Raw genomic sequence first — 57,671 nt, forward strand, 5'->3', positions numbered from 1 at the left:
GCGCACCCAACCGCGAGATACTTCGACAAACGGACTTTGTGCGCCATTCACCAGCAAGGTATCGCCGACAAAGCCCCCGCTGCCCGGCTCGCTGTATTCAGGCGTGCCGAAGTTATCCAGGCGTTTATCCTGGATAATGACCGGGAAATCATCCACACCGTAATGGTTCGGGATCGGCAGCGATTTGCTGATGTCATCTTCCACCAGCCACATCCCGGCCAGGCCGTTGTAGACCTGCTGCGCGGTGCGGTTAGGGGTGTTGGCGTGATACCACAGCGTTGCCGCGCTTTGACGGATCGGCAGCACCGGTGCCCAGTCAGCGTTAGGAGACATCATACGTGCCGCACCACCAATCAGCGGCCCTGGCACCTGCAACCCGCTGATGGTCATGGCCACCTTTTCAGAGGTGCGGTTGCTGTAGATCAGCTTAACGTCATCACCATTCCACACGCGAATGGTTGGCCCAAGATAGCGCCCGTTGATCCCCCAGACCGGCGCGCGCGTGCCCTGGGTGAAAGACCAGTGGCTGCGCTGTAGCGTCAGGAATAGCGGTTGCCCGCGACGGGATTCCAGTAACGGCGGAATGGGCAGCGGCGGTTGCTGCCCGGCGGCGTTGGCTGTCAACGGAATCGCACCCGCACAAAGGGCGATCCCCGAAGCCTGAATAAACTGACGCCGACTGAGTGACATATAAGCTCCATCTGAAACGACTAACAACGCGGGAATTCGTTTTCCCTTTCACACCGGATTAGATTTTACCGGCGGCTTCTCTCTCTGCGACTTCTTTATCGAGCTGCGCAATATGCTGAGCCATCAGTTCACGGCAGTGTGCCGCCAGCTCGCGTACCTGATCTTTGCCGTATTTGCTGGTATCGACCGGCGGCAGCATTTCGACAATCACCAGCCCATTATTCAGGCGGTTAAGATTAATCTTATTCGATGTATTGGAAACGCACACAGGAATAATTGGAACGCCTGCCGCAATTGCAGCATGAAACGCACCGGTTTTAAACGGCAGCAGGCCGCGACCACGGCTGCGTGTCCCTTCCGGAAACATCCAGATGGAGATTTTGCGTTTTTTAAAGTGATTCACCACTTCCGCAATGGTGCTGTGCGCTTTCGCACGGTTGTTACGGTCGATGAGCAGGTTACCGGTCAGCCAGTACAGCTGGCCGAAAAACGGGATCCACAGCAGGCTCTTTTTACCCACTGTCACCGTCGGCGGCAGGACGATGTTAGCAGCCGTCACCATATCGTAGTTGTTCTGATGGTTAGCGATATAAATGGCGTTACCGAAGTTTTCTGCGCCTTCCGGCAGGCGTTTTTCCACTTTCAGGCCAAACAGCGGCGCAAGGCGACCAAACATGTGACCGAAGGTCGCGACATGCTTCGGGTTACGCGGGCTGAACAGGCAGTAAATAGAGCCGAAGATACAGACCAGGATGCAGTAGATAACGGTAAGAATTAAACGAACAATGAATAGCATAGCGACCTCTGAAGCCCCAACAGCTGACAATTATACTTCACCTGTGGCCAGGTAAGGACTTTATTACGAGCGCGTATTGTTAATCGCAACGCACGAATTAACAACGTTTTTACTGGAAATTTTAATGAAATACCCCCTCCGGAACGGAGGGGGATGAGTACGGGTTACTCTTCGCTGTCGCCCGCGTGGCTTCGCGTCGGAGAGTCAATCTCCACGCGATCGATACGCTGTAGTCCGCGCATCAGTGAGCCACGGCGACCGCGCTCACCCACCACTTTCTGCAACTCTTCCGGACGGAGCTTAATTTTACGTTTGCCCACGTGGATGGTGAGCGTGCTCTGCGGCGGCAGAATGAACAGGTGCGCCAGGCCATCTTCGCCTTTTGCCGCTTCCGCCGACGGGATGTTAATGATTTTATTGCCCTTCCCTTTCGACAACTCCGGCAGGTCGCTGACCGGGAACATCAGCATTCGGCCCGCGGTAGTAATCGCCAGCAGCATGTCGCTTTCGTTTTCAATCACCAGCGGCGGCATAACATGGGCGTTATCCGGCAAACTGATGAGCGCTTTACCGGCACGGTTGCGCGCCACGAGATCGTTAAAGGTACAGATAAAACCGTAACCCGCGTCAGAAGCCATCAGCAATTTCTGCTCGTCGGCTTCCATCAGTATATGGTCAACCGTGGCACCCGGCGGCAGCGTCAGCTTGCCGGTTAACGGCTCGCCCTGCCCACGTGCAGACGGCAGCGTAATCGGGTCGATAGCGTAGCTGCGGCCCGTGGAGTCAATAAAGGCCACCGGCTGGTTGCTCTTACCTTTCACCGCCGCTTTAAAGCTGTCGCCCGCTTTGTAACTCAGGCCCGGCGCATCGATATCGTGACCTTTGGCGCTACGCACCCAGCCACTCTGAGAGAGAACGATGGTGACAGGCTCAGACGGCTGCATGTCGTGCTCGTTCATGGCCTTCGCTTCCTCACGCTCGTGCAGCGGAGAACGACGGTCATCGCCAAAGGCCTCGGCATCGGCCTGAAGCTCTTTCTTCAGCAGGTTGTTCATCTTGCGTTCGGACGCCAGAATCGCCTGCAACTGATCGCGCTCTTTTTCCAGCTCGTTCTGCTCGCCGCGAATTTTCATCTCTTCCAGTTTGGCGAGATGACGCAGTTTCAGTTCGAGGATGGCTTCGGCCTGGGTTTCGCTGATCCCAAAGCGCGACATCAGCGCCGGTTTCGGTTCGTCCTCGGTACGAATGATCTCAATCACTTCGTCGATATTGAGGAACGCCACCAGCAAACCTTCGAGGATATGCAGGCGCTTGAGCACTTTCTCCAGACGATGATTCAGACGGCGGCGTACCGTATCGCGGCGGAACGTCAGCCATTCGGTCAGGATCTCCAGCAGGTTTTTCACCGCCGGACGCCCGTCCAGACCAATCATGTTCAGGTTGATACGGTAGCTTTTTTCCAGATCGGTTGTGGCGAACAGGTGGTGCATGACCTGCTCCATGTCCACACGGTTAGAACGCGGTACGATCACCAGACGGGTCGGGTTTTCGTGGTCGGATTCATCACGCAGGTCGTCCACCATCGGCAGCTTTTTATTGCGCATCTGAGCCGCAATCTGCTCCAGCACTTTCGCCCCGGATACCTGGTGCGGCAGCGCGGTAATCACCACCGCACCATCTTCTTTCGTCCACACCGCACGCATACGCACGGAGCCGCGACCGTTCTGATAGATTTTGCGGATTTCCGCGCGTGAGGTGATGATTTCGGCTTCGGTCGGGTAGTCCGGCCCCTGCACGATATCCAGCACGTCATCCAGCGTGGTTTTCGGCTGCTCAATCAGGGTGATGGCGGCTTTTGCCACTTCGCGCAGGTTATGCGGCGGAATGTCCGTTGCCATACCCACGGCAATGCCGGTGGTACCGTTCAGCAGGATGTTCGGCAGGCGCGCAGGCAGCATTTTCGGCTCCTGCATCGTGCCGTCAAAGTTTGGCACCCAGTCAACGGTTCCCTGACCCAGCTCGCCCAGCAGCACTTCGGCATATTTAGACAGGCGGGATTCGGTATAACGCATCGCGGCGAAGGATTTTGGATCGTCCGGCGCACCCCAGTTCCCCTGGCCGTCTACCAGCGGGTAACGGTAAGAGAACGGCTGCGCCATCAGCACCATCGCTTCGTAACAGGCGCTATCGCCGTGCGGATGGTATTTACCGAGTACGTCACCCACGGTACGGGCGGATTTCTTGAACTTAGCGCTGGCGCTCAGGCCCAGTTCAGACATTGCATAGACGATGCGGCGCTGAACGGGTTTCAGGCCATCACCGATAAACGGCAACGCCCTGTCCATGATGACGTACATGGAGTAGTTCAGGTAGGCGTTTTCCGTGAATTCATGTAGCGCGAGGCGCTCTGCCATATCGCTCATTAAATGTGATTCCTCAACTCAGAAACCTGCCGGTTTCAGGCAATATTGCCGCAGATACTACCCTATCTGGCGTGTTGAGTCACAAAGAAAAAGGGCCAGGTGTGTGGCCCTTTTTGGGGGTAGCGCAAAGGGTTTGATCGATATTTATTTTATTAGCGCTTCCTTTTACGTTTAAATAACCCATAACGATTGCTGCGTAATGTGATAAATAGCCGATTAATGATTTAACTTTATAATTATGCTTCTTCCTGAAAAAATACACTCAGGAAAAATAAATGAGCAACCTTATTTATTTAACGCTTGAGGGTGATATTCAGGGACAGATTTCTGCTGGCTGTGGCTCACAGGGCTCCGTTGGTAACCGCTATCAACAGGGACATGAAAATGAGATCTTTGTCTTCAGCCTGATGCAGTCGGCAGACGGCGCCGATGGCCGTGTTAACCACTGCGGCCTGCAATTTTGCAAACTCCTGGATAAAAGCTCTCCGTTACTCAGCAATGCCATTAATAATAATGAACGTCTTAATATGACGTTTGATATTTACCGGACCAATCAATACGGACGACTGGAGAGATATTATCTGATTGAAATTCGCGGCGCGACGATAAACTCCTTTTATCTGAATTCAAGTATAAACGATTTAGATTATGAATATATCTCTGTGGATTATGATTATATTCTGAGTCGCCACCTGATTGCCGGCACCGAGTTTGCTTATCTGCTGACGCCGGAGCGTTATAACCAGCTCTTCCCGGTGGTGCAGAAGCCCCCCCTGCCCGAAGAGCTGCCCGAGCGCAGGGTGACGCTGGTGCTGGGGATATTTTTTGACGGTACCGGCAACAACGCGGTAAACACCCGAAATATGCTCGAAGCGCTGACGGCGCAGCACTTTGATATTGATGGGCCTGATGCTGCAAGCATTCTTGCCAGAAATGCGTCAGAGAAGATGGGGATCAGCGGGATTGGGGCGACCAGTTATCTCGGGTATTACACGAACATTCACTGGTTGAATAAGTTGTATGAACAAATATTTCCGTCAGACAGCAGCTATATACAAGGCGCTATCTATGTTGAGGGGATCGGCACCCGGGCGGGCGAACCAGATAGTCTGGTCGGTATTGGGCTGGGGACGGCAGAAACCGGGATTATTGCCAAAACTGACGATGCAGTGGCGCAACTGGCCGCTAATATAAATATCGTACTTTCCCGACTTAACGGGAAATTTGTCGTCGATACACTGTTATTTGATATCTTCGGTTTCAGCCGCGGTGCGGCAGCGGCACGCCACTTCGCCAATCGGGTACAGTCTGAAGACAGCGCCATTATCAGCGCCATTTCAACGGGCATGGGCAAGATTAGCTATTGCGGCGCACCTGCCGGAATCACCCGCTTTCTCGGCATAATGGACACCGTGGCGGCAGTCGGCACAGTAGCAAACGGACTCGATCCGCACAGCGCCGATACCGGCAGCGTTAATATCCAGCTTCGCCCCGGCGTGGCGCAAAAGGTGTTTCATCTCACCGCCCAGCACGAGTGTCGCTATAACTTCGCCCTTAACAGCGTTGCCCGCGCCTGGCCGGAACTGGCGCTCCCCGGCGTGCATTCCGATATCGGCGGCGGTTATTTGCCGCAACTGCGGGAAGATCTCTTTCTTACGCGCCCGCTGGTGGAAACCCTGCCGCAAAATCAGCCCGGCGCACAGTCACATGTTTACCAGCAGGCAATCGCGCAACTGCACGTGCTGGGACGCTCACCCGCCATCCTGCCCATTATACGGACCAGTCAGATCACCCCCGAAATATGGGAAGACGCCCGGGTACCCGACGACCACTACAGCCAACGGCAAAAACGCACCTTCGCCGCCCTGACCCTGCGCCACCGGACGGTCTTTTTTGACTGGTCGAAGGTGGCACTGCGGGTCATGTTCGATGCGGCAGTTGAGGCCGGGGCGATACTTGCAGACGTCGACAAGGTCAGTACGCACAGGCTGCCGGATGAACTGAAGGCGTTCAGCGACCATGCCCGGCTGATGGGAAAAGCGGCTCGTCAGCATAAAAAAATAGCCGGTTTTACAACAGAAGAGGTGGATATGATTGCCCGAAACTATATTCACTGCGCAGCCCACTGGAACGCGGTGGAGCTTCAGGCGTCCGGTGACTTACAGGGTGGAGCCTCCGCCTCTGAAACCATCGGCTTTGTGAACAGGCCGGACAGTAACTGGGTCAGAAAAATCTACAACATGGACGGAAAATAACGATGAAAAAACCACACGCACTGGCGCTTGCGCTGCTACTGACGGTTACAGGATGTAGCCCATCTAAAACCCACCCGTTACAGTCAAATCAGGCCGCCAGCGGAGACTGGACGCTGCCGTATGGCAATTGGAGTTTTTCGTTTATCACTCCTGCTGAGTTGCCGGCTGTAGTACTACATGCCAGAGTGATCGATACGGATGGTTATCTGTATACGTTTAACACGCTTGACCCGACCGCTCGCGATTCAGACTCCGTGAAAAAATGGTCAGATGTGACCTATGGCGGAAGCGTAAATTTCAACAAAGTTAAAAAACCACCCCAGTATATTGTCTTCTGCTGGGATTCCTATATTGACCAGCAAACCTACGAAACCAGCGCCGTATTCGGGCCCGACACCTGGCTGCGCATGAAAGTCCCTGCTGATCATATCTGGAGTAATGGGGACTTAGTCTGGTACGACAATATGACCTTCGGCCTGTCCCCTGGTGGCAAAGTCAATATCTGGTTCCCCGATGTCGCCGGACGCCCCAGCCTCCGCGTCAAGCCCCTGAAGCTGATGACCCGCTCCGGCAAGGACCTGACCCTCTGCAAAGACTATGTCGTACCCGGCGGCAGTTTTAATTTCCTTCCCGAAACGCAGGAATTTATCAAAGGCAAAACCTACCCCTACGGCAACTGGGATTAACAGGGATGATACCAATGAAAATAAATAACCTGTTGATACTCACGCTGTTGCTGATCGCTGCGGGATGCAGCCCGCAAAAGCGACACCCGTTACAGTCAAATCAGGCCGCCAGCGGAGACTGGACGCTTCCGTATGGTGAATGGAACTTTTCTTTTATCACCCCGGCAGAATTACCGGCTGAAGCACTTCATGCCAGAGTGATCGATACGGACGGTTATCTCTATACCTTTAATACACTTGACCAGACTGGCCGAGCTCCGGACTCGATAGACACATGGGCCTCTACGGTCCATGGTCCCAGCATTATTTTCAACAAAGTCAAAAAACCACCCCAGTACATTGTCTTCTGCTGGGATTCCTATATTGATCAGCAAACCTACGAAACCAGCGCCGTATTCGGGCCAGAAACCTGGCTACGCATGAAAGTCCCAGCTGATCATATCAGCCCGACGGGAAGAACGGTCTGGTACGACAGCATGGTGTTTGGCCTCTCCCCCGGCGGTAAAGTCAACGTCTGGTTATCAGATGTTGGTGGACGCCCCAGCCTCCGCGTCAAGCCCCTGAAGCTGATGACCCGCTCCGGCAAAGACCTGACCCTCTGCAAAGACTATGTCGTACCCGGCGGCAGTTTTACCTTCCTCCCCGAAACGCAGGAATTTATCAAAGGCAAAACCTACCCGTACGGGAACTGGGATTAATAAAAAAATGCCGATCGGCGACCGATCGGCATTTTTTTGCATCTCACACAGCGGTTATTTATTCAGCCTGGTAACCTGCTTCACGTCGATTTCGAAATCGTTCCACTCTTTATCAACCTTGCCCTGGATCTCAACTTTATCCTGCGGGCTGACCGTCACGCCGTTCCAGCGTTTGTGGTCGATTTCCACATTCACGGTGCCGGTTTCATCGCGGAAGGTATAGCGGTCATCAGACAGGCGCTGCGTGATGTTGCCGCGCAGTTTCACCCAGCTATCGTCTTTCATCTCTTTGACTTTCAGCGCGGTGGTGAGGTTGGCGTCGTTATCAATAAAACCGCCCTGCTGAGTTTGCGTCTTCGCGGTGGCGGCCGTTGGGCCATTAAAGCCCCCTTCTGCCGCAAAGAGTGGAGCCGTGGTCATCATCATGATGGCAGCAATAGCAGCGAATTTTTTCATTTTATCTCTCCCTTTAATGTCGGTTCGCAGTCCATTAAACAGGGTAATCCTTAACAACTTCTTAAGGGAAAAATTTATTTATTATTGCTGTACAGCAGGCTTATCCAGAGGGTTTACTGGCGTTATCAAGGAGGGAATATGCGCATCTTACTGGTAGAAGACGACAGGCTGATTGGCGATGGCCTTAAAGCCGGGCTGACGAAAATGGGCTTTAGCGTGGACTGGTTTACCGAGGGTAAAACGGGCAAAGCCGCGCTGTACGCAGCCCCCTACGACGCCGTGGTGCTCGACCTGACGCTGCCGGAAATCGACGGTCTTGATATCCTGCGTGAATGGCGTGAAAACGGCCGCAGCGAGCCAGTGCTGATTTTAACGGCGCGGGATGCGCTCAACCAGCGGGTTGAAGGCCTGCGTCTTGGCGCAGATGACTATCTCTGCAAACCCTTCGCCCTGATTGAAGTGGCTGCACGGCTGGAAGCGCTGGTGCGCCGCAGCCACGGCCAGGCGCGCAGTGAACTGCGCCACGGTAGCGTGGTGCTTGATCCCACAAGCCTGATTGCCACACGCAACGGCGAAACCCTGGTGCTCAAACCCAAAGAGTTCGCGCTGCTGGAACTGCTGATGCGCAACGCCGGGCGCGTTCTTCCGCGCAAACTTATCGAAGAGAAGCTCTACAACTGGGACGATGATGTCTCCAGCAATGCCATCGAAGTTCACGTTCATCATCTGCGCCGCAAGCTCGGCACGGATTTTATCCGCACGGTGCACGGCATCGGTTACACCCTGGGTGACGCATGAAACTGACTCAACGCCTGAGCCTGAAACTGCGCCTGACGCTTCTCTTTTTAGTACTGTCGCTGACGGCGTGGTTTGCCGCCAGCGTGGTGGCCTGGCAGCAGACCTCGCACAAGCTCGATAAGCTGTTCGATACGCAACAAATGCTGTTTGCCAAACGGCTGCTGACTATGGATCTGGACGAGATCCATGCGCCAGAGCGGATGCGCGAGATCCCGAAAAAGGCCAAACATGGCCGCCTGGACGATGACGCGCTGGCTTTCGCTATCTACTCCCCCGATGGAAAAATGCTGCTGAATGACGGTGAAAACGGCCGTGATATTCCGTATCATTATCGCCGCGAGGGGTTCGACAACGGGCAACTGAAAGACGATAACGACGAATGGCGTTTTTTATGGCTCACCGCGCCAGACGGTAAATACCGGGTGGTGGTCGGCCAGGAGCGGGAGTACCGTCAGGAGATGGCGCTGGATATCGTCAGCTCGCAACTTATGCCGTGGCTGGTGGCGCTCCCCGTCATGTTGCTGTTGCTTATCGTGCTGCTGAGCCGGGAACTGAAGCCGCTGAAAAATCTGGCGCAAACCCTGCGCTCGCGCTCGCCGGATGCCACCGACAAACTGCCGACCGGCGGCGTGCCGACGGAAGTGCGTCCGCTGCTGGATGCGCTCAATCATCTGTTCGCGCGAACTCAGGAAATGATGAGCCGTGAACGCCGTTTTACGTCGGATGCCGCTCACGAGCTGCGTAGCCCGCTCACCGCGCTGAAAGTCCACACCGACGTGGCGCAGCTTTCCCAGGATGACCCGCAGTTGCAGGCCAGTGCCCTGGCGCAGCTGCACGCGGGAATCGACCGGGCATCGCGGCTGGTGGATCAGCTTCTGACGTTATCGCGCCTGGATTCGCTGGAAAACCTGGATGACGTTGAAACCCTGCCGATGGCCGATGTGCTGCAATCCGCCGTGATGGATTGTTATCACCCCGCACAGCAGGCCGGCATCGACGTGCGGCTTCACGTCAATGCGCCGCAGACCACGCACACCGGGCAGCAGCTTCTGCTCAGCCTGCTGGTACGTAATCTGCTGGATAACGCCGTACGATACAGCCCGCGCGGCAGTGTGGTGAACGTTACGCTCGACGCCCGCAGTTTTACCGTACATGATAACGGGCCGGGAATTGCTCCCGATGCGCTGGCGCGGATCGGCGAGCGTTTTTACCGCCCGCCAGGACAGACTGAAACGGGTAGTGGCCTGGGGTTATCTATCGTGAAGCGCATTGCTGCACTGCACGGGATGCAGGTTTCTCTGGGTAATGCGCCGGAAGGTGGATGTGAGGTAAAAGTCAGCTGGTAACCTCATTATTGCTTCTCAGGCAAAAGACTTTGCACATTTTGCTCATTTTATCGTTTCGCCCTCGCGCGTAGAATTGTTGCCAAAATCGCATTAACGAGGACAAATAATGAGCAATATCCTGATTATCAACGGCGCGAAAGAGTTCGCGCACTCTAAAGGCCAGCTGAATGACACCCTGACCGAGGTCGCGGACGGTTTCCTGCGCGACGCCGGGCATGATGTTAAAGTTGTACGCGCAGACAGCGACTATGACATCAAAGCAGAAGTACAGAATTTCCTGTGGGCGGATGTGATTGTCTGGCAGATGCCAGGCTGGTGGATGGGCGCGCCGTGGACGGTGAAAAAGTATATGGACGATGTGTTCACCGAAGGCCACGGTTCACTGTACGCCAGCGATGGTCGTACCCGTTCAGATGCGTCTAAAAAATACGGCTCTGGCGGCCTGATTCAGGGTAAAAAATATATGCTGTCACTGACCTGGAATGCGCCAATGGAAGCCTTTACCGAAAAAGACCAGTTCTTTGAAGGCGTGGGCGTAGACGGTGCGTATCTGCCGTTCCACAAAGCCAACCAGTTCCTGGGGATGGACCCACTGCCGACCTTTATCGTCAATGACGTGATTAAAATGCCGGACGTCCCGCGCTATATCGCAGAATATCGCAAGCATCTCGGCGAGATTTTTGCTTAACTGGTACCCTGGAATTAGAAGGAGTTAACCATGCTTACCGTTATTGCTGAAATCCGTACTCGTCCAGGTCAACATCACCGCCAGGCGGTGCTGGATCAGTTCGCGAAGATTATCCCGACCGTACTGAAAGAAGAAGGCTGCCACGGCTACGCGCCGATGGTTGATGCCGCAACAAACGCCAGCTTCCAGGCAACTGCGCCCGATTCAATCATTATGGTTGAACTGTGGGAAACCGTGGCACACCTTGAAGCACACCTGCAAACCGCGCACATGAAAGCGTGGAGCGATGCGGTGAAGGGTGACGTACTGGAAACCCATATCCGTATTCTGGAGCAAGGGGTTTAAGTTCAGTTGACCCTGAACCCCAGGCCCGGTAAGCGTTAGCGCCACCGGGCTTTGTTTTATCCGCTACCAGTACAGCTTCCAGCTCTGGGTAAAGCGCACCAGCGCCTCAACGTAGAAGTAATCCCCCCAGCTTGCGCACTCATCCACCCCTTTGTTGCTCGCCAGATGATAGACCGAGTGCTTCAGCAGCCCGTTGCCCTTCTCGTCTTTGCCCATCAGGTAGTGCCGGGTCAGCGATGACATGATCCCTTTTGCCCACGCCAGATAATGTTCTCTGTCGGGATCGGTTACCGGCAGATGCTTCACCAGCTCCAGCAACCCGCACACCGCAATGGCCGCCGATGACGAGTCGCGCAGCGCATCGGTTCCCACCAGCGCCAGATCCCAGTGGCAGACGTAATCTTCCGGCAGGCGGTTAAGGAAGTAGTTCGCCAGCCGTTTGGACAGGGCGATCATCGTCTCATCACCGGTATAGATGTAGCTCAGCAGAAAACCATAAATCCCCCACGCCTGCCCGCGCGACCAGCAGGAGTCATCGGCATAGCCCTGCTGAGTGTTGCCGTAACGCGGCGCGCCGGTGACCACATCCATATAGTAAGTGTGGAACGTCGAGGCATCTTCGCGGATAAGATAGGTTGCCGCCTGCATCACGTGGGCTTTTGCCGCATTGGCAAAACGGGGATCGCCCGTCTGCTCGGTTGCCCAGTAGAGCAGCGGCAGGTTCATGTTACAGTCGATTATCATCCGCCCGGCCTGTTCCGGGTCGGCCAGATCGCCCCACGCCTGGATAATTTTCGCCTTCTCGTGGAAGCGCTCCAGCAGCGCTTCTGCCGCCAGCAGAGAGAAACCACGCGCTTCACGGTTGCCGGTCAGTCGCCATGCCGCCACGCAGGAGAGCGTATACAAAAAGCCTAAATCGTGGGTGTTGGTGTCGTTACGCCCGGCGATACGCAGGCCAAATGAGCGCACATGCTTTTCCGCCATCGCGCGGAATTTCTCCTCCCCGCTCATCTCCCACGCCAGCCAAAGCTGCCCGGTCCAGAAACTGGTGGTCCACTCCACGTTGTCCGTCAGCGGATAAAACCCCTCCTGGCAGGTTTCCGCCGGGAAGCGCTCACCGAACGCCGTTAAGTGACGGCCGATCAGGTCGAGGATATGACGGCGTGCCGAACTCAGTTCATCACCAAACGCACGCGGATCAACGGGTGCAGGAATAGCGGGCAGGCGCTCTTCAGTGATACGACTTAACATATTTCGGTTCCTTCTTTGACGGCTTCATTAGCGAGTGGGATGTTGATCTGCAACCTTCAGCGCCTGTGCGCTGCGCCATTTGCACTGGCAGGCAGATAATGTAAAAGCAGAAATAAGGGTAAAGGTCAGCGCCGTGGCGCCCATGATGATATAGGTCTGCTCAAAACCAATGCGGTCATACAGTAAGCCCGCCGGTGAAGAGACCACCACATTGCCGACATACAGCATCGCCTGATACCCCAGTAAATACATGGTGGCATTGACGCGTTTATCGAAATGCTCGGCGATATATTTAAATACCGAAACCAGCAACAGACAGATTTCCAGTCCGTAGAGCGGCTTCAGGACGGAAATTAATAAATGGGAATCACACAGGCCGGAAATAATCAGTCGCGCGCCAACAATCAGCCCGACAATTAATAACCCGCGCTTGGCACCGATGAAATTCACAAACAGCGGGATCATCATATACATGATGAACTCCATCCCCGACTGCACCGTACCCAGATAGCCAAACACCGCGTTACCCTGATGTACATCATCGAAGAAGGTGACGAAATAGCGAGAGAATTGCTGCTCGGCGATAAACATCATCCACGCCACGCCTGCCACATACAGGCAGAAGGCCCAGAATTTACGGTTACGCAGCAAAGCATAGACATCCGCCGGGGCGATTTTCTCTTTGGTTAACACCTCGCCAGCATGAGCGGAGTTAGTGTTCACTTTCAGGCTAATCAACACCACCAGCATAATGACCGAGGTCACGCTGCCCATAATAAAGTTATAGGCCGGAGAGAGGTTAAACAGCAGGCCAGAGAAAGAGGACGCCACCGCCCAGCCAAGCGAACCCCACATACGAATCTGGCCAAACTCCATACCGTTTAAGCGGCTGAAACGATCAGAATAGGATTCGCACGCCGCCACACCTGCATACCAGGCAAAGCTTAAATAGAGCGCACCGAGGATAATCCCCAGCAGGGTGTTGGACATTAACAGCGGCTGGTAAACATAAATAAAGAACGGCGCCATCAGGGCAGACATCGCCACCACAAAATAGAGCAAGTATTTGCTCATGCCGATCTTATCGAGAATATAGCCATAGATGGGTTTCAGAATAACGGAGAACACACCGTTAACCGCAAATACCGTCCCGATAACCGTACCGCTGAGATTGGCTTTTTGTCCGAGCCAGATTGCCAGCAGGCCAATACTGGCCGACCAGGTAAAGAAGTAGAGAAAAATAAAACTGCTAATTTTGTAATATTCGGTTCTGTTATTCGTAGATGTATTTTTCATATCATCCTCGCCGACGTGTAGGGCCAGAGTTTTTATAATGTGAACGACAGCTGACGTTCGCCTCCAGGTTCGCGGATCACGACCTGGTGATGAGTAATATTCAGTTGCGGCACTGCCGCGTAGTGTTGTTGTTTTTCACTGGCGATGACGGCACAGCACAGCCAGCTCTCCCCTTGAGGGATATCGGTTTTCAGCAGCGGGACAGAGGCGCACTCCGGGAACATAATGCTGCTGTTCGGCGGCGTCACGATGCTGTCCGGCTGGCGCATCCGCTCTGGCGACAGGCACACAATGGCGCTGCTACCGTTTTGCGCGTCCAGGTAACAGCCGTGCTCGCGGAGCTGGGGTTCGGTTTTCATCACGGCAAAGCCCCCTTCCACCGTTTGCAGAACGCGGGCGCTGTTGATGCGGTGCAGGCGCAAATGCCATTCCCCGAACGGGACCTGCCAGGTTTCGATATGGACGTCATGCCACGGCGACCAGCGTGAATAGAGGTAATTTTCATCCACCCGCACTGCGTCACACTCGCGGCGACCGCGGAAGTAGTTATCCCCGTCGGCCAACAGCAACATGGAGTCACAGGCCGCGTGTTTCAGGCCATAACGCCCGCGTTCAATGGTGAAACCAAAACGGCTGGAGTAGGCAAATTTGGTGTATTTGGCTTCGGTATTGACGTAGTTATTCAGCTCAAGCTGCCCGGCGGTGAGCAACGTGACATGCTGTGACGCCTCCGCGTGCATCAGGATCTGTTGGGCATGGGGGATCACCTGTTTTTCAGCAAGCGCAGGCAACGGCTGCTCTTCGGCCTGCCAGAATGGGTGAGCCTCTGGCAGGGCCAGAATCAGGTACGTTTTCAGCGCCCAGTAGGGCGAGCCAGGGGAGTTGTAGTCTTCGCACATCGCCAGGTTGGGATAGGCAAAACCAAGCGTCAGAATGCCATCGCGATCGGTAATGGGCTGCTGTTGCCACCAGCGCAGATGGCGCAGAATAATCCCTTTGACGATACCCGGCGTGAACACCTCCAGCCCGGAAAAAGCTACCGCGCTCCAGAAAGCAACCATCGCAAAGCGGTAGGTCAGGCTGCGGCCAAACGGCACTGACGCGCCATCAGCGGCAGACATATAGATAAAGTCCGCGGCAAACAGACGCGAGCGTTCGCGCAGAATGGTCGCCCTCGGTTCATCACCACTCAGGGTGGCGTAAATCAGACCGTAGAAGTGGAATGCCATTGAGATGTAATAATCTTTCGGGCGGCCCGGGCCGTCGGAATACCAGCCATCACCCAGATAGTAGGCTTCCATCATCGCAAAGCGGTCGTCGATGGCGCGCTGGTTGTACGGCAGTCCGGCGCGTTTAAACCCAAGCTGAACCATAATGGCAAAATAGTTCCAGTTGCTGTCCGGCATCTGTGCGTCTGTTATCTGGTTCAGCCAGGTGTGCAGGTTCATCAGCTCGCGCTCGGTGAACTGCGACGTGAGCGTGTCCTGCAACAGCGACAGCCCCAGCCCGTACGCCGCCATCTCGACCAGACGCTGATCGTAAGGCGTAGTTTCCCCCCAGTAGCCCTCGCTGTGCGGATCGGTGCCAGCCCTGATAGCCGCAATGTATTTGTCGCTAAACGCGGTGGTTTCACCGGATGCCATCAGCGGGAATAGCCCCCACAACGCGCGGGAAAGCCCCTCCATCTGTGCAATATCCGTGGCGTAATGCGCACAGGTATCCCCAAGAGAAAAGCGCGAATGACCTGCCGGAAACTGCGTATCCAGCGCACCCAGCAGAGTATTTAACGCCGCCACGACATCCTGGCGGGAAGACAATGGATTTGATTTTTCTTTATTTACCGCAGACATAGGCTTGTCCTCGTCATCAACTGCGGCAAAGCATAGTGAATCCTCAGGGGGCAGAAATGTTAGCCATGTCACAGGAGAGAATGATGAATAAACCCGCAGTTGAGAAAATTTAAAAAGGTGGTTTATAAAGACAATCAGACGGGGAAAAGTTGAGTTTTATTGCACTATGCGCGACACGCTAAAATCCGATCATCTGGAGCTAATCACCTTAAACGATGCCATTGCGTCGTTTAGCCGGCTCTTTGCCAATACCGTGCGTTATCATCACTGGCATCAGTGTCTGGAAATTCTCTATGTGGAAGAAGGGTTTGGCGTGGCGATTGTCGATAACCGCCACTACACCATGCGCCCCGGGCGACTGTTCTTCTTCCCGCCCTTTACCCTGCATAAAGTGATGGTGGATGAGCAGGCAGAGGCCATTTACCGGCGCACTATTATTCATCTCGATCCCCATGCGGTGCTGAAGGTGCTGCGTGATTTCCCGCAGACCCTGCAACGATTACAAAAGCTCTCGCGCCGTGGCGGGGAAGCCTGGGTGGCGGATGTTTCTGCCAGCCACGCGCACATTGATCACCTGCTGGGGTGCTATGCAAAGCGCGCCAGCGTTCAGCCCCTGAACAGCGAAAATATCGCCAGCCTGCTGATTAGCCTGTTTGCCATGTTACCCGGTGACGATGACGGCGCGCCCGGCAGCAGCCACGGGATCGCAAGCCAGGTGATGTTCTGGCTCGATGAACATTATCGGGAGAAATTCAGGCTGGATGCGCTGGCTGAAGAGCTGGGGAAATCACGCAGCTATGTGTCGCGAAAATTCCATGCCGAAACGGGCGAGAAGATCCACGACTACCTGAACACCATCAGGCTGCGGAAGGCGTGCGAGTGCCTGCTGCACACGGATGTCAGCGTGCGTGAAATAGCCGAACAGGTGGGGTTTTCCGACGTGACCTGGTTTATCAGTGCATTCAGGAAAGGGATTGGCGAGACGCCGTTGCAGTACCGCAAGAACCATGCTGACCGCTGAGCGGGGTTATTGCCGGGTGGCGGCTACGCCTTACCCGGCCTACAAAACAACAAAACCGTACCTATCAGCTGCTCTTCTTCCCCGGCTTTAAGCCGCGATGAAAATCGTTGATGCGCTTCATCGACTTAATGGTGCGCTGCGGCTCGGTGGATGCCACGGACAAAATAATCATCTCCAGACACAACAGCACGGTGCCATGCAGCGGGATTTTGCCTTTCTCACCGCCGCGCGGCACGTGGATAACCACGCTTGCCTCTTTGCTGAAGCGCGACTCCAGCGCGTTAGTCAGCAGGATAGTGGGAATGCCCAGACGCCGGGCTTCACGCAGGGTCGTTTGCCCTTCCCTATGGGCAGACTTCTGCGCCATCATCACCAGCACGTCACCCCGCTGAAGCGCAATCAGCTGCTCGGCCAGGCCAATGCCGGTGCGGTTAAGCGGTGTGGCGGGCAGACCAATACGACTGAACAGCCGGGCGGTGTATTCGGCCAGAATACCGGATGCGCCAATGCCAAAAATAGCGACCTGCCGCGCCTGTGCCAGCAGCGATACCGCCTGCGCCATCGCGTAGCGGTTACCCGGCTCAGACAACACATCGCAGGTGTGCTGATGCCCTTCGAGCACAAAATCGATGCTCGCGTTCACATCGCTGGTGAGGGTATTCACCGTGGTGGACATCTTTTCGCTGGAGCTCACCACCGGGCCGAACCACTGCTCCAGCGTCTGTTTCAAATCGCGCAACCCGGCAAAGCCCAGCGCCTGAATGGCGCGGACCACGGTCGCATCGGAGGTTTTTAGCAGCGTGGCGATCTCCATTGCCGTCTGCTCCATTACCGCTTCACGGTTCTCATTGATATACCGCGCCACCAGCAGCAGGCGCGGCGTCAGCTGATGCCCGCGGGATCGAAAACGTTCGCCGTACACATCCACCCGCGCTTTGTCTTTTCTGATCACCGGGAGGCCTCCGGCAGCGGTCGCCCCGCTATCTGAGACTGCACCTGCGCGGCCATCAGCCCCAGTGAAGCGAATGAGTTTGAAATTGCCTCTTCACGGGAAATCAGGATGTAATGCCCGGTACGACAGGAATTCAGGAACTGGCACCAGCCAGGCATCACCACATCCATCGCCGCCAGCTCATCTTGCGGTTTTCCGCCCGTATCGCCACGCCAGGTAGCAAAGACAAAATCGGCGTCCAGCTCTGGCAGACGCTCGGCGCTGACGTCAATACGCCCGCCATCCGGGATGCTCTCGATAAGCGGCGGGAAGGTGAACCCGGCATCGCGCAGCACGCGTCCCAGGGAGTGATAGCTGTGCATGGCGGTGATTTTGCCCTGATTAGCCTGAATCACTGACACCGTGACCTTGCGGGTATCAATGGTCGCTTTCAGCGCCTTGATTTGCTCCTGATAGCGACGCTCAAGGATCTTCAGCTGCGCCTGCGTTCCCGTCAGTTGTGCCAGCTTGCGGTAAATCTCCGGCGCACCGCCGTCGAGGTGATCGATGCTCACCGTGGGGGCGATTTTTTCCAGCTGTTCGACCGGCGTGTTGCGGGTCGGTTCGGTGATGATGAGATCCGGTTTTGCGGCCGCAATGGCTTCGATATCGATATCCGCGGTGCCGATAAACCGGATGGAGGAGTTGTCAAAATCAACGCCCGTTAACATCCCACTGGAGCGAATAAAATGGCTGCCGTCCGGTCGCGTGCGACCATGGCTGGCAACGGGGGGCACGCCAAGTTCAATTAAGGGGATGGTGATATCCAGATCGTGCAGCGAAACAATCCGTTGAGGATGAACGGGCACGGTAACCTTGCGCCCCAGATCGTCCTTGAACACCTGAGTCGGCTCTGCCGCACTCACCGAAAACCCGACCAGCAACAACATCGAAAAAAGAAAACGCATCAGTATCCCCATTAAAATCTGTCCCGCCGCTGCCACAGCAGCAACAGGAAAAACGGCCCGCCTATCAAAGAAATCACTATGCCTGCGGGGAGTTGCAGCGGCAAAAATGCCAGACGGCCAACGTTATCTGCCATCAGCACCAGCAGTGCGCCCAGCACCGCGCTCCCCAGCAACAATGCAGTTTGCCCGCCGCGTAACAAGGCGCGAGCCATATGCGGGGCAATTAATCCGACAAACCCAATACTTCCCACGCAGGAGACACAGGCCGCGGTCAGCACCACCGGAGCGAGAAGGCGCAACAGCGCCAGCCGTGACGTACGCACGCCCAGCCCGGTGGCGGCCTGATTGCCGAGCAGGGCCACGTCGGCCGCACGGGCGGTTATAAGCAGTAAGGCACATGCAGGCACGGCCCACCCTGCCGCCACGCCCACCAGCGCCCAGTCTGCCGTGTGCAGGCTCCCCGCCAGCCACAGCATCGCGGTCTGCACATCTCGCACGTCAGCTGTGGTCATAAAGACGCCCATTGCCGCCGCAAAAGCCCAGGAGACGCCAATACCGGTCAGAATAAAACGTGGCCGCGAAATATCACGCGCCAGCACCACCACCAGTAATGCCGTCAGCAGCCCGCCTAGCATCCCCACTGCCGGGCGCCAGAACAGGCTCAGCGTCGGGAACTGAAAAATCAGCAGCAGCACCGTGGCACTACAGCCCTCTTTCACGCCAATCAGCCCCGGGTCGGCCAGGCCATTACGGGTTATAGACTGCATGGCCGCCCCCGCCATCCCCAGCATGGCGCCACACAGCACGGCCATCAGCAGGCGTGGCAGACGAATATCCATCACGATGTAACGTGCATCCGCGGGCAGGCTTTCAGGGTAAAACAGCGCACGACCGATAGCAGAAGTGGGAATAGGCAGTGAACCGTGCGTCAGGCCAAAACTGAGCAGCAGCACCGTCATCAGCAGGAACAGCGCCAGGCACGCCAGCGCGCGAGGACGCACGAGCGCTGAATATGCTCCGATGCGTAACGGCCGCAGCCCGGCTCGCAAAACCACCCGCCTCATTTGAACATCCTCGAGGCCATAACGATAAAGACCGGCGCGCCAACCAGCGCCGTCATAACGCCGGTGGCCAGCTCATAAGGGGTGAATAGCGTGCGGGCGGCGAGATCGGCAATCAGTAATAACAGCGCACCGCACAGGGCAGAAAGCGGCACCATCACGCGTATATCTACCGACACCAGACGGCGAATAAGCTGTGGCACCACCAGGCCGATAAACCCAATGGGCCCGGCAATGGAAACGGCAGCACCGCACAACAACGCAATCGCCAGCAGCGCAAACAGTCGGGTTTTCAGCAGCGAAACGCCTAAGCCCTGCGCCATACGGTCACCCAGTGCCAGCATATTCAACGATGGCGACAGCCACAGCGCCAGCGCAAAACCTGCGCCGGCCACCCAGGAGGCAGTGCGGACTATCTCGCCGTTTAACCCGGCCAAATCCCCCGCCAGCCAGGTACGCATAGCAAGCAGGGTCTGTTCATCCAGGATCAGCACGGCGGCAGTAATAGACGATGCGAATGCCGACAACGCCACGCCGCACAGGGTCACCTTCATAGGGGTTAACCCGCTGCGCCCGGCGGATGAAAACATCAGCACCAGCAGAAACAGCGCACCCGCACCGGCCGCAGCAATCAGCGGACGGCCAAATGGCAGGCTAAGCCCCAGAGCACTGGTTAACACCACCGCCAGCGCCGCCCCGGCATTCAGCCCCAGAATATGCGGTTCTCCCAGCGGGTTGCGGATAACGGATTGCAGCAACACGCCCGCCACACCAAGCGCCGCGCCGGTGGTCAGCGCGGCGAAAAGGCGCAGCAACCGCAGCTTAACGATGACGTTATGGTCAAAATTGCGCGGTTCGAAATGAAGAAACGCCTGCACCACCGTTTGCGGGGCGATAAAGCGCGCGCCGATCCCCAGATGGGCAATGCCACCCGCTACCAGCAGCAGCGCAAAAAGAATGAATGCCAGGGATGTGCGCATCATGGCTTTGCGGTTCCCTGACGAAAAGGCATAAAGAACGGCTTTCCGGTCAGTGGGTTCACCGACATATGTACGTCGACGTCAAAAACCGCTTTGATCAGTTCAGGCGTACAGGTATCGCCTTCATGAAGCACGCCCTGCACTTTTCCCTGGCGCAGAAAGACCAGCGAATCGCCATAGTTAACGGCGAAATTGAGATCATGGAGCACCACCACAACGGTACGCCCGTGATGACGGGTCAGCGTGTGAAGCAGTTCAAGGATCTCAACCTGATAGCGAAGGTCGAGATACGTCGTTGGCTCATCCAGCAGGATATACGGCGTTTGCTGCGCCAGCGCCATGGCTATCCAGCAGCGCTGACGCTGGCCGCCGGACAGGCTTTCGACTGGCAGGTGAGCAAATTCCGTGGTGCCGGTCAGACGCAGGGCTTCTTCAACCGCGAGCTCGTCTTCATCGCTCCACTGGCGCATAAAGTTTTGCCAGGGAAAGCGCCCGCGCGACACCAGCTCGAATACGGTCAGCCCTTCCGGCAGTATTGGCGATTGCGGAAGAATACCCAGGCTGCGCGCAACCGCTTTGGTGGGCTGTTCATGGATGGCTTTCCCGTCCAGAAACGCACTGCCGCCAAGCGGCTGAAGCAGGCGCGCAATGGTACTGAGCAGGGTGGATTTCCCGCAGCCGTTCGCCCCAACCAGGACGGTCATTTTCTGCTGAGGGATCGCCAGGGAAATATCATCAACGATGATTTTTTTCTGATAGCCAGCAGAGAGGTTTTCAAGCACCAGCCCCTGCTTTTTCGTGTTATGAGCCACGTGAACGCCAACTTAATAAAATGACAAACAAATAAAAATAAAACTCATTCTCTTTTGGAAGTTTGCCGCTGCGCCATGTAGTAGTCAAGTGAATAAACACCCTGATAAAGCCAGGGGTAATAACGGACTACTACGCTAACAGAAAACTTATTAAGTGTTTTATTTTCAAATTGTTAATAAATAAAAAACCGGATACACACTGGTCATTTTCTTTTGTAGTCGATTTTTTCTGTTTTCCATTTACTACTACATTCCTGCATGATTGAATGATTCTCAATTACATGTTCGAGGCCTGAACAGGCGAACGGACAGACCGTTAAGGGCAATGAATCACACATTCTTCCGCGAACATTCATGCGCGGGATATTTCGGGAAAACAGATGTAATGGCTAAGTTCACACCTTCTCTCTCTGGGGTAAAAGGGCGCGCGCTCTTTTCACTGTTATTCATCACACCACTGGTGCAGGCCGCTGATACCCCAGCGGCTAAAGATGGCGAAACGCTGACCGTGACCGCCGATCCAAATGCCACCGCCGATGCCACAAACGGCTATCAGCCGCTGAACACCTCCACCGCCACGCTGACCAACATGCCAATGCTGGACATCCCGCAGGTGGTGAATACCGTCAGCGATAAGGTGCTGGAAGATCAGCACGCCACCACGCTCGACGAAGCGCTGTATAACGTCAGTAACGTTGTGCAGACCAACACTCTGGGCGGCACCCAGGACGCGTTTGTACGCCGTGGCTTTGGCGCCAACCGCGACGGCTCGATCATGACCAACGGCCTGCGCACCGTACTGCCGCGCAGCTTTAACGCATCAACCGAGCGCGTGGAAGTGCTGAAAGGCCCGGCCTCAACCCTGTACGGCATCCTCGATCCTGGCGGCCTGATTAACGTGGTCACCAAACACCCGGAAACGACGTTCGGCGGCTCAATTTCCGCCACCTCTTCCAGCTTTGGCGGCGGGACCGGACAGTTTGATGTTACCGGCCCGATTGAAGGGACGCGTCTGGCCTGGCGCCTGACGGGTGAATATCAGGACGAGGATTACTGGCGTAACTTCGGAACGGAACGCAGCACCTTTATCGCCCCATCGCTGACCTGGTTTGGCGATGATGCCACCGTCACGGTGCTCTATTCCCATCGCGACTATAAGACACCGTTCGACCGTGGAACGATCTTCGATCTCAATACCAAACAGGCGGTAAAGGTTGATCGAAAAACGCGCTTCGACGAGCCGTTTAACATCACCGATGGCCAGTCCGATCTGGCACAGCTCAACGCCGAATACCGCCTGAACAGCCAGTGGACAGCAAAGTTCGACTACAGCTACAGCCAGGATAAATACAGCGACAACCAGGCGCGCGTGATGGCTTATGACTCCGCTACCGGCAACCTGACCCGCCGCGTGGATGCAACGCAAGGCTCGACGCAGCGAATGCACACCACCCGTGCCGATTTGCAGGGGAATGTGGATATCGCCGGCTTCTACAACGAGATCCTGACCGGCATCTCCTATGAGAATTACGATCTGCTGCGCACGGATATGATCCGCTGTAAAAACGTGAAAGATTTCAATATCTATAACCCGACCTACGGCAATCTCGGCAAATGTACGACCGTTTCGGCATCCGATAGCGACCAGACGATCAAGCAGGAGAGTTACTCCGCCTACGCGCAGGACGCGTTGTATCTGACCGATAAATGGATCGCCGTTGCCGGGTTGCGCTACCAGTACTACACCCAGTATGCGGGTAAAGGCCGTCCGTTTAACGTTAACACCGACAGCAGCGACGATCAGTGGACGCCGAAGCTGGGCCTGGTCTACAAGCTGACGCCGAACGTGTCGCTGTTTGCCAACTATTCCCAGACCTTTATGCCGCAATCCTCTATTGCGAGCTATATCGGCGACCTGCCGCCAGAAACGTCAAATGCCTACGAAGTGGGTGCAAAGTTTGACCTGTTCAACGGTATTACTGCCAATATCGCGCTGTTTGATATTCATAAGCGCAACGTGCTGTATACCGAAAGCGTGGGTGATGAAACCATCGCCAAAACCGCGGGCCGCGTGCGCTCGCAGGGTGTGGAAGTGGATCTCGCCGGATCGCTTACCGAGAACACCAACATCATCGCCAGCTACGGTTATACCGATGCCAAAGTGCTGGAAGATCCTGACTACGCAGGTAAACCGCTGCCGAACGTGCCACGTCACACCGGCTCGCTGTTCCTGACTTACGACATTCATAACGTGATTGGCGGGAATACCCTGACGATTGGCGGCGGTGGGCACGGCGTGAGCCGTCGTTCAGCCACCAACGGCGCGGATTACTATCTGCCGGGCTATGTCGTTGCGGATGCGTTTGCGGCGTATAAGATGAAGCTGCAATACCCGGTGACGTTGCAGGTAAACGTGAAGAACCTGTTTGATAAGACCTACTACACCTCATCTATCGCGACCAACAACCTGGGCAACCAGATTGGCGATCCGCGCGAAGTGCAGTTTACGGTGAAGATGGAGTTTTGATGTCTATGCCGGGCGGCGCTTCGCTTGCACCGGCCTACCGTAGGCCCGGTAAGCGTAGCGCCACCGGGCAAAAAAAAGCCCTGCATCGCAGGGCTTTTTCATCAGGCTTCAATATCCGCCATATCGCCTTTCTCCTGTAGCCAGTTGCGTCGGTCTTCCGAACGCTTCTTGGCAAGGAGCATATCCATCATGGCGTTTGTTTGCTGCTCGTCTTCATCGCTTATCGTCAGCTGCACCAGACGGCGCGTGTTCGGATCAAGCGTAGTTTCACGCAGCTGCATCGGGTTCATCTCGCCCAGCCCTTTAAAGCGCTGAACGTTTGGTTTGCCCTTCTTGCGCTTAAGCTGTTCCAGCACGCCCGCTTTCTCTTCTTCCGTCAGCGCGTAATACACTTCTTTGCCGAGGTCGATACGGTACAGCGGCGGGAGCGCCACGTGGACGTGACCGTTTTTCACCAGCGTTCTGAAATGCTTCACAAACAGCGCGCAGAGGAGCGTAGCAATGTGCAGACCATCGGAGTCCGCATCCGCGAGGATACAGATCTTACCGTAGCGCAGCTGGCTCAGATCGTCGCTGTCAGGATCGATGCCGATCGCGACAGAGATGTCGTGAACTTCCTGGGACGCCAGCACTTCATCAGAAGAGACTTCCCAGGTATTCAGGATCTTACCTTTGAGCGGCATGATCGCCTGATATTCACGATCGCGCGCCTGCTTGGCGGATCCACCTGCCGAGTCCCCTTCCACCAGGAACAGTTCGGTACGGTTGAGATCCTGTGCGGTGCAGTCTGCCAGTTTGCCCGGCAGCGCAGGGCCGCTGGTCAGCTTTTTACGCACCACTTTCTTCGCCGCACGCAGACGACGCTGCGCGCTGGAAATGGCCATTTCAGCCAGCATCTCTGCCGACTGAACGTTCTGGTTTAGCCACAGGGTAAAGGCATCTTTGACCACGCCAGAAACGAAGGCCGCGCACTGGCGCGATGACAGACGTTCTTTGGTCTGACCGGCAAACTGCGGATCTTGCATCTTCACGGAAAGTACGTATGCGCAGCGATCCCAGATATCTTCGGCCGACAGCTTCACGCCACGCGGCAGAATGTTGCGGTATTCGCAGAACTCACGCATCGCGTCCAGCAAGCCCTGACGCAGGCCGTTTACGTGCGTACCGCCAAGCATGGTTGGGATCAGGTTGACGTAGCTTTCCGTCAGCAGCTCGCCGCCTTCCGGCAGCCACAGCAGCGCCCAGTCCACCGCTTCGGTGTCACCGTTAAAATTACCGACAAACGGTTTTTCCGGCAGCGTAGGCAGGCCGTTTACCGCTTCGCACAGATAGTCGTTCAGACCATCGGCGTAGCACCAGGTTTGCTCGGTATTGTTAACGTGGTCTTTAAAGGTGATTTCCACGCCCGGACACAGTACCGCTTTGGCTTTCAGCAGGTGCGTCAGGCGAGAAACGGAAAAACGTGGGCTGTCGAAGAAGCTTTCGTCTGGCCAGAAGTGGACGCTGGTGCCGGTATTGCGTTTACCGCATGTGCCAACAACCTGGAGTTCCTGCACCTTCTCGCCATTTTCGAACGCGATGTTGTACACCTGACCGTCACGGCGAACGTTCACTTCCACGCGCTTAGACAGGGCGTTAACCACGGAGATCCCCACGCCGTGCAAGCCGCCCGAGAACTGGTAGTTCTTGTTAGAGAACTTACCGCCCGCGTGCAGACGACAGAGGATCAGTTCAACAGCAGGGACACCCTCTTCCGGGTGGATATCGACCGGCATCCCGCGACCGTCATCAATCACTTCCAGCGACTGATCGGCGTGCAGGATCACGTCTACGCGTTTGGCATGGCCTGCCAGCGCTTCGTCCACACTGTTATCAATAACTTCCTGGCCCAGGTGGTTTGGGCGCGTCGTATCGGTGTACATCCCCGGGCGGCGGCGAACCGGCTCAAGCCCGGTGAGTACCTCAATGGCATCAGCGTTATAGGTTTGCGTCATGATTTAAACTAGCAATTCGCATTGATTGTCAGTGGCTGTGCAGTCCAAGAAAATCGACAATCTGGGTGAAATGATCTTCAAAGCCCGTGAAAGCATGGTTTCCGCCCTCTTCTATAGTCTGGCGGCAGGATGCGTAATACGCCACTGCCTGGCGGTAATCCAGCACTTCATCACCCGTCTGTTGCAGCAGCCAGATAAGATCGGGCGCTTCAAGCGGGTCTACCTGCATAACTTTGAGATCGTAAATATGGCGTGACTCTAGCACATATTGCTGTCCGGTGTAGGGGTTCTCGTTTTGACCAAGAAAGTCCCGTAACAGCTCAAATGGCCGCACCGCCGGGTTGACCACTACCGCTGGCAGCATGAAGCATTGCGATAGCCAGGTGGCGTAATAACCGCCCAGGGAGGAGCCGACAACACCCAGGGATTCTCCGCCGTGCTCCAGCACAATAGATTCCAGCATTTCTGCGGCGTCAGCCGGGTATGGCGGCAGCTGCGGGATAATCATCTCAACATGCGGATGATGCTCGCTCAGCCACGCGCGAAACTGTGTCGCTTTTGCGGAACGCGGCGAACTGTTAAACCCATGCAGGTAAAGGAGCGTAGACATCAATAGCCTTCTGAAGCGGTATCTGGACGGAATTTTAACCCTGACAGACGGCACACTTCAGTGGTCAGCACGCCATCAGCGTGGAGTTCCAGCCAGCGCCAGCCCGGGGCTATGGTATCCAGGGTAAAGTTGGCGCAATGCGGTTTAAACTGCACGCAGGTAGACGGGGTTGCCAGCATCCGGCGGCCGTTCCAGTCGAGATCCTGTTCCTGATGAATGTGTCCGCAAAGCAGATTTCTCACCCGTGGGAATTTGACCAGAACGCGGTCCAGCGCCGCAGAGTTGCGTAAGCTGTGCTGATCAAGCCAGCTACAGCCCGCCGGTAACGGATGATGATGGAGCAACAGTAACGTATGGCGTTCTGGCTCGGCGGCGAGTTTTGTCTCCAGCCAGTCGAGCTGAAACTCGCTTAGCTCGCCGTGCGGCACGCCAAATACCTGGCTGTCGAGCAGCAGGATTTGCCACTGATCACCCACGATAACGGTTTTGGCCGGAGAGATACCTGCCTCCTGAAGCGCGCTGTACATAGCGGGCTGGAAGTCATGGTTGCCCGGCAACCAGACGCAAGGCACGTTAAAGCTCGCGATACCCTCAGCAAAATGCTGATAGGCCGCGGAGGATTGATCCTGCGCCAGATCGCCTGTCGCGACAATTAAATCGCAAGGACGGTTTTCCGCGTGAATCGCGCCAAGTACTGCCTGATAACTCTCCCAGGTGTTCACTCCCAGCAGAGTCTCATGCTTTTCGGCAAACAGGTGAGTATCGGTAATTTGTAATATCCTGACTGGCGCCCCACCAGCAACAGTCAGGTTCAACAGGCTTTCCAAATGGTGTCCTTAGGTAGGTTTATGACGCTAACAAACCGGAATCGCCATTGCTCCATGTGCTAAACAATATCTTAGCCAGTCAGCTAAAAACTGGTTAATTTGATGCTTTTCGTCGCGTTGATGCAACTTTTTATTCGGATAATCATACCGCGCCTTGAAGCGAAAGATCTGCTGGCTTGAACACACTTCAGCGACCATCGCGTCGTGATACAGGCGCACTGTCATTGACGGCAGGCTCCAGTAGCTGATGCTGGGGGCCGTTTGCTCGATTTCCACAAGCGTAGTGTAGCGCGTTGATTCTGTAATCGTTAACCGATACTGCGCGTTGCTCACCTGATAGCTCACCGTTTCGCCGGGTGCGTCGTTTCGCGGCAACAGGCGGCGCAATTGTGCAAAATTGGTTTCGCACAAGCGCATCATTTCTGGGAAGTCAGGTGTATAACGCTTCATTTTTTCCACTCGTTTCGTAATGTCTGATAATGCAGTTGCAGCCATTGCAGGGCGATGACAGACGCTGCGTTGTCGATTGAACCCTCTTCTACCCACTGGTAAGCCTGCTCCCGACTCACCACATGAACCCGAATATCTTCGTTTTCATCTGCCAGACCGTGAATACCTTCAGCCGTCGTGGCGTCCACTTCGCCGACCATAATAGACAAGCGCTCGCTGGTGCCGCCAGGGCTTGCCAGGTAGCTGAGCACCGGTTTAGTGCGACCAACCACCAGCCCTGCTTCTTCCTGCGCTTCGCGGCGGGCGACATCTTCAACCGTCTCGCCCTCTTCTATCATCCCGGCGACCATCTCCAGCAACCACGGGCTTGGGCTAACGTCATATGCCGCAATTCGGATCTGCTCAATCAGTACAACTTCATCACGCACTGGGTCAAAGGGTAGCAAGACTGCCGCGTGACCGCGCTCAAAAATTTCACGCCTGATCTCGCCGCTCATCTGCCCGTTAAACAGGCGATGCCGGAAACGGTAAAGATCCATTGAAAAAAAACCGCTATATAGCGTTTCTCGTGCAATAATTTCTACATCGTTTTTGGCGAAAGTCACTGGCAACTTATCTGGTTTTTGCATGAGTCATACCCTTGTAGCAATAGTGTTGAAATCATTAATTTCAAGGCTGTTTATAAGGCTATATGATAGATTGATGCAAATTACAGCCGGATGGCACGTAACGCCAACCTTTTGGTGTGGAAGATTCTGTTAGAATCGACAATTATTTTTAATTAGATCAGCGCTAATACTGCTTCACAACAAGGAATGCAAATGAAGAAATTGCTCCCCATCCTTATCGGCCTGAGCCTGACGGGCTTCAGCGCAATGAGCCAGGCAGAAAACCTGTTACAGGTGTATCAGCAGGCACGTCTGGGTAACCCTGACCTGCGTAAGTCAGCGGCCGACCGTGATGCTGCGTTTGAAAAAATTAACGAAGCGCGTAGCCCGCTGCTGCCACAACTGGGCTTGGGTGCAGATTACACCTACAGCAACGGTTTCCGCGATTCTAACGGCGTTAACTCCAATGCGACCAGCGCATCACTGCAGTTAACGCAAACCCTGTTTGATATGTCCAAATGGCGTGCGCTGACCTTGCAGGAAAAAAGCGCGGGCATCCAGGACGTAACCTATCAGACCGATCAGCAGACGCTGATCCTGAATACCGCAACCGCGTACTTCAACGTGCTGAGCGCGATCGATTCGCTCTCCTACACCGAAGCGCAGAAACAGGCGATTTATCGTCAGTTAGACCAAACCACCCAGCGTTTCAATGTGGGCCTGGTTGCGATTACTGACGTGCAGAACGCCCGTTCACAATACGACAGCGTACTGGCAAACGAAGTGACCGCGCGTAACAACCTGGATAACGCACTGGAATCGCTGCGTCAGGTCACCGGTAACTACTACCCTGAACTGGCCTCGCTGAACGTGGACCATTTCAAAACGGACAAACCACAGACGGTAAATGCGCTGCTGAAAGAAGCAGAAAACCGCAACCTGACCTTGCTTCAGGCGCGTCTGAGCCAGGATCTGGCGCGTGAACAGATTCGTCAGGCACAGGATGGTCATCTGCCAACCCTGAGTCTGAGCGCGTCGACTGGCGTGTCTGACACTACCTACAGCGGTTCTAAAACTAACTCCACTCAGTATGACGACAGCAATATCGGCCAGAACAAAGTCGGCCTGAGCTTCTCTCTGCCGCTGTATCAGGGCGGGATGGTGAACTCGCAGGTGAAACAAGCGCAGTACAACTTTGTGGGTGCCAGCGAGCAGCTGGAAAGCGCACACCGCAACGTTGTTCAGACCGTGCGTTCCTCCTTCAACAACGTCAACGCCTCTATCAGCAGCATCAACGCCTATAAACAAGCCGTTGTTTCTGCACAAAGCTCCCTGGATGCGATGGAAGCAGGCTACTCGGTGGGGACTCGTACCATCGTTGACGTGTTAGACGCGACCACCACGCTGTATAACGCAAAGCAACAGCTCTCCAGCGCACGTTACACTTACCTGATTAACCAGCTGAACATCAAATCAGCACTGGGTACGTTGAATGAGCAGGATCTGCAAGGGTTGAACGCTGCACTCGGCAAACCGGTTTCTACATCACCAGATAGCGTTGCGCCAGAAAATCCACAGCAGGTTGCCGCGGTGGATAACTTCAACGCTGAAGGCAGCGCGCCTGCTGCACAGCCAGCGGCAGCACGTACCAACACCGGCAGCAATCCGTTCCGTAACTAAGCATTACCCGATGGCGCTTCGCTTATCGGGCCTACATAATCGTAGGCCGGGTAAGCGCAGCGCCACCCGGCGCAAAATCACATCCGAACGTAAGTCAACGTAAAGATCTCCCTGTTTCCGCCCCTCTTAGCTTCATTTTCGACCACTCATCCTCTATCCTGAGCCTTATTTACTTCGTTCTACCACTGGGTCCTGGAAGACAAAAATGAAACGGACAAAATCGATTAATCACGCATCGTTCCGCAAAAGCTGGAACGCGCGCCATCTCACTCCTGTCGCGCTGGCGATCACCGCCGTCTTTATGCTGGCGGGCTGTGAGAAAACCGACGAAACGGTATCGCTGTATCAGAACGCGGACGACTGTTCAGCCGCCACCGGCAAAGCCGCAGAATGTACCACTGCGTACAACACGGCACTGAAAGAAGCAGAGCGTACTGCACCGAAATATGCCTCACGCGCTGACTGCGTCGCTGAATTTGGCGAAGGCCAGTGCCAGCAGGCGCCAGCTCAGGCGGGCACGGCTCCTGAAAACCAGGCGCAGGCGCAATCCAGCGGCAGTTTCTGGATGCCGCTGATGGCCGGTTACATGATGGGTCGTCTGATGGGCGGCGGTGCTGGCTACCAGCAGCAGCCGCTGTTTAGCTCGAAAAACCCGGCAAGCCCGGCCTACGGTCAGTACACCGATGCCAGCGGTAAAGGTTACGGTGCTGCACAGCCTGGCCGTACAATGACCGTGCCGAAAACCGCGATGGCGCCAAAACCTGCGACCACCAGCACCATTACCCGCGGCGGTTTTGGTGAGTCTGTTGCAAAACAAACCTCCATGCAGCGTAGCGCAACGGGTTCTTCCACCCGCTCAATGGGCGGCTGATCATGGAACGAGTCAGTATCAACGAGCGCCCGGACTGGCGCGAAAAAGCGACCGAATACGGCTTTAATTTTCACACCATGTACGGCGAGCCGTACTGGTGTGAAGACGCCTATTACAAGCTCACCCTCGCCCAGGTAGAGAAACTGGAAGAGGTAACCGCTGAGCTGCACCAGATGTGCCTGAAAGTGGTTGATAAAGTCATCGACAGCGACGAGCTGATGGCTAAATTCCGCATTCCAAAACACACCTGGAGCTTCGTTCGCCAGTCATGGAAAACCAGCCAGCCATCGCTTTACTCGCGCCTCGACCTGGCATGGGACGGCGTGGGTGAGCCTAAGCTTTTAGAAAACAACGCCGACACGCCAACCTCTCTGTATGAAGCGGCGTTCTTCCAGTGGATTTGGCTTGAAGACCAGGTGAACGCCGGAAACCTGCCGGAAGGCAGTGACCAGTTCAACAGCCTTCAGGAAAAGCTGATTGAGCGCTTTGGCGAACTGCGTGAACAGCATGGCTTTAACCTGCTGCATCTCGCCTGCTGTCGCGATACAGAAGAAGATCGTGGCACAGTGCAGTACTTACAGGACTGCGCAGCCGAAGCCGAAGTGGCGACCGAGTTCCTTTATATTGAAGATATCGGTCTGGGTGAAAAGGGTCAGTTCACGGATATGCAGGATCAGGTGATCAGTAACCTGTTCAAGCTCTATCCGTGGGAATACATGCTGCGCGAGATGTTCTCGACCAAACTGGAAGATGCTGGCGTGCGCTGGCTGGAGCCTGCCTGGAAGAGCATTATCTCTAACAAAGCGCTGCTGCCGATGCTGTGGGAGATGTTCCCGAACCACCCTAATCTGCTCCCTGCATACTTCGCTGAAGATGATTTCCCGCCGATGGATAAATACGTCGTGAAGCCTATCTTCTCTCGCGAAGGAGCCAACGTGTCCATTATCGAAAACGGCAAAACGCTGGAAGCGGTTGAAGGGCCTTACGGCGAAGAAGGGATGATCGTCCAGCAGTTTTATCAACTGCCGAAGTTTGGCGACAGCTATACGCTGATTGGCAGCTGGCTCATCAACGATCAGCCTGCCGGGATCGGCATCCGCGAAGATCGCGCGCTGATCACTCAGGATCTGTCACGGTTCTATCCGCATATCTTCGTCGAATAAGGCTTGCCCGGTGGCGCTACGCTTACCGGGCCTACGCGCGACATGTAGGCCGGGTAAGGCTAAACCGCCACCCGGCATGTTTTTAACCGATCTGCACCGACAACATACTCAAACTCCCCATCTCAATACCATCAACCGGGATCGTAATCGGCTCCTGGCCGTCCCACGCGCCTAAGACATACAGCAGCGGCAGGAAGTGATCCGGCGTTGGGTTAGAGAGTGAACCGCCCTCGTGTTCCAGATAGTTCACCAGAGGGTGCTGCTCAACCGGACCTTGCCAGGTCAGATTCGCTTTTACAAAATCGTTGAATGATGTTGCCCACGGGTACGGCGTATTCTCTCCGTGCCAGCGTGCCGTACGCAGGTTGTGCACCACGTTACCGCTCGCCACCAGCATAATGCCTTCATCACGCAGTGATGCAAGCTTACGACCTATCTCCAGATGCCAGGCCGCAGGTTTAGTGCTGTCGATACTCAGCTGTACCATCGGGATATCGGCATCCGGATACATTTTGATGAGCACACCCCATGAGCCGTGGTCAAAGCCCCAGGCTTCTTTATCCAGCGCGACCGGAACAGGTGCCAGCAGATCCACCAGCTGCTGTGCCAGCGCAGGCGAGCCAGGTGCCGGATAATGCGTGTCATATAATGCCTGCGGGAATCCACCAAAATCATGGATAGTTTTTGGCGCTTCCATCGCAGTCACGCCTGTGCCACGGGTAAACCAGTGCGCGGAAACCACCACAATTGCTTTCGGGCGTGGCAACGTCTCTCCCAGATGACGCCAGGCGCGGGTATAGACGTTATCTTCCAGAACGTTCATTGGGCTGCCGTGGCCTAAAAACAGTGCTGGCATACGAGAAGAAGTCATGGTGATATCCTTACAGAAGGTGTCAATTTGATGATTCTACATTACGCGTAATCTGGTAAAGATGAACGCAGATAAGCGTGAAGATCATCATCAGGAAATTTGAATGTAAGGAATGTGTAAAGCAGAGTCTCTGCTCTCGCTTTGCCACAAATGAATCATTAATATTAATGAGAATCATTATCATAAGGAGCAGTGCATGTCAGTCCCGTTGATCCTGACAATACTTGCAGGTGCCGCGACGTTTATCGGTGCAATTCTTGGCGTGCTGGGTCAGAAGCCCTCTAACCGCGTGCTGGCGTTCTCACTGGGTTTTGCCGCCGGCATTATGCTGCTTATCTCTCTGATGGAGATGCTTCCTGCTGCGCTTGGCACAGAAGGCATGTCTCCGGTGCTGGGCTACGGCATGTTTGTGTTTGGCCTGCTGGGTTACTTTGCGCTCGACCGTATGTTACCCCACGCGCATCCTCAGGATCTTATGCAGAAAAACGTGGCACCGATGCCGCGCAACATTAAGCGCACCGCAGTTTTACTGACGCTGGGCATCAGCCTGCATAACTTCCCCGAGGGCGTTGCCACCTACGTGACCGCCAGCAATAACCTGGAGTTGGGTTTTGGCATTGCGCTTGCCGTGGCGTTGCACAATATTCCTGAAGGACTGGCCGTTGCCGGGCCGGTTTATGCTGCTACGGGCTCAAAACGCACCGCTGTCTTCTGGGCGGGCATTTCCGGGATGGCCGAAATCCTCGGAGGTGTGCTGGCATGGCTAATTCTCGGGAGTCTGGTTTCACCTGTCGTGATGGCGGCCATTATGGCGGCTGTAGCCGGGATTATGGTTGCGCTTTCGGTAGATGAGCTTATGCCGCTGGCGAAAGAGATCGATCCTGACAATAACCCCAGCTACGGTGTGCTGTGCGGGATGTCTGTGATGGGTCTTAGCCTGGTCGTGTTACAAACGGCTGGAATTGGCTGACTTTACGTCCGGGCGCTTAATCTAAAAGCGCCCGTTATATTATCTATATCATAGATATATCACTTAAATGCATGAAACAACCCACTCATTTACTTCATAAATCAATTTTCAATATAAAAAAGCGATGTTTGCACATCATAATTAAATTCTTATTTGATATATACCAATTAAAAGACCCAAAAAACACACCCTCTTATAATTACAGTGAATGAATTTAATTTTCATAACACACACTTTAATTAAAACTAAAATGCATTACTCCATTTCCCCTGTTAGATTTCCTCCCGTAATGAGCTGTAAATAATCTTGTCTGAGCGAGTATTACATCCGTGAGTTATTGAACAGCGCATTCTATTTTCAATTGTTTATAAAGGATTATATTAATGCGTAATAAAAAAGTGTTAGCACTCATCACCACCGCACTTATGTCCGGCTCTGCATTTAACGCCTTCGCTGACGATAGCCAGGGTTCAGGTAAAATCACATTTACTGGCGAAGTTATTAGTGCGCCATGTTCAATTGCTCCGGATGACGTAGACCAGACTATTGAGTTAGGTGATGTTGCTGACAGCGTACTGAACAGCGGTAAAAACTCCCTTCCCGTTGATGTGAATATTCACTTGCAGGACTGCATCCTGACCACAACCAGTGGGCAAACAACCACAACGGTTGATAAAGTGAAAGTCACCTTTACCTCTTCTGCAACCGATACCACCGATACCAGCCTGCTGAAAAACACCCTTGATGGCAACATCGGCGGCGCTACCGGCGTAGGTGTCCGTTTGCTGGATAGCGGAAACAATAAAGTCACCTTAGGTACACCGAAAGAAGTCAGTTTCCCAACGACTAACGCCTATCAGGAGCTGAACTTCAAAGCACGTATGGAGCCCGTATCCGGAAGCACTGCTACCCCGGGTAATGTTCAGGCACAGGCAAACTATGTGCTGGATTACAAGTAATAGCTTCTAATCATTTTTTTATTCCTGCCGGTGGTCGTCCACCGGCATTACGAGAACGCTTTATCAAATGAATGGTTTTATGCGCAAACATTCCGGCTTTGGCCTCAATAAACTATCCCTTTTAATAAAACGCTCTCTGCATACAACACTCTGTACAGCAGTATTATCTTTTCCAGCTATCGCAGTGGAATTCAACACCGATATGATTGATGCAGAAGATCGTAATAATATTGATATCTCCCAGTTCGAAAAAAAAGGGCATATCACGCCAGGAAAGTATCTGGTCCGTATTCAGGTGAATAAAAACACCCTGCCGCAAGCCATGACAATGGAGTGGTTTGCAACAGAAAATGAAAGCGGCTCGCAATTGTGCTTAACACAGAGCCAGCTTGAAGAATTTGGGCTCAGTAGTGAATTCATTAATACCCTTCATAATCTGAATAATACCGGTTGTCTGGATCTCAGTAGCAATCCTGAACTCACTTACTCGCTGAATAAAGCGACCATGGTGTTGTCTATCGTCGTGCCTCAGGCCTGGATGAAATATCAGGCAGCCAACTGGACACCACCCGAATATTGGGATGAAGGTATCGGGGGCGCACTACTGGATTACAACATCTATGCCAGCCAGTACGATCCTGACGGCGGGGATTCCAGCCAAAATATCAGCTCTTATGGTACGGCAGGCTTTAACCTCGGCGCATGGCGTTTACGTTCGGATTACCAGTACAACCAAAACTTCATCAATGGCCACTCCGTTGGCACCGACAGCAGCCTGGCAAGGACCTATCTCTATCGCCCAATTCCGTCTCTGGCATCAAAGTTCACGGTTGGGCAATACGATCTGAGTTCTGACATTTTCGATACGTTCCATTTTACCGGCGCATCCATAGAAAGTGATGAAAGTATGCTACCACCCGATCTGCAAGGCTATGCCCCGCAAATCACGGGTATTGCCCAGACGAATGCTAAAGTGACCGTTTCACAGTCAGGACGTGTGCTCTATCAAACAACGGTGGCCCCGGGTCCTTTCACCATATCCGATCTTGGCGATACGTTTCAGGGACAGCTGGACGTAGTCGTTGAAGAAGAAGATGGACGCAAAAGTACCTTCCAGGTTGGAGCGGCATCTATTCCTTTCCTGACCCGAAAAGGTCAGGTGCGATACAAATCCTCCATTGGCAAACCGACCACAACGGGGAATAACAGCGTTAACAACCCGCTGTTCTGGACCGGTGAAGCATCCTGGGGATGGCTCAGCAGTGTTTCACTCTACGGTGGCACAATGCTCACAGCCGACGATTACCAGGCCCTCACAACAGGCGTGGGTTTTAACCTGAACAGTTTTGGCTCTCTGTCGTTCGACATCACGGGTGCGGAAGCAAATTTGCGCCAGAAGAAAGACGAAAAGCAGCGTGGTTTCAGCTACCGGGCAAACTATGCCAAACGATTCGAATCCACCGGCAGTCAGGTCACATTCGCAGGATACCGCTTCTCCGATGAAGATTATGTCTCCATGAGTGAATACCTCTCTTCAAGAGAAGGTGATGATTCGGTAAGTAATGAAAAAGAGAGTTATGTCATCTCATTCAACCAGTATATCGATGCACTGGAACTGAACACCTATCTCAACCTCACGCGCAACACATACTGGAACGACAGCAGCAGTACTAACTATTCACTCTCTGTGAGCCGAAATTTTGATATTGGCAACCTGCGCGGATTGTCCGCTTCTCTGGCGCTAAGCCGCGTTCACTGGGATGACAGTGACGAAAACCAGGTCTACTTTTCATTTACCCTGCCGCTGGAACAAAGCCGTAGCATTATGTACAGCTATCAGCGTTCGGGTGGCGATAACACTTCGCATATGGCCTCCTATTTCGACTCGTCCGACAGAAATAATACCTGGAATATTTCGGCATCTGCCACGGAAGACGATCTCAGCAATGGTGAGCCATCATTGCGCGGTGGTTATCAACACTACTCGCCTTATGGCCGCCTGAACCTCAGCGGCAGCGTACAACCCAACCATTACAACTCTGTCAGCGCAGGCTGGAATGGTTCATTCACCGCCACCCGCTATGGTATGGCGCTGCATGATTACAGCCCGGCAGATAACGCCCGCATGATGGTCGATGCCGAGGGTGTGGCAGGTATTGAAGTCAATGGCTCACGGACGCGAACAAATACATTCGGCATTGCCGTGGTTCCGTCACTGACAAACTACACCACTTCCACGCTTCGCGTTAACAGCAACAATTTGCCAGACGGGGTGGATATCGAAAACTCCGTCATTCGCACCACGCTAACGGAAGGCGCCATCGGATATAGCAAACTCAATGCCACCACCGGTTACCAAATCGTTGGCGTTATTCGCCAGGAAAACGGTCAGTTCCCCCCTCTGGGCATCAGCATCATCGATAAAGCCTCTGGCAAAGAAGTCGGGCTGGTTGCAGAAGAAGGGTTCGCTTATCTCAGCGGGATTCAGGAAAACAGTACGTTACGTCTGACCTGGTCTGGCAAAACGTGCGAAATTACGCCGCCGAACCAAAGCAATCTCAGCGGTGACGCTATATTTTTACCTTGTAAAACAGTGCATTAATTCAGGATGAATAAAATGAACATCTCCATTTTCTCAAAGGGACTTATCTGTTTCCTCGGCGTTTGTAATTTTGCACACGCCACCGTATCGCCCGACAGAACTCGCATCATTTTCAACGCCTCAGCAAAAAGCGTGTCGGTCAGGCTGACGAACCAGAGTAAAACCGACCCTTATCTGGCTCAGTCGTGGATAGAGGACAAAGAGGGTAAAAAAACACGCGAGTTTATCTCCCCTATTCCGCCATTGTTGCGTATCGAGCCTGACGAACAGGCGCAGGTACGCCTGATGGCACAGCAAAACCTCAGCCGGCTTCCAGCCGATCGGGAGTCGCTGTTTTATTACAACATGCGGGAGATACCACCAAAAGCAGAGCAGGAGAACGTGATGCAAATTGCTATGCAAAGCCGCCTTAAACTGTTCTGGCGGCCAAAAGCTATTGAGCTGAAAGAGGGACAATTTGTACCACTGGATAAAGTGGTCATATCCCGTTCTTCTGACGGCCTGCAACTCAAAAATTCCAGCCCCTATTATATCACCGTGGGATATATCGGACTGAATGGCAAAACGCTGCTACCAGGCGCAGAAAGCGTGATGGTTGAACCTTTCGGTCAGGCCTCTCAGACGCTACCAAATTTACCTGCAGAATTTCAGATTGGTTATGTCGGCGATTACGGCGGGCTGGAAATGTTTAAAGTGAGCTGCAATGCGGTGCAGACCAACTGCCAGAGCAAGCCGGTGAAAAAGGGATAATAATGAAAAAAGTCTACCTCGCTATGATCGTTATTTGCTGCATGTTTTCATCCTCCGCATGGGCATTAAACTGCTATAAAAATAGTTCTGGCGGCGCAAGCCTGGTCACGACAACACTTCCGGCTTTCACCGTACCGGCCAATGCGCCGTCAGGACAGAAAATCTGGGAAAGTGGCGATCTGCTGGTCACCGTTTACTGTGACGGCGCTACGCGAGATCATAAGAAATCCGTTGAAGACGATCCCTGGAGCGAGAATATATACGCGTACATTCTGGACAGTTTTCACAACACGGACAGTCTGGTAACGAATAATCCCTATCTGGCATTCGGCGTGACCTATAGCGGCGTTGACTACGATACCCCTGATATAAAAATCGACACAGGGGCATGTTTAGACAAAATGGATGACTATTCCCGTACGTATAAAGTTGCAGCCTGCAATGGAACAACGATTCAGAAAAATGTCTCCTTTACGGTACGATTTCGTCTCTACGTTAAGTTAAAAACAGTGCCTAAAGAGCAGTTTGATTACACGTTTCCTGCTGTCACGGTGCTGACTTTTGATGGTATCGGTGGAATCAACGTCATGCCTGGCGCAAAAAACCTCCACTACGATATTAATGGTCTGTCTAATATCCATTTTCTTGATTGCGGAGTGAATATAAGAATTTATCCTGATAATCAGATTGTGAGTTTTGGGCAATTCACTGAAAGCGCCATTAAGTCCAGGGCACACACTGCCCCCTTTAGCGTCTCGACAATTAAGGATGCCACTGCGGGTTGTACGGAACAGTTTGATATCACGACCAGTTTTTACACCACCGATACGCTCTATGATGATACGCACCTGGACATGGGAAATGGTTTACTCATGCGCCTCATTGATAAAACTAATGGCGACGTGACGTACAATCAGTATCTTCCTTTTGCAACCTATCACCCTGATGATACGGTGACGACACAAACGCACGATTATACGGCTGAGCTCACCCACAAACCGGGTGAAGCTATTACTCTCGGGCCATTCAGTAAAGACATTATTGTCAAAATTAACTACCAGTAACTAGCCGCACCTGCCAGAAACAAAAAAGCCGGGCAGCGCCCGGCATTTTCACATCAGCCATTTCAGCTGGCTTTGCGCTCGTGCGCCTGGCGGTACTCCACCAGATCTTCAATCGTTACAACCGGCATGTTGTGCAGACGCGCAAAGGTGATGCACTCTGGCGCACGCGCCATGGTGCCATCATCGTTGGTCAGCTCACACAAAACGCCTGCTGGTTTGAAGCCAGCCAGAGTCACCAGGTCGATAGTCGCTTCGGTGTGGCCGCCGCGTGTCAGTACGCCGCCCGCCTGCGCGCGCAGTGGGAAGACGTGGCCCGGACGATGCAGATCAGAAGGTTTCGCATCATCGGCAATCGCGGCACGGACGGTGGTCAGACGGTCAGCCGCAGACACACCGGTGGTCACGCCGTGCGCCGCTTCGATGGTCACGGTAAACCCGGTACCAAACGCGCTGGTGTTGTTTTCGACCATCATCGGCAGCTCAAGCTGCTTACGACGATCTTCGGTAATACACAGGCATACGATGCCGCTGCCGTGACGGATGGTCAGCGCCATCTGTTCAACGGACATGTTTTCGGCGGCGAAAATCATGTCGCCTTCGTTTTCACGGTTTTCATCGTCAAGCACCATCACACCGCGGCCTTCGCGCAGTGCATCCAGTGCATGTTCAACACGCTGAGTTGAAGTGCCAAAAGAGGAAAGTAGCGTCTGATTCATGGTAAAAAAACCTCATTAAAATTATGGTTACCAGAATCAGGGCAGTCTTAGGAGCGCCACATAAGCGGCAAAAAAATAACGTGAGCGGGCCCATGCCCGACTTGATCGTTACTCTCTCCCATCCGGACTCTAACCGTCGGCCCCGGAATTACACCGGATCTGCTGACCTTTGAGTTTTCACCCAAAGCGCTCGCGGGCTTTCAGCGTCACGCTGATTTACCGCCGGTGGGGAATTTCGCCCCGCCCTGAGAATAAGCGAAGTAACTATAACGCTATTGATTAACCTGGGCAATGCATAAGCTTCAAACAATATTGGTTTATCCTGGGGCATGACGCGCTACAATGGTCATTAACACCGTTTCATCAAGGGAAGCCACAATGATTGACCCGAAAAAAATTGAGCAAATTGCGCGCCAGGTCCATGAGTCCATGCCAAAAGGTATTCGTGAATTTGGTGATGACGTTGAGAAGAAAATCCGCCAGACGTTGCAGGCGCAGCTGGTTCGCCTTGATTTGGTCAGCCGTGAAGAGTTTGACGTGCAGACACAGGTACTGTTGCGCACCCGCGAAAAACTGGCGTTGCTGGAACAGCGTTTAACCGAGCTGGAAAACCGTAATGCGCCGGAAGAAGTGAAACCGGCACCGGCCATTCCACCAGTGGGCGACCAGGAGTAAGTGCGGCCTGTATCGCCCGGTGGCGCTTCGCTTACCGGGCCTACATGAGCGTGTCGGTCGGGTTATCCGACATGAAAAAAAACGGGCCGAATGGCCCGTTTTTTTACTGACTGTCTTTCTGGATCTTCTTAATGATGTTGGTGGTAGAACACCCGTCCTCAAAGTTGAGCACCATCACTTCACCGCCGTTGGCCCAGACCTCTTCGCTACCGGCGATTTGCTCTGGCTTGTAATCACCGCCTTTTACCAGCAGATCCGGCAAAATACCGGCGATCAGGCGCTGCGGAGTATCTTCTTCAAACGAGACAACCCAGTCCACCGCTTCCAGCGCGCCAAGCACGATCATACGCTGTTCCAGTGGGTTCACCGGACGCGTTTCGCCCTTCAGGCGTTTTGTTGACGCATCGCTGTTCACCGCCACAATCAGGCGATCGCCCAGCTTACGCGCATTCGCCAGATACGAGACATGCCCGGCGTGCAGAATATCGAACACGCCGTTGGTCATCACCACTTTCTCGCCGCGTTTACGCGCGGCGGCAACAGCGGCTTTCAGCTCGTCTTCGCTCATCACACCGAAACCGGTATCTGAGCGGCCACGCACGGCGTTTTCCAGCTCGATAGGGGAAACAGTTGATGTCCCCAGCTTGCCGACCACCACGCCCGCCGCAGCGTTAGCAAAGTAGCAGGCTTCTTCCAGCGAGTTACCCGCGGCAAGCGTTGCCGCCAGCACGCCAATCACCGTATCGCCAGCACCGGTCACGTCATACACTTCCTGCGCCTGAGTCGGCATATGCAGTGGCGCTTTACCCGGCTGAATCAGGGTCATGCCCTGCTCTGAGCGGGTCACCAGCAGTGCAGACAGCTCGAAATCAGCAATGATCTTCATGCCGCGTTCAACAATTTCAGCTTCCGTTTTGCACTTGCCCGCCACCGCTTCAAACTCAGAAAGGTTTGGCGTCAGCAGCGTTGCACCACGGTAGCGTTCAAAATCCGTCCCTTTCGGGTCGATCAGCACAGGGACATTGGCTTTACGCGCCAGCTGGATCATCTTCTGGACGCTTGCCAGCGCACCTTTGGCGTAGTCGGAAAGCACCAGCGCGCCAATATTCCCCAGCGCCTGGTTGATGCGCTCGTGCAGCGGCTCAGGATCAACACCTTCAAACCCTTCTTCAAAGTCGAGGCGGATCAGCTGCTGGTTACGGGAAAGTACACGCAGTTTGGTGATCGTCGGGTGTGTCGGCACCGAAACGAAGTCGCACTTCACGTTCACGTCCGCCAGCGACTTGCTCAGCGCACGCGCCGCATCGTCGATACCGGTCAGCCCAACCAGACGCGAATGCGCCCCCAGAGAAGCAATGTTCATCGCCACGTTTGCCGCGCCGCCAGGACGCTCTTCAATGGTGTCGACCTTGACCACCGGAACAGGTGCTTCCGGGGAGATGCGGCTGGTTGGCCCATACCAGTAGCGATCCAGCATCACATCACCGACAACCATAACCCCAGCACGTTCAAACTCTGGCAGTGTTACTTTCATTCCTGACTCCAGAAAGATTCACAATTTGCGCGCGATAATATCACACTTGTTTTGTTACGCACGGTTCCACCAGCCACTTCTGCCAGCTGGCGGTAACCTGCGCGCGTTCCTGCGTAAAACAGTCCAGCGCCACATTGCCGGGCTGTTCCTGTAATGCCAGATGATGCAGCTCATCGCGAAGCGTAGTGTAGGCGCGCGTTAACGCCTGCGCTTCCTGCTCATCCATAATGTCGTTTTGCGCCAGCAGTTCCAGAATGCGCACATTGTCCGACCAGCGGATAAGCTTCGGCTTCTGGTTAGCATGACGCAGCACCAGATACTGTGTAATAAACTCGATATCCGTAATACCGCCTTCATCGGCTTTAATATCAAAGCGATCGCGATGTTTATTGCCTAAGTGGGCGCGCATTTTTTCACGCATTTCACGCACTTCGGTTTGCAGCGTGCTGCCGTCACGCGTTTTGGTCATCACGTCACGGCGGATAGAATCAAACTGGGTTTTAAGCTGCGGATCGCCATAGACGACGCGCGCGCGCACCAGCGCCTGATGCTCCCACGTCCAGGCTTCGTTTTGCTGATAATCGGCAAACGACTCGGTGGACGTCACCAGCATCCCTGCGGCACCCGACGGGCGCAGACGCGCGTCCACTTCATACAAAATGCCTGACGAGGTGCGGGTACTGAACAGGTGCATAATGCGCTGCGCCAGACGCAGATAGAACTGACGCCCGTCGATCTCACGTTCGCCGTCGGTCATCACATCCACCGGGCAGTCATGCAGGAAGATCAAATCAAGGTCGGAGCTATAGCCCAACTCCCAGCCGCCAAGCTTCCCGTAACCCACCACGGCAAAACCGCGGCCTTCACGGTCGGCCAGATGTTTCGGTTGCCCGTAGCGCGCCACCATTTGCATCCACGCCTGTTGTACCACCGCATCGATGATGGCTTCGGCAAGCCAGGTTAAGTGATCGCTCACTTTCATTACCGGCAGTGTACCGGCGATATCTGCCGCGGCCACACGCAGCATCTGTGCCTGCTTAAACTGACGCAGCGCCTCCAGCTGTTGCTCTTCATCCTCTTCCGGCACGCGCAGCAAGTACTGACGCAGTTCATCCCGGTAGGCATCGGTCGCCGTCGGCTGATAAAGCGTATTCGGATCGAGCAGTTCGTCCAGCAGCAGCGGGTAGCGGGCAAGCTTATTGGCCACCATCGGTGATGCGGCGCACAGCGTGATCAGGTGTTTCAGCGCGCCGGGGAATTCGCTCAGCAGTTCAAGGTAGGTTGTCCGCGTGATGATGCCGCTCAGCAGTGGCATCATGCGCGACAATGGCACAGGCGCATCCGCACGGGAGCAGACATCGCTCAGAAGATGTGGCATCAGATGATCAAGCACCTGGCGGCCACGCGGGCCGATCGCACGCTTGTTCAGCTCGCCACGGAAATCGGCAATCAGTACCACCACGCGGTGACGGTCGTCGTCACTTAAGTGCGCCAGTACCGGCGTAGTGTCGTCTTCCTGCAACGCATCCTGCCACAGCTCGCGCCAGTGTTCAGAGAGCGTATCGTCCTGAGATTCACTTTCATCGTCGCCGATAAGGTCGTTAAAGATCCGGCGTACGCCCGCCATGTGGGCTTCCAGATTTTCGGTCAGCGCCGTCCAGTCGTCCACCCGCATTCCCCAGGCCAGACGCGCACGATTAAGGTCATCTCCCGGCAGGGTCTGCGTTTGCTCATCGTTAATGCTTTGCAGCAGGTTTTCCAGCCGACGCAGGAACAAATAAGCGTCGTGAAGCGTGCTGGCATCCCCTTCCGGCAGAAGATGAAGCTGCTCAATGGCGGTCAGGGTCGGCAGCAGCGAACGGGATTGCAGTGAAGGCTCACGCCCGCCGCGAATAAGCTGGAACACCTGAACGATAAACTCGATTTCACGAATACCGCCGGCGCCGAGTTTAATGTTGTCTTTCAGGCCACGGCGGCGCACCTCGCGGGCAATCATCCCTTTCATGTTACGCAGTGACTGGATCACGCTGAAATCGATATAGCGGCGGAACACAAACGGGCGCAGCATAGCGCGCAGCTCGTTGGCGTAGACATCGCCGTTATCACCCATGATCCGCGCTTTGACCATCGCATAACGTTCCCAGTCGCGCCCCTGCTCCTGGTAATAATCTTCCAGCGCCGCAAAGCTCAGCACCAGCGGGCCGCTGTCGCCAAACGGACGCAAACGCATATCCACGCGATAGACGAAGCCATCCTGAGTGGGTTGATCCAGCGCTTTAATCAGGCGCTGCCCCAGGCGGGTAAAGAATTGCGCGTTGTCCAGCTCACGCCGACCGCCGCGCGTTGTTCCTTTCTCCGGCCAGGCAAAGATCAGGTCGATATCAGAAGAGAAATTCAGCTCTCCACCGCCGAGCTTGCCCATCCCCAGGATCAGCAACGGCTGAGGAACCCCCTCTTCGCTGCACGGCGTGCCCCACTCTTTGCAGCAGGCGTCGTACAGCCAGTCTCGTGCCGCGACAATCAGCGTCTGCGCCAGTTCGCTCAGCTGTTGCAACGTGCTCTCTTCGCTAACCAGCGCCAGCGCCTGCGCCCAGGCAATACGCACCATCACCCGACGGCGGAACAGACGCAGCTCGCGCATCAGCGTTGCTTCGTCTGTCACGCCACTGAGCGCGGTTTGTAGCCAGCCGGCATAATGCTGCCACTCGTCAGCCTGCGGCGGCGAGCTCTCAAGCTCCGCCAGCCAGTCAGGGTTAGCAGTTACGCTTTCCTGCACAAAATCACTGAACGTGAGCACGCTTTTAGCCTGCTCGCTTAATGATGACGCTGGTAATGACTCAGGCAGACGTTCGCAAACGGTCTGCCACTGCTGCTGTAACTGCGAAGAGAGCGGCATTATTGGGGTTCCTTGCCAGAGTTAACGTTTTCCGCTGTGCAGCCAGAACGGATCCTGAGAAATGGCCTCGTTGCGGAAATGCTCTATTTCTATGTGTTGCCGGGTTTCGATAGCGTGCTTCAGCCCCTGCCAGTTATCCAGCCAGGCCTGCGCTTTGGCGTCATCGTATGCACCCGCCAGCAGCAAAATGCTGTCGATATTGCGCGCCAGACGAGGAAGCTGATCGCCATACTGATCGCCCAGCGGGTACGCGAAGGTGGTTTTCAGTTCAGCGGCATGGCGAGAAAGATGGGTATCGGAAAAACGTTTGAACGAATCGGCGATTTTAGCCTGCGCTTTCGCGTCCAGGAATGTACGCCAGCCGCGCGACACCAGGAACTCTGTCAGCGCCAGTTTTGCCGTTGCGGTTTGCGGGCTGTAGATGGCTGTTTGCGCCGACACATCCGAAAGCATCACCGCTTCGGTTTGCGTCAGTAAATCACGTAAGTGAGCGCTCGCTTTACGAGGAACAATACCGCCAAACAGCGCCAGGGTATGGCGCACCAGGCCAATCGCCGCCAGCACATGGGCTTTCGCCCCTTTCACGCCGCGTGACCACAGCTCTTCATGATATTGCCATTGCGAAAGCGCCAGCTCCAGAGAGGCTTCCAGCCCTTGCTCTACAGAGGCTTTCGGTGCGACGCGCAAAATAGTGGTCGGCTTCAGCACGCGTGGCGCATTCCCGGCCGCCAGATGGTATCCGCGCGCGGCTTTGCTCAGGCTCCCCTGGCGTAAACCGGACTGATTCACCAGCTTGCGTGCCAGCTTCAGCACGTCGTCGGCATCGCCTTCGAGCAACTCAAGCTCTAGTTCGCAGATTGGCTCCTGGAATTCACCCGCTTTTACCTCACCCAAATCGAGGGCGATTTCAATGCGGCTTTTACCTTCGTTCACCAGCCATTTTTCGCGCCAGAAATCGGTGCTGAACAACGGTTGCACCTGCTCCGCGAGCGTTGCTGGCAACTCGCCTTCAGGCCAGACTTCGGCCGGGAAACGATCCAGTTCAAGTTCGGGCTTGCTGATGTCGATATTATATTCAGGACGCTGATGTAAACCGCCTACCACACGGCCGGCGATTTTCATCGTCATTTCGTAGCACCCGCTGGCACCACGAATGCGCAGCCCCATGTCATGACGGCGCAGCCAGTTGTCCGGCGTTTCGTAATAGATGTTGAGCAGTTGAACCGGTTCATGATGTTCGCCGGTCAGCTGATGCAAGTGTTGACGGAGTGCGTCAACGCTCTCTTTTTCTACTATAAATTTTAATTCGATCTCTTGAGCCATAGTCTTGTACTTACGGTTGCGTCACAGCTGAATCAATTAAGGCGAACTTACTCGCCAGTTTCTTGTCAGTACATAGTATTTTGCGCCAAATTGCCACGCAATGAGCAATTTGACGGGCGTAAAAGTTTGAAGCAGTGGTTAACAGGACACAGAAGATTCTGATTGATGATGAATACTTTGCGTAGAGACACTGTTACCACTACTATCGTTCCACTTTTTATGAAAATAACGACTGATATGCTTAAATTACGCCTGATTGGACTCACTTTACTTGCTTTTAGCGCCGCGACGGCGGTCCACGCTGAAGAGAAACGTTACGTTTCTGACGAACTGAACACCTGGGTACGCAGCGGCCCTGGGGATAATTATCGCCTCGTGGGCACGGTTAATGCCGGCGAGGAAGTGTCGCTTTTACAGACCAACACTGACACCAACTATGGTCAGGTTCGTGATAGCACCGGTCGTACTTCCTGGATCCCACTGAAAGAGCTGAGCAATGTGCCAAGCCTGCGCACCCGCGTACCGGATCTGGAAAATCAGGTAAAAACCCTGACCGACAAGCTGAACAATATTGACGGCACCTGGAACCAGCGCACCGCAGAAATGCAGCAGAAAGTGGCGCAGAGCGACAGCGTGATTAGCGGCCTGAAGGACGAAAACCAGAAGCTGAAAAACGAGCTGATTGTCGCACAGAAGAAAGTGAATGCCGCCAATCTCCAGCTCGATGACAAACAACGCACCATCATCATGCAGTGGTTCATGTATGGCGGCGGCGTGCTGGGCGTCGGTCTGGTGCTGGGTCTGGTTCTGCCACTCCTTATCCCTAGCCGTAAGCGTAAAGACCGCTGGATGAATTAATTCGTCTTCGATGCCAGACTTACGTACTATCTTGCGAAAAGAGAAAACGGGAGTGTTGGGCGTGAAGAGTTATCTGGTCGGTGGTGCGGTTCGTGATGCGTTGTTAGGTCTGCCGGTCAAAGATAAAGACTGGGTGGTGGTCGGCGCCACGCCAGAAGAGATGCTTAACGCGGGCTACCAGCAGGTAGGCCGCGATTTTCCTGTTTTTCTGCATCCCAAAAGCCGCGAAGAGTACGCCCTGGCGCGCACGGAACGAAAATCCGGCTCCGGTTATACCGGTTTTACCTGCTATGCCGCGCCGGACGTAACCCTGGAGCAAGATTTACTGCGCCGCGATCTCACGATTAACGCCCTGGCGCAGGACGACCAGGGCAACATCATTGACGCATACGGCGGCCAGGACGATCTGCGCAACCGCATTCTGCGTCATGTCTCCCCTGCCTTTTCCGAAGACCCGCTGCGCGTGCTGCGCGTGGCGCGCTTTGCTGCCCGTTACGCCCATCTGAGCTTCCGAATCGCCGATGAGACAATGGCGCTGATGACGGCCATGACGGATGCGGGCGAACTGGAGCACCTCACACCAGAACGCGTCTGGAAAGAGACGGAAAACGCCCTGACGACCCGCAACCCGCAGGTTTTTTTCCAGGTGCTGCGCGATTGCGGCGCGCTGAAAGTGCTCTTCCCGGAAGTGGATAATCTGTTTGGCGTCCCGGCTCCGGCAAAATGGCACCCGGAAATTGACACCGGCGTTCACACGCTGATGACCCTGAGTATGGCTGCCATGCTAAGCCCGGAAGTGGACGTGCGTTTTTCCACGCTGTGCCACGATCTTGGTAAGGGGTTAACGCCAAAAGAGTTCTGGCCGCGCCACCACGGACACGGTCCGGCGGGCGTGAAGCTGGTTGAAGGGCTCTGCCAGCGCCTGCGCGTGCCTAACGACATCCGTGACCTGGCGAAACTGGTGGCAGAATTCCATGACCTGATCCACACCTTCCCGATCCTGAAACCGGCTACCATCGTGAAGCTGTTCGATAACATCGACGCCTGGCGCAAGCCGCAGCGCGTGGAGCAAATCGCCTTAACCAGCGAAGCCGACGTGCGTGGGCGCACCGGATTTGAAGCCTGTGATTACCCGCAAGGGCGTTTGCTGCGTGAAGCCTGGGATGTTGCCCGAGCCGTGCCGACAAAAGATGTTGTCGACGCCGGATTCAAAGGCCCGGAAATTCGTGAAGAGATGACAAAGCGCCGGATTGACGCGGTAACCGCGTGGAAGGAACAGCGTTGCCCTCAGCCCAAAAACTGAGGGCAACAGGTCAGAAGAAGACCACGTAGACGGCAGCCGCCACGATGAAGCGATAGATAGCGAACGGAATAAACGAAATACGCTTAATCAGTTGCAGGAAGGTTTTGATCGCAATCAGCGCCACGATAAAGGCGGTGATAAAGCCCACTGCGAACATCGGAATGTCGCCTGCGGTCAGGAAGTGGTAGCTCTTATAGACATCGAGCACGGTCGCGCCCATCATCATCGGCACCGCCAGCAGGAACGAAAACTCCGACGCCGCATAGCGACTGACGCCCATCAGCATCCCACCGGAAATAGTCGCCCCTGAACGAGAGAAGCCCGGCCACAGCGCCAGACACTGGAAGCAACCGATCATAAACGCCTGGCGATAGGTCATATCATCCAGACCTTCTGCACGTGGCGTTTTCGGTTTCAGCACTTCTGCTGCAATCAGCAGGAAGCCACCCACCACCAGTGCGTACATTACGTTAATAGGGTTGAAGAGCGATTTGATCGTGTCGTGAAATACCAGCCCCAAAACGACTGCCGGGACCATCCCCAACAGGATATGGATAAGCGTCAGGCGGCCCGTGCCTTCCCCCTCACGCTGCGGCAAACGGCCAAAGTGAATGCCAATCAAACCAAACAGACGACGCCAGAACATCACAACCACGGCCAGAATGGAGCCGAGCTGAATAACCACTTCGAATGTCTTTGCGGTATCGCCTTCAAAGCCCAGCAGATGACCAACGATAATCATGTGACCGGTACTGGAAACCGGCAAAAACTCCGTCAATCCTTCGACCACACCCAGTATTGCCGCCACCAGCAGCGAGTGTATATCGCTCATCTATAAACCCCTAACAAGATATAAAAAAACGGTTCACCCATCGGGCAACCGTGAAAGTTACAGCGTTAAGACCGATATAACAGAAAAAGGTTTAGCAATTATGACGTTAATTGCTCCCTTTCAGATTATGGCCACGCTCAATAATAACGCCAACATTTGCTGCGCGAGCGACCGCACCCGGTTTGCTCAGTTTGATGCGCACCCAGGGTGAGTTGAATTTGTTCAGCAGCAGTTCCGCCACCTCTTCCGCCACGCGTTCCACCAGCGCAAAACGTTGCCCTTCAACGTGGCCAATGACCGTTTCACTGATATCGGCATAGCTGAGGCAGTCATTGACGTCATCACTTTTTGCCGACTTGCGGTTATCCCAGCCCATTTCGATATCGAACACCAGCTTCTGTTCAATGGTCTGTTCCCAGTCGTAAACACCAATAGTGGTGATTACCGAAAGTTGCTCTATAAATACAATATCCATCACGACCTGCCTGCTTTTTGGCTAAACCGGATACCACTTCCGGCGAATTATGCGTATTATCCACAGATGTTGAGAATACAGATACATTTTCAAAACGGAACAGCGTTATGAGTGCAATCGCGCCTGGAATGATCCTCCTCGCCTACCTTTGCGGCTCAATCTCCAGCGCCATTCTGGTCTGCCGAATCGCCGGGTTACCTGACCCTCGCGTAAGTGGTTCCGGGAACCCCGGGGCGACCAATGTACTACGAATTGGCGGCAAGGGAGCAGCCGTAGCGGTTTTGGTTTTTGATGTACTGAAAGGAATGCTACCCGTCTGGGGCGCGTATGCTCTGGGCATTACCCCGTTTTGGCTTGGCCTCATCGCCATCGCCGCCTGCGTCGGCCATATCTGGCCCGTTTTCTTTGGTTTTAAAGGCGGCAAAGGCGTTGCCACCGCATTTGGCGCGATTGCGCCTATCGGCTGGGATCTCACCGGCGTGATGGCAGGGACCTGGCTGCTGACCATTTTACTGAGCGGTTATTCGTCTCTGGGGGCGATTGTCAGTGCGCTGATCGCGCCGTTCTATGTCTGGTGGTTCAAACCGCAATTTACCTTCCCGGTATCGATGCTCTCATGTCTGATCCTGCTGCGTCACCACGATAATATTCAGCGTTTGTGGCGCCGTCAGGAAACGAAGATCTGGACAAAGCTGAAGCGGAAAAAGAAAGAATCTGAGTAATCGACATGCCCGGCGGCGCTTTGCTTGCACGGGCCTACAGCAGCAATCTCCCCTTCAGGTTATGTCTTATAACCAAATGTGATTTTGGTCACCTTCTGCCTGTGGTAACTGTTAGGTACACAACACAACCACACAAAAAGAAAAATGGCAGAAATCACAGAAACAACTCCCCTTTCCACGGCAGGAAACACCCCGGATGGCGACATTAAATGGGTGCGTAACGCATCAGACGTTTCACGCCTGGTCAACGACGGCTCTCAGGGCCGTGCCAACGCCCGTATCGTGGTCGGTATCGCGCTGGGCGGGATTTTCCTCGATGCCTACGATCTTGGCGCACTGGCGTTCGGTATCAAAGACATTACCCGCGAATTCAGTCTCACCCCTGCGGGCACCGGGATGGTGGCTTCGGCAATTACCTTCGGCGCCATTGTCGGGGCGCTGCTCGGCGGTTATCTCACGGATAAAATCGGGCGCTACCGCGTCTTTATGGCCGACATGGTGTTCTTTGTGGTCGCGGCCATCGCCTGTGCGCTGGCGCCAAACGAGTATGTACTGGCAGGCGCACGCTTTGTGATGGGTCTTGGCGTGGGGATTGACCTTCCGGTGGCGATGGCGTTTCTGAGCGAATTTGCCAAACTCAAGGGTCCGGGGAATAAGGCCTCCAGCGTCGCCATGTGGTGCCCGACCTGGTATGCCGCCATCAGTATCTCTTACCTGCTGGTGCTCTTTTTCTACGCCGTGCTGCCAGAAAGCCACAGCGACTGGCTGTGGCGTTTGATCCTCGGCTTTGGCGCGGTGCCTGCGCTGGTGATTATTGCGATCCGTAGCCGCTATATGAGCGAGTCTCCGGTCTGGGCGGCGAACCAGGGGAACCTGAAAGAGGCGGCGTCTATTTTACGCCAGTCGTATAACATTAATGCCCACGTGCCGCAGGACGCACTCGACCAGCCCGCACCGGTGGTCAACAAGGCGAAATGGTCAAACTATCTGAACCTGTTCCGCGGTATCTATTTACGACGCACCACGCTCGCCACACTGCTGTCGGTGGTTTCCTCGTTCGCCTATAACGCCGTCGCCTTTGGTCTGCCGGTGATTATCTCCAGCTTCTTTGTGCAGTCGATGCTGACCACCATTCTGATTTCGCTGGTGCTTAACCTGCTGTTTGCCTTTGTCGGCGGGCTGCTGGCGGTGCGCTACGTCCCGCGCTTCGGCGCGTGGCGGATGTCGCTTGCGGGCTACGCCTGCCAGCTTGTGGCGCTGCTGGGGCTGGCGTTAATTGGCCGTCCTGACGGGGCAACGGAAGGCGTGGTTGCCGTCGCAATGCTGGCCCTGTTCCTGTTTGGTCAGGGTTTTGGTCCGGGCGCGCACACCATGACGTTTGCTTCCCTGAGCTACCCGACCTCGCTGCGTGGCGTGGGCGTTGGCCTTAACCAGACGCTGATGCGCAGCAGTTCAACGCTATCGCTGTTCCTCTTCCCACTGCTGGTCGCCTCTCTGGATACTGCGGTGTTCTGGGTGATCGCCCTGGCACCATTTATCGGCCTGGCCTCACTGCTGGCGATCCGCTGGGAACCGTCCGGGTATGATGTGGATGCGGAGGATTATCGGTAGTCTCGCAGACCCCGTTATTAATAATATCATCGCCTTTCCTGCCGGGTGGCGCTGCGCTTACCCGGCCTACATTACTGAAACCGGCTCACCTGAGCCGGTTTTTTTATCCATAAGCGACTCATATGACAGCCTTCATTTCCGCCAGGGCATACTGAAACGTAACCCGATGGTGAGCAGATGGATGCAGCATGTTAGCAACTCAGGTCACTGATAACTCTTACAAAGGCTGGCAGGCAACACTTGCTCTGCAATTTTGTCACACCCCTGAGAAAACCCTCCTGCATTCCGCTCACCACATCGGGCCGCTTACCGTTCAGCGGCCGTTTTACCCTGAAGGTGAAACCTGCCACCTCTATCTCCTGCACCCACCAGGTGGCGTTGTCGGCGGCGATACGCTGGATATTTCTGTCCGGCTCGACGCCAACAGCCACGCGCTGATCACCATGCCGGGTGCCAGTAAGTTCTATCGCAGCAGCGGCCCGCAGTCCTGCCTGAACCAGCACTTTTATCTTGATGATAACGCAACGCTGGAATGGCTACCGCAGGACACCATTATCTTCCCCGGCGCGAATGCCGCATTGCGTTCCGTCTTTCACCTGCGGGCATCCAGCACCCTGCTGGCCTGGGAGCTGTACTGTCTTGGCCGCCCGGTCATTAATGAAACCTTCAGCCACGGCACGCTGGAGAGCCGCCTTGAGGTCTGGGTCGACGACGCGCCGCGCCTGATTGAGCGCCAGCATCTCAGCAACGGCGATCTCACGCCCGTGGCCGGGCATCCGTGGCTCGGCACGTTACTGTTTTATCCCGCCAGCGAAAATCACCTTGAAACAGTACGTGAACGGCTCGGCCCGCTGGACAATTTTGCCGGCGCCACCCTCACCGACGACTTGCTGTCGGTGCGTTTTCTGTCGCATGACAACCTGATTTGCCAGCGGGTAATGCGCGAGATCTGGCAGTCGCTTCGCCCGCTTTTAACCCCCAAAACCGCCTGTTCGCCGCGTATCTGGCAGACATAAGAGAAACGTTATGGAACTGACCCCCAGAGAAAAAGACAAGCTGTTGTTGTTCACCGCCGCGCTGGTTGCCGAACGCCGCCTTGCACGCGGGGTGAAGCTCAATTACCCGGAATCGGTTGCGCTGATCAGCGCCTTTATTATGGAAGGCGCCCGCGATGGTGAAACCGTGGCCTCACTGATGGAATCAGGCCGCCATGTCCTGACGCGCGCACAGGTGATGGAAGGTGTACCGGAGATGATCCCCGATATCCAGGTGGAAGCAACCTTCCCGGACGGATCCAAGCTCGTCACCGTTCACAACCCGATCGTGTAAGGAGCCACTGATGATTCCAGGTGAATATCAGGTTAAACCCGGCAACATCGCCCTTAACGTCGGGCGTAAAACAGTGAGTGTGATCGTTGAGAACCACGGCGACAGGCCGATCCAGGTGGGATCGCATTACCATTTTTATGAGGTAAACCCGGCGCTGAAATTCGATCGTGAAACCGCGAAAGGCTATCGGCTCAATATCCCGGCAGGCACTGCGGTGCGCTTTGAGCCCGGCCAGAAGCGCGAGGTCACACTGGTTCTGGTGACGGGCGCACAGCGCATTTTCGGTTTTCGCGGCGACGTGATGGGAGAGGTGAAAAATGGCTGAAATTTCACGCCAGGCTTACGCCGACATGTTCGGCCCGACCACCGGAGATAAAGTACGTCTGGCCGATACCGAACTGTGGATTGAAGTCGAAAAGGATCTGACGGTGTACGGCGAAGAGGTTAAATTCGGCGGCGGGAAAGTGATCCGCGATGGCATGGGTCAGGGGCAAATGACCTCGCAGGATTGCGTGGATCTGGTGCTGACCAATGCGCTGATTGTCGATCACTGGGGGATCGTGAAAGCTGACATCGGCGTCAAAAACGGCCGGATCTTTGCCGTGGGGAAAGCCGGAAACCCGGATATCCAGCCCGGTGTGACGATCCCGATTGGCGCCGCAACGGAAGTGATCGCCGCCGAAGGGAAGATCGTCACCGCCGGTGGGATCGACACCCATATTCACTGGATCTGCCCGCAGCAGGCCGAAGAGGCGCTGGTCTCCGGCGTGACCACCATGATCGGTGGCGGAACGGGACCCGCGGCAGGCACCAACGCCACCACCTGTACGCCAGGACCGTGGTATATCGCCCGCATGTTGCAGGCCGCCGATACGCTTCCCGTCAATATCGGTTTTCTGGGTAAGGGAAATGGCTCGAACCCGGACGCCCTGCGCGAGCAAATCGCCGCAGGAGCCATCGGCCTGAAAATTCATGAAGACTGGGGCGCAACCCCTGCAGCCATTAACTGTTCGCTGACAGTGGCCGATGAGATGGATATTCAGGTGGCGCTGCACAGCGATACGCTGAACGAATCCGGGTTTGTTGAAGACACGCTTGCGGCAATTGGCGGGCGCACCATCCACACCTTCCACACCGAAGGGGCGGGCGGTGGACACGCACCGGACATCATTACCGCCTGCGCGCATCCGAATATTTTGCCCTCTTCCACCAACCCGACGCTGCCCTACACGGTCAATACCATCGACGAGCATCTCGACATGTTGATGGTCTGCCACCATCTCGACCCCGATATCGCCGAGGACGTGGCGTTTGCCGAATCCCGCATTCGCCGGGAAACCATTGCCGCCGAAGATGTACTGCACGATATCGGCGCCTTCTCGCTGACCTCGTCCGATTCTCAGGCCATGGGCCGCGTGGGTGAAGTGATTGTCCGTACCTGGCAGGTGGCGCACCGCATGAAGGTGCAACGCGGCGCGCTGTCGGAAGAGAGCGGCGATAACGATAACTTTCGCGTCAAACGCTATATCGCCAAATACACCATTAACCCGGCGCTGACTCACGGTATTGCGCATGAAGTGGGCTCAATCGAGGCAGGAAAACTGGCTGACCTGGTGGTCTGGTCGCCGGCCTTCTTTGGCGTGAAACCGGCCACCATCGTCAAAGGCGGGATGATTGCCTGCGCGCCGATGGGCGACATCAACGCCTCGATCCCCACGCCACAGCCTGTGCACTATCGCCCGATGTTTGGCTCTCTGGGTGCCGCAAGACATGCAACCCGGCTGACGTTTATCTCCCAGGCCGCCGCATCTGCCAACCTTGCCGGCCAGCTCAACCTGCAAAGCGCCACCGCCGTGGTGAAAGGCTGCCGTAGCGTGAAAAAGGCCGACATGATCCACAACGGCCTGCAACCGAATATCACCGTTGATGCACAGACGTATGAAGTGCGTGTTGACGGGGAACTGATTACCAGCGAACCGGCTGACGTTTTGCCGATGGCACAACGCTATTTCCTGTTTTGAGGAGCGACAATGATCTACTTGACCCAACGCCTTGACCACGCGCACCGCGTCACCGCCAGCGTTACGCTGCCCATTGATGTGCGGGTGAAAAGCCGCGCCCGTGTTGCACTGAACGACGGTCGTGAAGCCGGGCTGATGCTGCCCCGCGGCTTACTGCTGCGCGATGGCGATCTGCTGGCCAGTGAAGACGGTAGCGAAGTGATTGAAGTGATTGCCGCACCGGAATCCGTATCGGTCGTGCGCTGCGCCGATCCGTTCCTGCTGGCCCGCGCCTGTTATCACCTGGGCAACCGCCATGTTCCGCTGCAAATCATGCCAGGCGAACTGCGCTATCACCACGATCACGTCCTCGACGATATGTTGCGCCAGTTCGGGCTGGAAGTGACCTTTGCCAGCCTCCCCTTTGAACCGGAAGCAGGCGCTTATACCAGCGATGCCCACAGCCATAGCCATTCGCACGCTCATTCACATTAAGGACTCATCATGCGTAAGTATTTACCTCTGTTACTGCTGGCGTTCTCCCTTCCGGCGCTGGCGCATCCGGGCCACGGTGCCGACAGTTTTCAGGCGGGTTTTTTCCATCCGCTGACTGGGCTTGATCATCTACTGATGCTGTCAGGTGCGGGCGTGCTCTCCGCGCTGAGCGGTCGCAAGCTGCTGCTGCCTTTTGCCACCCTCGGGATGATGCTGACCGGCGCAATTGCAGGCAGCCTGCTCGGCGGCTTTAGCGGGATGGAGATGCTGATTATCGCTTCGCTGGCGGTTTGTGGCGTGATGATGTTTAAAACTGAAAATCGCCTGCTGCTGGCAGTACCTGCCCTGGCGATGTTCCACGGCTGGGCGCACGGTGTGGAGATGGCTGGCCATAACTTCTGGCTCTTCACCAGCGGATTTATGTTCGCCAGCGCCACGGTGCTGTGCGCCAGTTTTGCGGCGGGATTACTGCTGCGCCGCCACGACGGTCTGCGTAAAACCTTCGGCGGCGGGCTGATTGTCTCTGCCCTGCTGGCGCTGATGAGCTAATGGAGCACTCCCGCCAGTGGCTGCGTCTGATGCAGCTTTCCAGCAGCAGCCTGCCGGTCGGGTCATTTACCTGGTCGCAGGGGCTGGAATGGGCCGTTGAGGCCGGATGGATTACCAGTGCTGAGGCATTCAAACGCTGGCAAATTCAGCAGATGGAGCAGAGTTTTTTCTGCGTCGACCTGCCGCTGTTTATCCGTCTGTATCAGGCCTGCGAGCGGCAGGAACTGGCCGCCGTCAAACGCTGGACTGCGTACCTGCTCGCCTGCCGGGAAACGCGCGAGCTGCGTGAAGAAGAGCGCAATCGCGGCGCGGCCTTTACGCGGCTGATTAAAAACTGGGAGCCGGACTGCCCGGCAGACTGGCTGGCATTACTTGCACAAAGCCAGCTCTGCGGCATGGCGTGGCTGGGTGTGCGCTGGGGAATCGGCGCACGCGAGCTGGCCCTGAGCCTGGGCTATAGCTGGATTGAGAGCGCCGTGATGGCGGGCGTTAAGCTCGTCCCGTTCGGACAGCAGGCCGCGCAACAGCTGATTATCGGGCTGAGCGACCATTTTGCGAATGGGCTGGACGCAGCATTTTTACGGGGTGATGAAGCGCTGGGTGCGGCAACGCCGCTTTCCGCCATCGCCTCTGCGCGACACGAAACACAATATTCACGGTTATTCCGTTCCTGAGGATGCAACATGGCTGATTACAAACATCCCCTGCGCGTTGGCGTGGGCGGCCCGGTGGGGTCGGGCAAAACCGCGCTGCTGGAAGCGCTCTGCAAGGCAATGCGCGACACATATCATCTGGCGGTGGTTACCAACGATATCTACACCAAAGAGGATCAACGTATCCTGACCGAAGCAGGCGCGCTGGAGCCTGAGCGCATCGTGGGTGTGGAAACCGGCGGGTGTCCGCATACTGCCATTCGTGAAGATGCGTCAATGAATCTTGCGGCCGTAGAGGCATTAAGCGAGAAATTCGGCAATCTTGATCTGATCTTCGTCGAAAGCGGCGGTGACAACCTGAGTGCCACCTTTAGCCCGGAACTGGCGGATCTGACCATCTATG

General features: G+C 55.1%; 54 protein-coding genes and 1 riboswitch (2 of these 55 running past the window's edge). Of the genes, 30 read left to right on the top strand and 24 right to left on the bottom strand.

What is annotated here, in order from left to right:
* From ftsP to parC, 3 genes are all read right to left on the bottom strand, one after another.
* Positions 1–690, bottom strand: partial view of a cell division protein FtsP gene (ftsP, locus tag N1249_RS18945; protein WP_259832013.1) — the 5' portion only. Its footprint begins 723 nt before the window's first position; only the first 690 of its 1,413 coding nucleotides appear in the window; it begins with the start codon at positions 688–690; its stop codon lies beyond the left edge, outside the window.
* A gap of 58 nt (positions 691–748) precedes the next feature.
* Positions 749–1,486, bottom strand: a complete 738-nt coding sequence (gene plsC / locus N1249_RS18950) for a 1-acylglycerol-3-phosphate O-acyltransferase (protein WP_166717943.1) — start codon at positions 1,484–1,486, stop codon at positions 749–751.
* A gap of 164 nt (positions 1,487–1,650) precedes the next feature.
* A complete protein-coding gene (parC, locus tag N1249_RS18955; RefSeq protein WP_259832022.1) occupies positions 1,651–3,909 on the bottom strand; it encodes a DNA topoisomerase IV subunit A in 2,259 nt (752 codons plus the stop codon).
* A gap of 275 nt (positions 3,910–4,184) precedes the next feature.
* On the opposite strand from parC, the gene tssD reads away from it, so the two are divergent.
* The 3 genes from tssD to N1249_RS18970 are packed head-to-tail and all read left to right on the top strand — an operon-like array spanning position 4,185 to position 7,548.
* Positions 4,185–6,164, top strand: coding sequence for a type VI secretion system tube protein TssD (tssD, locus tag N1249_RS18960; protein WP_259832023.1), 1,980 nt, complete (start codon positions 4,185–4,187; stop codon positions 6,162–6,164).
* Positions 6,165–6,166: 2 nt separating this feature from the next.
* Positions 6,167–6,850: a DUF2931 family protein gene (locus tag N1249_RS18965; protein WP_259832024.1), complete on the top strand. Its 684-nt coding sequence runs from the start codon at positions 6,167–6,169 to the stop codon at positions 6,848–6,850.
* Positions 6,851–6,864: 14 nt separating this feature from the next.
* On the top strand, positions 6,865–7,548 hold the full coding sequence (locus N1249_RS18970) for a DUF2931 family protein (RefSeq protein WP_259832025.1): 684 nt from the start codon (positions 6,865–6,867) through the stop codon (positions 7,546–7,548).
* Positions 7,549–7,602: 54 nt separating this feature from the next.
* On the opposite strand, the gene N1249_RS18975 is transcribed toward N1249_RS18970, so the two are convergent.
* On the bottom strand, positions 7,603–8,004 hold the full coding sequence (locus N1249_RS18975) for a YgiW/YdeI family stress tolerance OB fold protein (protein ID WP_259832026.1): 402 nt from the start codon (positions 8,002–8,004) through the stop codon (positions 7,603–7,605).
* Between the two features lie 138 nt (positions 8,005–8,142).
* On the opposite strand from N1249_RS18975, the gene qseB reads away from it, so the two are divergent.
* The 4 genes from qseB (at position 8,143) to N1249_RS18995 (ending at position 11,181) form a co-directional block, all read left to right on the top strand.
* Positions 8,143–8,802, top strand: coding sequence for a quorum sensing response regulator transcription factor QseB (qseB, locus tag N1249_RS18980; protein WP_259832027.1), 660 nt, complete (start codon positions 8,143–8,145; stop codon positions 8,800–8,802).
* Positions 8,799–10,148, top strand: a complete 1,350-nt coding sequence (gene qseC, locus N1249_RS18985; RefSeq protein ID WP_259832028.1) for a quorum sensing histidine kinase QseC — start codon at positions 8,799–8,801, stop codon at positions 10,146–10,148. The genes qseB and qseC overlap by 4 nt, the downstream gene beginning before the upstream one ends.
* Before the next feature lie 106 nt (positions 10,149–10,254).
* Positions 10,255–10,836, top strand: a complete 582-nt coding sequence (locus N1249_RS18990; RefSeq protein WP_259832029.1) for an NAD(P)H-dependent oxidoreductase — start codon at positions 10,255–10,257, stop codon at positions 10,834–10,836.
* 30 nt (positions 10,837–10,866) lie between these two features.
* Positions 10,867–11,181: a putative quinol monooxygenase gene (locus N1249_RS18995; protein ID WP_014071769.1), complete on the top strand. Its 315-nt coding sequence runs from the start codon at positions 10,867–10,869 to the stop codon at positions 11,179–11,181.
* 63 nt (positions 11,182–11,244) lie between these two features.
* Here the strand turns inward: N1249_RS18995 and N1249_RS19000 are convergent, their stop codons facing one another.
* Genes N1249_RS19000 through N1249_RS19010 form a run of 3 tightly spaced genes read right to left on the bottom strand, consistent with a single transcriptional unit; the run spans position 11,245 to position 15,578 of the window.
* Positions 11,245–12,432, bottom strand: a complete 1,188-nt coding sequence (locus N1249_RS19000) for a glycoside hydrolase family 88 protein (protein WP_259832032.1) — start codon at positions 12,430–12,432, stop codon at positions 11,245–11,247.
* Positions 12,433–12,459: 27 nt separating this feature from the next.
* Positions 12,460–13,728 (bottom strand): oligosaccharide MFS transporter, encoded by a 1,269-nt coding sequence (locus N1249_RS19005; RefSeq protein WP_259832033.1) that lies wholly within the window; start codon positions 13,726–13,728, stop codon positions 12,460–12,462.
* Positions 13,729–13,760: 32 nt separating this feature from the next.
* A complete protein-coding gene (locus N1249_RS19010) occupies positions 13,761–15,578 on the bottom strand; it encodes a DUF2264 domain-containing protein (RefSeq protein WP_259832034.1) in 1,818 nt (605 codons plus the stop codon).
* A 166-nt stretch (positions 15,579–15,744) separates the two neighbouring features.
* On the opposite strand from N1249_RS19010, the gene N1249_RS19015 reads away from it, so the two are divergent.
* Positions 15,745–16,599, top strand: a complete 855-nt coding sequence (locus N1249_RS19015) for an AraC family transcriptional regulator (protein WP_259832035.1) — start codon at positions 15,745–15,747, stop codon at positions 16,597–16,599.
* Between the two features lie 64 nt (positions 16,600–16,663).
* Here N1249_RS19015 and N1249_RS19020 read toward each other — a convergent pair whose 3' ends face one another.
* Genes N1249_RS19020 through N1249_RS19040 form a run of 5 tightly spaced genes read right to left on the bottom strand, consistent with a single transcriptional unit; the run spans position 16,664 to position 21,351 of the window.
* Positions 16,664–17,551 carry a MurR/RpiR family transcriptional regulator gene (locus N1249_RS19020; RefSeq protein WP_259832036.1) on the bottom strand — a complete coding sequence of 296 codons (888 nt, stop codon included), beginning with the start codon at positions 17,549–17,551 and terminating at the stop codon, positions 16,664–16,666.
* On the bottom strand, positions 17,548–18,498 hold the full coding sequence (locus N1249_RS19025; protein WP_259832037.1) for an iron-siderophore ABC transporter substrate-binding protein: 951 nt from the start codon (positions 18,496–18,498) through the stop codon (positions 17,548–17,550). Before N1249_RS19025 ends, N1249_RS19020 begins: the two co-directional genes overlap by 4 nt.
* Positions 18,499–18,509: 11 nt before the next feature.
* Entirely contained in the window at positions 18,510–19,562 is a 1,053-nt protein-coding gene (locus tag N1249_RS19030; RefSeq protein ID WP_259832038.1) for an iron ABC transporter permease, read from the bottom strand.
* Positions 19,559–20,542, bottom strand: coding sequence for an iron ABC transporter permease (locus N1249_RS19035; RefSeq protein ID WP_259832039.1), 984 nt, complete (start codon positions 20,540–20,542; stop codon positions 19,559–19,561). Before N1249_RS19035 ends, N1249_RS19030 begins: the two co-directional genes overlap by 4 nt.
* Positions 20,539–21,351, bottom strand: a complete 813-nt coding sequence (locus tag N1249_RS19040; protein ID WP_259832040.1) for an ABC transporter ATP-binding protein — start codon at positions 21,349–21,351, stop codon at positions 20,539–20,541. Before N1249_RS19040 ends, N1249_RS19035 begins: the two co-directional genes overlap by 4 nt.
* 385 nt (positions 21,352–21,736) lie before the next feature.
* On the opposite strand from N1249_RS19040, the gene N1249_RS19045 reads away from it, so the two are divergent.
* Positions 21,737–23,878, top strand: a complete 2,142-nt coding sequence (locus N1249_RS19045; protein WP_259832041.1) for a TonB-dependent siderophore receptor — start codon at positions 21,737–21,739, stop codon at positions 23,876–23,878.
* 101 nt (positions 23,879–23,979) lie between these two features.
* Here the strand turns inward: N1249_RS19045 and parE are convergent, their stop codons facing one another.
* The 5 genes from parE to nudF are packed head-to-tail and all read right to left on the bottom strand — an operon-like array spanning position 23,980 to position 28,388.
* Positions 23,980–25,872: a DNA topoisomerase IV subunit B gene (gene parE, locus N1249_RS19050; protein ID WP_259832042.1), complete on the bottom strand. Its 1,893-nt coding sequence runs from the start codon at positions 25,870–25,872 to the stop codon at positions 23,980–23,982.
* A 28-nt stretch (positions 25,873–25,900) separates the two neighbouring features.
* Positions 25,901–26,482, bottom strand: coding sequence for an esterase YqiA (gene yqiA / locus N1249_RS19055; RefSeq protein ID WP_259832043.1), 582 nt, complete (start codon positions 26,480–26,482; stop codon positions 25,901–25,903).
* Positions 26,482–27,309, bottom strand: coding sequence for a 3',5'-cyclic-AMP phosphodiesterase (cpdA, locus tag N1249_RS19060; protein WP_259832044.1), 828 nt, complete (start codon positions 27,307–27,309; stop codon positions 26,482–26,484). Before cpdA ends, yqiA begins: the two co-directional genes overlap by 1 nt.
* Positions 27,310–27,336: 27 nt before the next feature.
* Entirely contained in the window at positions 27,337–27,759 is a 423-nt protein-coding gene (locus N1249_RS19065) for a DUF1249 family protein (RefSeq protein ID WP_003862516.1), read from the bottom strand.
* Positions 27,756–28,388 (bottom strand): ADP-ribose diphosphatase, encoded by a 633-nt coding sequence (gene nudF / locus N1249_RS19070; RefSeq protein ID WP_259832045.1) that lies wholly within the window; start codon positions 28,386–28,388, stop codon positions 27,756–27,758. The genes N1249_RS19065 and nudF overlap by 4 nt, the downstream gene beginning before the upstream one ends.
* 192 nt (positions 28,389–28,580) lie before the next feature.
* On the opposite strand from nudF, the gene tolC reads away from it, so the two are divergent.
* The 3 genes from tolC to N1249_RS19085 all read left to right on the top strand — a co-directional run bounded on the left by tolC (position 28,581) and on the right by N1249_RS19085 (position 32,081).
* Positions 28,581–30,047 (top strand): outer membrane channel protein TolC, encoded by a 1,467-nt coding sequence (gene tolC, locus N1249_RS19075; protein WP_014071786.1) that lies wholly within the window; start codon positions 28,581–28,583, stop codon positions 30,045–30,047.
* A 205-nt stretch (positions 30,048–30,252) separates the two neighbouring features.
* Positions 30,253–30,918 (top strand): DUF1190 family protein, encoded by a 666-nt coding sequence (locus N1249_RS19080; RefSeq protein ID WP_182062484.1) that lies wholly within the window; start codon positions 30,253–30,255, stop codon positions 30,916–30,918.
* Between the two features lie 2 nt (positions 30,919–30,920).
* Positions 30,921–32,081: a glutathionylspermidine synthase family protein gene (locus N1249_RS19085; protein WP_259832050.1), complete on the top strand. Its 1,161-nt coding sequence runs from the start codon at positions 30,921–30,923 to the stop codon at positions 32,079–32,081.
* Positions 32,082–32,163: 82 nt separating this feature from the next.
* On the opposite strand, the gene ygiD is transcribed toward N1249_RS19085, so the two are convergent.
* A complete protein-coding gene (gene ygiD / locus N1249_RS19090; RefSeq protein ID WP_259832056.1) occupies positions 32,164–32,952 on the bottom strand; it encodes a 4,5-DOPA dioxygenase extradiol in 789 nt (262 codons plus the stop codon).
* Between the two features lie 196 nt (positions 32,953–33,148).
* Between ygiD and zupT the strand changes: the two genes are divergently transcribed.
* The 5 genes from zupT (at position 33,149) to N1249_RS19115 (ending at position 39,297) form a co-directional block, all read left to right on the top strand.
* Positions 33,149–33,922: a zinc transporter ZupT gene (gene zupT, locus N1249_RS19095; RefSeq protein WP_259832058.1), complete on the top strand. Its 774-nt coding sequence runs from the start codon at positions 33,149–33,151 to the stop codon at positions 33,920–33,922.
* A gap of 383 nt (positions 33,923–34,305) precedes the next feature.
* Positions 34,306–34,881 carry a fimbrial-like protein gene (locus N1249_RS19100; RefSeq protein WP_259832060.1) on the top strand — a complete coding sequence of 192 codons (576 nt, stop codon included), beginning with the start codon at positions 34,306–34,308 and terminating at the stop codon, positions 34,879–34,881.
* A 79-nt stretch (positions 34,882–34,960) separates the two neighbouring features.
* Entirely contained in the window at positions 34,961–37,483 is a 2,523-nt protein-coding gene (locus N1249_RS19105; RefSeq protein WP_259832062.1) for a fimbria/pilus outer membrane usher protein, read from the top strand.
* A 6-nt stretch (positions 37,484–37,489) separates the two neighbouring features.
* The gene (locus tag N1249_RS19110) at positions 37,490–38,233 is read left to right on the top strand and encodes a molecular chaperone (RefSeq protein ID WP_409193151.1); all 744 of its coding nucleotides are present in this window, start codon (positions 37,490–37,492) and stop codon (positions 38,231–38,233) included.
* 2 nt (positions 38,234–38,235) lie between these two features.
* Positions 38,236–39,297, top strand: coding sequence for a fimbrial protein (locus N1249_RS19115; RefSeq protein ID WP_259832065.1), 1,062 nt, complete (start codon positions 38,236–38,238; stop codon positions 39,295–39,297).
* Between the two features lie 62 nt (positions 39,298–39,359).
* Here the strand turns inward: N1249_RS19115 and ribB are convergent, their stop codons facing one another.
* Positions 39,360–40,013: a 3,4-dihydroxy-2-butanone-4-phosphate synthase gene (ribB, locus tag N1249_RS19120; RefSeq protein ID WP_259832067.1), complete on the bottom strand. Its 654-nt coding sequence runs from the start codon at positions 40,011–40,013 to the stop codon at positions 39,360–39,362.
* Positions 40,014–40,119: 106 nt separating this feature from the next.
* Positions 40,120–40,270, bottom strand: a riboswitch (FMN riboswitch).
* A 121-nt stretch (positions 40,271–40,391) separates the two neighbouring features.
* Between ribB and ubiK the strand changes: the two genes are divergently transcribed.
* Entirely contained in the window at positions 40,392–40,688 is a 297-nt protein-coding gene (gene ubiK, locus N1249_RS19125) for a ubiquinone biosynthesis accessory factor UbiK (RefSeq protein WP_259832069.1), read from the top strand.
* Positions 40,689–40,791: 103 nt separating this feature from the next.
* Here ubiK and hldE read toward each other — a convergent pair whose 3' ends face one another.
* Genes hldE through N1249_RS19140 form a run of 3 tightly spaced genes read right to left on the bottom strand, consistent with a single transcriptional unit; the run spans position 40,792 to position 46,441 of the window.
* Positions 40,792–42,222 carry a bifunctional D-glycero-beta-D-manno-heptose-7-phosphate kinase/D-glycero-beta-D-manno-heptose 1-phosphate adenylyltransferase HldE gene (gene hldE, locus N1249_RS19130; RefSeq protein ID WP_259832071.1) on the bottom strand — a complete coding sequence of 477 codons (1,431 nt, stop codon included), beginning with the start codon at positions 42,220–42,222 and terminating at the stop codon, positions 40,792–40,794.
* Between the two features lie 40 nt (positions 42,223–42,262).
* A complete protein-coding gene (gene glnE / locus N1249_RS19135; RefSeq protein ID WP_259838221.1) occupies positions 42,263–45,121 on the bottom strand; it encodes a bifunctional [glutamate--ammonia ligase]-adenylyl-L-tyrosine phosphorylase/[glutamate--ammonia-ligase] adenylyltransferase in 2,859 nt (952 codons plus the stop codon).
* Positions 45,122–45,139: 18 nt separating this feature from the next.
* On the bottom strand, positions 45,140–46,441 hold the full coding sequence (locus N1249_RS19140; RefSeq protein WP_259832073.1) for an inorganic triphosphatase: 1,302 nt from the start codon (positions 46,439–46,441) through the stop codon (positions 45,140–45,142).
* 237 nt (positions 46,442–46,678) lie between these two features.
* On the opposite strand from N1249_RS19140, the gene N1249_RS19145 reads away from it, so the two are divergent.
* Complete coding sequence (locus N1249_RS19145) at positions 46,679–47,299, top strand: TIGR04211 family SH3 domain-containing protein (RefSeq protein ID WP_014071800.1); 621 nt, start codon at positions 46,679–46,681, stop codon at positions 47,297–47,299.
* Positions 47,300–47,360: 61 nt separating this feature from the next.
* Positions 47,361–48,602 carry a multifunctional CCA addition/repair protein gene (locus N1249_RS19150; RefSeq protein ID WP_259832075.1) on the top strand — a complete coding sequence of 414 codons (1,242 nt, stop codon included), beginning with the start codon at positions 47,361–47,363 and terminating at the stop codon, positions 48,600–48,602.
* Between the two features lie 10 nt (positions 48,603–48,612).
* Here N1249_RS19150 and bacA read toward each other — a convergent pair whose 3' ends face one another.
* Together bacA and folB are read right to left on the bottom strand one after the other, a co-directional pair.
* Positions 48,613–49,434, bottom strand: coding sequence for an undecaprenyl-diphosphate phosphatase (gene bacA, locus N1249_RS19155; RefSeq protein WP_259832077.1), 822 nt, complete (start codon positions 49,432–49,434; stop codon positions 48,613–48,615).
* 106 nt (positions 49,435–49,540) lie between these two features.
* Positions 49,541–49,909, bottom strand: coding sequence for a bifunctional dihydroneopterin aldolase/7,8-dihydroneopterin epimerase (folB, locus tag N1249_RS19160; RefSeq protein ID WP_259832079.1), 369 nt, complete (start codon positions 49,907–49,909; stop codon positions 49,541–49,543).
* A 107-nt stretch (positions 49,910–50,016) separates the two neighbouring features.
* On the opposite strand from folB, the gene plsY reads away from it, so the two are divergent.
* The 10 genes from plsY to ureG form a co-directional block, all read left to right on the top strand.
* Entirely contained in the window at positions 50,017–50,631 is a 615-nt protein-coding gene (gene plsY, locus N1249_RS19165; RefSeq protein ID WP_166717973.1) for a glycerol-3-phosphate 1-O-acyltransferase PlsY, read from the top strand.
* Between the two features lie 144 nt (positions 50,632–50,775).
* Positions 50,776–52,242 carry an MFS transporter gene (locus N1249_RS19170; protein ID WP_259832081.1) on the top strand — a complete coding sequence of 489 codons (1,467 nt, stop codon included), beginning with the start codon at positions 50,776–50,778 and terminating at the stop codon, positions 52,240–52,242.
* 188 nt (positions 52,243–52,430) lie between these two features.
* Positions 52,431–53,258 carry an urease accessory protein UreD gene (locus tag N1249_RS19175; RefSeq protein ID WP_259832083.1) on the top strand — a complete coding sequence of 276 codons (828 nt, stop codon included), beginning with the start codon at positions 52,431–52,433 and terminating at the stop codon, positions 53,256–53,258.
* 10 nt (positions 53,259–53,268) lie between these two features.
* A complete protein-coding gene (locus N1249_RS19180; protein ID WP_182062500.1) occupies positions 53,269–53,571 on the top strand; it encodes an urease subunit gamma in 303 nt (100 codons plus the stop codon).
* 10 nt (positions 53,572–53,581) lie between these two features.
* Complete coding sequence (locus N1249_RS19185; protein WP_259832086.1) at positions 53,582–53,896, top strand: urease subunit beta; 315 nt, start codon at positions 53,582–53,584, stop codon at positions 53,894–53,896.
* Positions 53,889–55,592: an urease subunit alpha gene (gene ureC, locus N1249_RS19190; protein ID WP_259832087.1), complete on the top strand. Its 1,704-nt coding sequence runs from the start codon at positions 53,889–53,891 to the stop codon at positions 55,590–55,592. The genes N1249_RS19185 and ureC overlap by 8 nt, the downstream gene beginning before the upstream one ends.
* Before the next feature lie 9 nt (positions 55,593–55,601).
* The gene (ureE, locus tag N1249_RS19195; protein ID WP_259832089.1) at positions 55,602–56,066 is read left to right on the top strand and encodes an urease accessory protein UreE; all 465 of its coding nucleotides are present in this window, start codon (positions 55,602–55,604) and stop codon (positions 56,064–56,066) included.
* A gap of 9 nt (positions 56,067–56,075) precedes the next feature.
* Positions 56,076–56,615 carry a HupE/UreJ family protein gene (locus N1249_RS19200; protein ID WP_259832091.1) on the top strand — a complete coding sequence of 180 codons (540 nt, stop codon included), beginning with the start codon at positions 56,076–56,078 and terminating at the stop codon, positions 56,613–56,615.
* On the top strand, positions 56,615–57,289 hold the full coding sequence (locus tag N1249_RS19205) for an urease accessory protein UreF (RefSeq protein WP_259832097.1): 675 nt from the start codon (positions 56,615–56,617) through the stop codon (positions 57,287–57,289). Before N1249_RS19200 ends, N1249_RS19205 begins: the two co-directional genes overlap by 1 nt.
* Before the next feature lie 9 nt (positions 57,290–57,298).
* A protein-coding gene (ureG, locus tag N1249_RS19210; RefSeq protein ID WP_259832098.1) for an urease accessory protein UreG crosses the window boundary here: on the top strand, positions 57,299–57,671 show its 5' portion. The gene runs 245 nt beyond the window's last position; the window shows 373 of its 618 coding nt (coding positions 1–373); it begins with the start codon at positions 57,299–57,301; the stop codon falls past the right edge of the window.

Origin of the sequence: Enterobacter sp. CP102, from assembly GCF_025152625.1 — a bacterium.
Taxonomy (GTDB): domain Bacteria; phylum Pseudomonadota; class Gammaproteobacteria; order Enterobacterales; family Enterobacteriaceae; genus Enterobacter; species Enterobacter soli.

Coding starts and splice junctions, on each gene's coding strand:
- plsC (WP_166717943.1), bottom strand. CDS start 1,486: ATGCTATTCATTGTTCGTTTAATTCTTACCGTTATCTACTGCATCCTG.
- parC (WP_259832022.1), bottom strand. CDS start 3,909: ATGAGCGATATGGCAGAGCGCCTCGCGCTACATGAATTCACGGAAAAC.
- tssD (WP_259832023.1), top strand. CDS start 4,185: ATGAGCAACCTTATTTATTTAACGCTTGAGGGTGATATTCAGGGACAG.
- N1249_RS18965 (WP_259832024.1), top strand. CDS start 6,167: ATGAAAAAACCACACGCACTGGCGCTTGCGCTGCTACTGACGGTTACA.
- N1249_RS18970 (WP_259832025.1), top strand. CDS start 6,865: ATGAAAATAAATAACCTGTTGATACTCACGCTGTTGCTGATCGCTGCG.
- N1249_RS18975 (WP_259832026.1), bottom strand. CDS start 8,004: ATGAAAAAATTCGCTGCTATTGCTGCCATCATGATGATGACCACGGCT.
- qseB (WP_259832027.1), top strand. CDS start 8,143: ATGCGCATCTTACTGGTAGAAGACGACAGGCTGATTGGCGATGGCCTT.
- qseC (WP_259832028.1), top strand. CDS start 8,799: ATGAAACTGACTCAACGCCTGAGCCTGAAACTGCGCCTGACGCTTCTC.
- N1249_RS18990 (WP_259832029.1), top strand. CDS start 10,255: ATGAGCAATATCCTGATTATCAACGGCGCGAAAGAGTTCGCGCACTCT.
- N1249_RS18995 (WP_014071769.1), top strand. CDS start 10,867: ATGCTTACCGTTATTGCTGAAATCCGTACTCGTCCAGGTCAACATCAC.
- N1249_RS19000 (WP_259832032.1), bottom strand. CDS start 12,432: ATGTTAAGTCGTATCACTGAAGAGCGCCTGCCCGCTATTCCTGCACCC.
- N1249_RS19005 (WP_259832033.1), bottom strand. CDS start 13,728: ATGAAAAATACATCTACGAATAACAGAACCGAATATTACAAAATTAGC.
- N1249_RS19010 (WP_259832034.1), bottom strand. CDS start 15,578: ATGTCTGCGGTAAATAAAGAAAAATCAAATCCATTGTCTTCCCGCCAG.
- N1249_RS19015 (WP_259832035.1), top strand. CDS start 15,745: ATGCGCGACACGCTAAAATCCGATCATCTGGAGCTAATCACCTTAAAC.
- N1249_RS19025 (WP_259832037.1), bottom strand. CDS start 18,498: ATGCGTTTTCTTTTTTCGATGTTGTTGCTGGTCGGGTTTTCGGTGAGT.
- N1249_RS19030 (WP_259832038.1), bottom strand. CDS start 19,562: ATGAGGCGGGTGGTTTTGCGAGCCGGGCTGCGGCCGTTACGCATCGGA.
- N1249_RS19035 (WP_259832039.1), bottom strand. CDS start 20,542: ATGATGCGCACATCCCTGGCATTCATTCTTTTTGCGCTGCTGCTGGTA.
- N1249_RS19045 (WP_259832041.1), top strand. CDS start 21,737: ATGGCTAAGTTCACACCTTCTCTCTCTGGGGTAAAAGGGCGCGCGCTC.
- parE (WP_259832042.1), bottom strand. CDS start 25,872: ATGACGCAAACCTATAACGCTGATGCCATTGAGGTACTCACCGGGCTT.
- yqiA (WP_259832043.1), bottom strand. CDS start 26,482: ATGTCTACGCTCCTTTACCTGCATGGGTTTAACAGTTCGCCGCGTTCC.
- N1249_RS19065 (WP_003862516.1), bottom strand. CDS start 27,759: ATGAAGCGTTATACACCTGACTTCCCAGAAATGATGCGCTTGTGCGAA.
- nudF (WP_259832045.1), bottom strand. CDS start 28,388: ATGCAAAAACCAGATAAGTTGCCAGTGACTTTCGCCAAAAACGATGTA.
- tolC (WP_014071786.1), top strand. CDS start 28,581: ATGAAGAAATTGCTCCCCATCCTTATCGGCCTGAGCCTGACGGGCTTC.
- N1249_RS19080 (WP_182062484.1), top strand. CDS start 30,253: ATGAAACGGACAAAATCGATTAATCACGCATCGTTCCGCAAAAGCTGG.
- N1249_RS19085 (WP_259832050.1), top strand. CDS start 30,921: ATGGAACGAGTCAGTATCAACGAGCGCCCGGACTGGCGCGAAAAAGCG.
- ygiD (WP_259832056.1), bottom strand. CDS start 32,952: ATGACTTCTTCTCGTATGCCAGCACTGTTTTTAGGCCACGGCAGCCCA.
- zupT (WP_259832058.1), top strand. CDS start 33,149: ATGTCAGTCCCGTTGATCCTGACAATACTTGCAGGTGCCGCGACGTTT.
- N1249_RS19100 (WP_259832060.1), top strand. CDS start 34,306: ATGCGTAATAAAAAAGTGTTAGCACTCATCACCACCGCACTTATGTCC.
- N1249_RS19105 (WP_259832062.1), top strand. CDS start 34,961: ATGCGCAAACATTCCGGCTTTGGCCTCAATAAACTATCCCTTTTAATA.
- N1249_RS19110 (WP_409193151.1), top strand. CDS start 37,490: ATGAATAAAATGAACATCTCCATTTTCTCAAAGGGACTTATCTGTTTC.
- N1249_RS19115 (WP_259832065.1), top strand. CDS start 38,236: ATGAAAAAAGTCTACCTCGCTATGATCGTTATTTGCTGCATGTTTTCA.
- ribB (WP_259832067.1), bottom strand. CDS start 40,013: ATGAATCAGACGCTACTTTCCTCTTTTGGCACTTCAACTCAGCGTGTT.
- ubiK (WP_259832069.1), top strand. CDS start 40,392: ATGATTGACCCGAAAAAAATTGAGCAAATTGCGCGCCAGGTCCATGAG.
- hldE (WP_259832071.1), bottom strand. CDS start 42,222: ATGAAAGTAACACTGCCAGAGTTTGAACGTGCTGGGGTTATGGTTGTC.
- N1249_RS19140 (WP_259832073.1), bottom strand. CDS start 46,441: ATGGCTCAAGAGATCGAATTAAAATTTATAGTAGAAAAAGAGAGCGTT.
- N1249_RS19145 (WP_014071800.1), top strand. CDS start 46,679: ATGCTTAAATTACGCCTGATTGGACTCACTTTACTTGCTTTTAGCGCC.
- bacA (WP_259832077.1), bottom strand. CDS start 49,434: ATGAGCGATATACACTCGCTGCTGGTGGCGGCAATACTGGGTGTGGTC.
- folB (WP_259832079.1), bottom strand. CDS start 49,909: ATGGATATTGTATTTATAGAGCAACTTTCGGTAATCACCACTATTGGT.
- plsY (WP_166717973.1), top strand. CDS start 50,017: ATGAGTGCAATCGCGCCTGGAATGATCCTCCTCGCCTACCTTTGCGGC.
- N1249_RS19170 (WP_259832081.1), top strand. CDS start 50,776: ATGGCAGAAATCACAGAAACAACTCCCCTTTCCACGGCAGGAAACACC.
- N1249_RS19175 (WP_259832083.1), top strand. CDS start 52,431: ATGTTAGCAACTCAGGTCACTGATAACTCTTACAAAGGCTGGCAGGCA.
- N1249_RS19180 (WP_182062500.1), top strand. CDS start 53,269: ATGGAACTGACCCCCAGAGAAAAAGACAAGCTGTTGTTGTTCACCGCC.
- N1249_RS19185 (WP_259832086.1), top strand. CDS start 53,582: ATGATTCCAGGTGAATATCAGGTTAAACCCGGCAACATCGCCCTTAAC.
- ureC (WP_259832087.1), top strand. CDS start 53,889: ATGGCTGAAATTTCACGCCAGGCTTACGCCGACATGTTCGGCCCGACC.
- ureE (WP_259832089.1), top strand. CDS start 55,602: ATGATCTACTTGACCCAACGCCTTGACCACGCGCACCGCGTCACCGCC.
- N1249_RS19200 (WP_259832091.1), top strand. CDS start 56,076: ATGCGTAAGTATTTACCTCTGTTACTGCTGGCGTTCTCCCTTCCGGCG.
- N1249_RS19205 (WP_259832097.1), top strand. CDS start 56,615: ATGGAGCACTCCCGCCAGTGGCTGCGTCTGATGCAGCTTTCCAGCAGC.